This is a genomic window from Rhizobium sp. 10N414 (assembly GCF_056394785.1).
The window spans coordinates 1-52,164 of sequence record NZ_JBFTIN010000053.1 but is presented as its reverse complement, the minus strand read 5'-3'; the positions used below and the strand labels follow the sequence as shown (position 1 = coordinate 52,164).

Annotated in this window: 52 protein-coding genes and 14 pseudogenes; 34 read left to right on the top strand and 32 right to left on the bottom strand. The window is 58.5% G+C overall.

All coding sequences use genetic code 11. The features are described 5' to 3' along the window. Together AC1DE4_RS28810 and AC1DE4_RS28805 are read left to right on the top strand one after the other, a co-directional pair. The coding region (locus tag AC1DE4_RS28810) for a reverse transcriptase domain-containing protein (RefSeq protein WP_477884242.1) at window positions 1-388 on the top strand (388 nt) is incomplete at its 5' end. A gap of 41 nt (window positions 389-429) precedes the next feature. Further along, window positions 430-912 (top strand): group II intron maturase-specific domain-containing protein, encoded by a 483-nt coding sequence (locus AC1DE4_RS28805; protein ID WP_477884240.1) that lies wholly within the window; start codon window positions 430-432, stop codon window positions 910-912. Between the two features lie 536 nt (window positions 913-1,448). Here AC1DE4_RS28805 and AC1DE4_RS28800 read toward each other — a convergent pair. Together AC1DE4_RS28800 and AC1DE4_RS28795 are read right to left on the bottom strand one after the other, a co-directional pair. Beyond that, window positions 1,449-1,766 (bottom strand): hypothetical protein, encoded by a 318-nt coding sequence (locus AC1DE4_RS28800; RefSeq protein ID WP_477884238.1) that lies wholly within the window; start codon window positions 1,764-1,766, stop codon window positions 1,449-1,451. Between the two features lie 389 nt (window positions 1,767-2,155). After that, entirely contained in the window at window positions 2,156-2,416 is a 261-nt protein-coding gene (locus AC1DE4_RS28795) for a hypothetical protein (protein WP_477817957.1), read from the bottom strand. A 776-nt stretch (window positions 2,417-3,192) separates the two neighbouring features. Between AC1DE4_RS28795 and AC1DE4_RS28790 the strand changes: the two are divergent. The 5 genes and pseudogenes from AC1DE4_RS28790 (at window position 3,193) to AC1DE4_RS28770 (ending at window position 6,503) form a co-directional block, all read left to right on the top strand. Continuing rightward, window positions 3,193-4,166, top strand: a pseudogene (locus tag AC1DE4_RS28790) (ATP dependent DNA ligase). 315 nt (window positions 4,167-4,481) lie between these two features. Beyond that, a pseudogene (gene ligD / locus AC1DE4_RS28785) lies at window positions 4,482-5,200 on the top strand (non-homologous end-joining DNA ligase); the annotation flags it as partial. A gap of 172 nt (window positions 5,201-5,372) precedes the next feature. Further along, window positions 5,373-5,846 carry an Hsp20 family protein gene (locus tag AC1DE4_RS28780; protein WP_477817801.1) on the top strand — a complete coding sequence of 158 codons (474 nt, stop codon included), beginning with the start codon at window positions 5,373-5,375 and terminating at the stop codon, window positions 5,844-5,846. A 72-nt stretch (window positions 5,847-5,918) separates the two neighbouring features. Then, on the top strand, window positions 5,919-6,218 hold the full coding sequence (locus tag AC1DE4_RS28775; RefSeq protein WP_477817802.1) for a DUF982 domain-containing protein: 300 nt from the start codon (window positions 5,919-5,921) through the stop codon (window positions 6,216-6,218). Window positions 6,219-6,224: 6 nt separating this feature from the next. After that, window positions 6,225-6,503, top strand: a complete 279-nt coding sequence (locus AC1DE4_RS28770) for a hypothetical protein (protein ID WP_477817803.1) — start codon at window positions 6,225-6,227, stop codon at window positions 6,501-6,503. A gap of 12 nt (window positions 6,504-6,515) precedes the next feature. Here AC1DE4_RS28770 and ligD (AC1DE4_RS28765) read toward each other — a convergent pair. From ligD (AC1DE4_RS28765) to AC1DE4_RS28720, 10 genes and pseudogenes are all read right to left on the bottom strand, one after another. Beyond that, window positions 6,516-7,414, bottom strand: a pseudogene (gene ligD / locus AC1DE4_RS28765) (non-homologous end-joining DNA ligase). A 552-nt stretch (window positions 7,415-7,966) separates the two neighbouring features. Then, complete coding sequence (locus AC1DE4_RS28760; protein WP_477817804.1) at window positions 7,967-8,461, bottom strand: GreA/GreB family elongation factor; 495 nt, start codon at window positions 8,459-8,461, stop codon at window positions 7,967-7,969. Between the two features lie 139 nt (window positions 8,462-8,600). Further along, the gene (gene rnk, locus AC1DE4_RS28755; RefSeq protein ID WP_477817805.1) at window positions 8,601-9,047 is read right to left on the bottom strand and encodes a nucleoside diphosphate kinase regulator; all 447 of its coding nucleotides are present in this window, start codon (window positions 9,045-9,047) and stop codon (window positions 8,601-8,603) included. A gap of 358 nt (window positions 9,048-9,405) precedes the next feature. Further along, window positions 9,406-9,662 (bottom strand): annotated as a pseudogene (locus AC1DE4_RS28750) (IS5/IS1182 family transposase); the annotation flags it as partial. A 13-nt stretch (window positions 9,663-9,675) separates the two neighbouring features. Then, window positions 9,676-10,038: a monovalent cation/H(+) antiporter subunit G gene (gene mnhG, locus AC1DE4_RS28745; protein WP_477817806.1), complete on the bottom strand. Its 363-nt coding sequence runs from the start codon at window positions 10,036-10,038 to the stop codon at window positions 9,676-9,678. After that, window positions 10,035-10,316: a K+/H+ antiporter subunit F gene (locus AC1DE4_RS28740; protein WP_477817807.1), complete on the bottom strand. Its 282-nt coding sequence runs from the start codon at window positions 10,314-10,316 to the stop codon at window positions 10,035-10,037. Before AC1DE4_RS28740 ends, mnhG begins: the two co-directional genes overlap by 4 nt. Further along, window positions 10,313-10,789 (bottom strand): Na+/H+ antiporter subunit E, encoded by a 477-nt coding sequence (locus AC1DE4_RS28735; protein WP_477817808.1) that lies wholly within the window; start codon window positions 10,787-10,789, stop codon window positions 10,313-10,315. The genes AC1DE4_RS28740 and AC1DE4_RS28735 overlap by 4 nt, the downstream gene beginning before the upstream one ends. Before the next feature lie 2 nt (window positions 10,790-10,791). Then, complete coding sequence (locus AC1DE4_RS28730; protein ID WP_477884236.1) at window positions 10,792-12,417, bottom strand: monovalent cation/H+ antiporter subunit D; 1,626 nt, start codon at window positions 12,415-12,417, stop codon at window positions 10,792-10,794. Further along, the gene (locus AC1DE4_RS28725; protein WP_477817809.1) at window positions 12,414-12,752 is read right to left on the bottom strand and encodes a Na+/H+ antiporter subunit C; all 339 of its coding nucleotides are present in this window, start codon (window positions 12,750-12,752) and stop codon (window positions 12,414-12,416) included. The genes AC1DE4_RS28730 and AC1DE4_RS28725 overlap by 4 nt, the downstream gene beginning before the upstream one ends. Next, window positions 12,752-15,685, bottom strand: a complete 2,934-nt coding sequence (locus AC1DE4_RS28720; protein ID WP_477884234.1) for a monovalent cation/H+ antiporter subunit A — start codon at window positions 15,683-15,685, stop codon at window positions 12,752-12,754. Before AC1DE4_RS28720 ends, AC1DE4_RS28725 begins: the two co-directional genes overlap by 1 nt. A gap of 109 nt (window positions 15,686-15,794) precedes the next feature. Between AC1DE4_RS28720 and AC1DE4_RS28715 the strand changes: the two genes are divergently transcribed. After that, on the top strand, window positions 15,795-16,061 hold the full coding sequence (locus tag AC1DE4_RS28715) for a helix-turn-helix domain-containing protein (protein WP_477817822.1): 267 nt from the start codon (window positions 15,795-15,797) through the stop codon (window positions 16,059-16,061). 451 nt (window positions 16,062-16,512) lie between these two features. Here the strand turns inward: AC1DE4_RS28715 and AC1DE4_RS28710 are convergent, their stop codons facing one another. The 4 genes from AC1DE4_RS28710 to AC1DE4_RS28695 all read right to left on the bottom strand — a co-directional run bounded on the left by AC1DE4_RS28710 (window position 16,513) and on the right by AC1DE4_RS28695 (window position 19,304). Then, window positions 16,513-17,121 carry a Tim44/TimA family putative adaptor protein gene (locus AC1DE4_RS28710; RefSeq protein ID WP_477817811.1) on the bottom strand — a complete coding sequence of 203 codons (609 nt, stop codon included), beginning with the start codon at window positions 17,119-17,121 and terminating at the stop codon, window positions 16,513-16,515. A gap of 975 nt (window positions 17,122-18,096) precedes the next feature. After that, entirely contained in the window at window positions 18,097-18,240 is a 144-nt protein-coding gene (locus AC1DE4_RS28705; protein WP_176703632.1) for a hypothetical protein, read from the bottom strand. Window positions 18,241-18,345: 105 nt separating this feature from the next. Next, entirely contained in the window at window positions 18,346-18,789 is a 444-nt protein-coding gene (locus tag AC1DE4_RS28700; RefSeq protein WP_477884232.1) for an RrF2 family transcriptional regulator, read from the bottom strand. 50 nt (window positions 18,790-18,839) lie between these two features. Continuing rightward, the gene (locus AC1DE4_RS28695; protein ID WP_477884230.1) at window positions 18,840-19,304 is read right to left on the bottom strand and encodes a group III truncated hemoglobin; all 465 of its coding nucleotides are present in this window, start codon (window positions 19,302-19,304) and stop codon (window positions 18,840-18,842) included. 697 nt (window positions 19,305-20,001) lie between these two features. On the opposite strand from AC1DE4_RS28695, the gene AC1DE4_RS28690 reads away from it, so the two are divergent. From AC1DE4_RS28690 to AC1DE4_RS28665, 6 genes are all read left to right on the top strand, one after another. After that, window positions 20,002-20,763: a gluconate 2-dehydrogenase subunit 3 family protein gene (locus AC1DE4_RS28690; RefSeq protein WP_477817814.1), complete on the top strand. Its 762-nt coding sequence runs from the start codon at window positions 20,002-20,004 to the stop codon at window positions 20,761-20,763. Between the two features lie 27 nt (window positions 20,764-20,790). Then, window positions 20,791-22,560: a GMC family oxidoreductase gene (locus tag AC1DE4_RS28685; protein ID WP_477884228.1), complete on the top strand. Its 1,770-nt coding sequence runs from the start codon at window positions 20,791-20,793 to the stop codon at window positions 22,558-22,560. A gap of 118 nt (window positions 22,561-22,678) precedes the next feature. After that, on the top strand, window positions 22,679-22,993 hold the full coding sequence (locus tag AC1DE4_RS28680) for a c-type cytochrome (protein ID WP_477884226.1): 315 nt from the start codon (window positions 22,679-22,681) through the stop codon (window positions 22,991-22,993). Between the two features lie 123 nt (window positions 22,994-23,116). After that, entirely contained in the window at window positions 23,117-23,494 is a 378-nt protein-coding gene (locus AC1DE4_RS28675; protein ID WP_024315977.1) for a DUF488 domain-containing protein, read from the top strand. A gap of 264 nt (window positions 23,495-23,758) precedes the next feature. Beyond that, window positions 23,759-25,294, top strand: a complete 1,536-nt coding sequence (locus AC1DE4_RS28670) for an FAD-dependent oxidoreductase (protein ID WP_477884224.1) — start codon at window positions 23,759-23,761, stop codon at window positions 25,292-25,294. A 267-nt stretch (window positions 25,295-25,561) separates the two neighbouring features. Then, window positions 25,562-26,476, top strand: a complete 915-nt coding sequence (locus AC1DE4_RS28665) for a universal stress protein (protein WP_477884222.1) — start codon at window positions 25,562-25,564, stop codon at window positions 26,474-26,476. A gap of 395 nt (window positions 26,477-26,871) precedes the next feature. On the opposite strand, the gene AC1DE4_RS28660 is transcribed toward AC1DE4_RS28665, so the two are convergent. The 3 genes and pseudogenes from AC1DE4_RS28660 to AC1DE4_RS28650 all read right to left on the bottom strand — a co-directional run bounded on the left by AC1DE4_RS28660 (window position 26,872) and on the right by AC1DE4_RS28650 (window position 32,290). Beyond that, a complete protein-coding gene (locus tag AC1DE4_RS28660) occupies window positions 26,872-27,390 on the bottom strand; it encodes a uracil-DNA glycosylase family protein (RefSeq protein WP_477884220.1) in 519 nt (172 codons plus the stop codon). Between the two features lie 264 nt (window positions 27,391-27,654). Beyond that, window positions 27,655-29,250 (bottom strand): cytochrome c oxidase subunit I, encoded by a 1,596-nt coding sequence (ctaD, locus tag AC1DE4_RS28655; protein WP_477884218.1) that lies wholly within the window; start codon window positions 29,248-29,250, stop codon window positions 27,655-27,657. A 231-nt stretch (window positions 29,251-29,481) separates the two neighbouring features. Beyond that, a pseudogene (locus AC1DE4_RS28650) lies at window positions 29,482-32,290 on the bottom strand (Tn3 family transposase). Window positions 32,291-32,454: 164 nt separating this feature from the next. On the opposite strand from AC1DE4_RS28650, the gene AC1DE4_RS28645 reads away from it, so the two are divergent. The 3 genes from AC1DE4_RS28645 to AC1DE4_RS28635 all read left to right on the top strand — a co-directional run bounded on the left by AC1DE4_RS28645 (window position 32,455) and on the right by AC1DE4_RS28635 (window position 34,009). Then, on the top strand, window positions 32,455-33,057 hold the full coding sequence (locus tag AC1DE4_RS28645; RefSeq protein WP_060585966.1) for a recombinase family protein: 603 nt from the start codon (window positions 32,455-32,457) through the stop codon (window positions 33,055-33,057). Between the two features lie 325 nt (window positions 33,058-33,382). Further along, window positions 33,383-33,532: a hypothetical protein gene (locus tag AC1DE4_RS28640; RefSeq protein WP_169680755.1), complete on the top strand. Its 150-nt coding sequence runs from the start codon at window positions 33,383-33,385 to the stop codon at window positions 33,530-33,532. A 213-nt stretch (window positions 33,533-33,745) separates the two neighbouring features. Continuing rightward, window positions 33,746-34,009 carry a hypothetical protein gene (locus AC1DE4_RS28635; RefSeq protein ID WP_113515276.1) on the top strand — a complete coding sequence of 88 codons (264 nt, stop codon included), beginning with the start codon at window positions 33,746-33,748 and terminating at the stop codon, window positions 34,007-34,009. Between the two features lie 55 nt (window positions 34,010-34,064). Here the strand turns inward: AC1DE4_RS28635 and AC1DE4_RS28630 are convergent, their stop codons facing one another. Genes AC1DE4_RS28630 through AC1DE4_RS28620 form a run of 3 tightly spaced genes read right to left on the bottom strand, consistent with a single transcriptional unit; the run spans window position 34,065 to window position 35,440 of the window. Then, window positions 34,065-34,565 carry an Hsp20/alpha crystallin family protein gene (locus AC1DE4_RS28630; protein WP_477884215.1) on the bottom strand — a complete coding sequence of 167 codons (501 nt, stop codon included), beginning with the start codon at window positions 34,563-34,565 and terminating at the stop codon, window positions 34,065-34,067. A gap of 25 nt (window positions 34,566-34,590) precedes the next feature. Beyond that, a complete protein-coding gene (locus AC1DE4_RS28625) occupies window positions 34,591-34,995 on the bottom strand; it encodes an Hsp20/alpha crystallin family protein (protein WP_169680751.1) in 405 nt (134 codons plus the stop codon). Between the two features lie 10 nt (window positions 34,996-35,005). Beyond that, window positions 35,006-35,440: an Hsp20/alpha crystallin family protein gene (locus tag AC1DE4_RS28620; RefSeq protein ID WP_169680748.1), complete on the bottom strand. Its 435-nt coding sequence runs from the start codon at window positions 35,438-35,440 to the stop codon at window positions 35,006-35,008. 375 nt (window positions 35,441-35,815) lie between these two features. Here AC1DE4_RS28620 and AC1DE4_RS28615 point away from each other — a divergent pair, with 375 nt between their 5' ends. Continuing rightward, window positions 35,816-35,977: a hypothetical protein gene (locus AC1DE4_RS28615; RefSeq protein WP_477884212.1), complete on the top strand. Its 162-nt coding sequence runs from the start codon at window positions 35,816-35,818 to the stop codon at window positions 35,975-35,977. 499 nt (window positions 35,978-36,476) lie between these two features. On the opposite strand, the pseudogene AC1DE4_RS28610 reads toward AC1DE4_RS28615, so the two are convergent. Both AC1DE4_RS28610 and AC1DE4_RS28605 read right to left on the bottom strand, forming a co-directional pair. Next, window positions 36,477-36,772, bottom strand: a pseudogene (locus AC1DE4_RS28610) (ATP-binding protein); the annotation flags it as partial. Window positions 36,773-36,795: 23 nt separating this feature from the next. Next, a pseudogene (locus AC1DE4_RS28605) lies at window positions 36,796-36,903 on the bottom strand (response regulator); the annotation flags it as partial. A gap of 261 nt (window positions 36,904-37,164) precedes the next feature. Between AC1DE4_RS28605 and AC1DE4_RS28600 the strand changes: the two are divergent. After that, entirely contained in the window at window positions 37,165-37,467 is a 303-nt protein-coding gene (locus AC1DE4_RS28600; protein WP_246733610.1) for a DUF982 domain-containing protein, read from the top strand. Between the two features lie 342 nt (window positions 37,468-37,809). Then, window positions 37,810-38,011, top strand: a pseudogene (locus AC1DE4_RS28595) (hypothetical protein); the annotation flags it as partial. Window positions 38,012-38,091: 80 nt separating this feature from the next. On the opposite strand, the gene AC1DE4_RS28590 reads toward AC1DE4_RS28595, so the two are convergent. Next, complete coding sequence (locus AC1DE4_RS28590; protein ID WP_477884210.1) at window positions 38,092-38,394, bottom strand: DUF982 domain-containing protein; 303 nt, start codon at window positions 38,392-38,394, stop codon at window positions 38,092-38,094. Between the two features lie 402 nt (window positions 38,395-38,796). Between AC1DE4_RS28590 and AC1DE4_RS28585 the strand changes: the two genes are divergently transcribed. Continuing rightward, window positions 38,797-39,159: an SPW repeat protein gene (locus AC1DE4_RS28585; RefSeq protein ID WP_060585946.1), complete on the top strand. Its 363-nt coding sequence runs from the start codon at window positions 38,797-38,799 to the stop codon at window positions 39,157-39,159. Between the two features lie 174 nt (window positions 39,160-39,333). Here AC1DE4_RS28585 and AC1DE4_RS28580 read toward each other — a convergent pair. The 4 genes and pseudogenes from AC1DE4_RS28580 to gatC all read right to left on the bottom strand — a co-directional run. Next, window positions 39,334-39,567, bottom strand: a pseudogene (locus AC1DE4_RS28580) (transposase); the annotation flags it as partial. Window positions 39,568-39,621: 54 nt separating this feature from the next. Further along, window positions 39,622-40,092 (bottom strand): annotated as a pseudogene (locus AC1DE4_RS28575) (IS3 family transposase); the annotation flags it as partial. Further along, window positions 40,092-40,250: pseudogene (locus tag AC1DE4_RS28570) on the bottom strand (transposase family protein); the annotation flags it as partial. The pseudogenes AC1DE4_RS28570 and AC1DE4_RS28575, both read right to left, overlap by 1 nt. A 291-nt stretch (window positions 40,251-40,541) precedes the next feature. Continuing rightward, entirely contained in the window at window positions 40,542-40,829 is a 288-nt protein-coding gene (gene gatC, locus AC1DE4_RS28565; RefSeq protein WP_060585941.1) for an Asp-tRNA(Asn)/Glu-tRNA(Gln) amidotransferase subunit GatC, read from the bottom strand. Window positions 40,830-40,915: 86 nt separating this feature from the next. Here gatC and AC1DE4_RS28560 point away from each other — a divergent pair. The 5 genes and pseudogenes from AC1DE4_RS28560 to AC1DE4_RS28540 all read left to right on the top strand — a co-directional run. Next, window positions 40,916-41,029, top strand: a pseudogene (locus AC1DE4_RS28560) (protein usg); the annotation flags it as partial. A gap of 150 nt (window positions 41,030-41,179) precedes the next feature. After that, window positions 41,180-41,656, top strand: a complete 477-nt coding sequence (locus AC1DE4_RS28555) for an Hsp20 family protein (RefSeq protein ID WP_060585936.1) — start codon at window positions 41,180-41,182, stop codon at window positions 41,654-41,656. A gap of 69 nt (window positions 41,657-41,725) precedes the next feature. Continuing rightward, window positions 41,726-42,025, top strand: coding sequence for a DUF982 domain-containing protein (locus AC1DE4_RS28550; protein ID WP_477884207.1), 300 nt, complete (start codon window positions 41,726-41,728; stop codon window positions 42,023-42,025). 9 nt (window positions 42,026-42,034) lie between these two features. Next, window positions 42,035-42,316, top strand: a complete 282-nt coding sequence (locus AC1DE4_RS28545; protein WP_060585934.1) for a hypothetical protein — start codon at window positions 42,035-42,037, stop codon at window positions 42,314-42,316. A 226-nt stretch (window positions 42,317-42,542) separates the two neighbouring features. Beyond that, window positions 42,543-42,686 (top strand): annotated as a pseudogene (locus tag AC1DE4_RS28540) (SPW repeat protein); the annotation flags it as partial. Between the two features lie 130 nt (window positions 42,687-42,816). Here the strand turns inward: AC1DE4_RS28540 and AC1DE4_RS28535 are convergent. Both AC1DE4_RS28535 and AC1DE4_RS28530 read right to left on the bottom strand, forming a co-directional pair. Next, on the bottom strand, window positions 42,817-43,083 hold the full coding sequence (locus AC1DE4_RS28535) for an NADH dehydrogenase ubiquinone Fe-S protein 4 (RefSeq protein ID WP_477884205.1): 267 nt from the start codon (window positions 43,081-43,083) through the stop codon (window positions 42,817-42,819). A 65-nt stretch (window positions 43,084-43,148) separates the two neighbouring features. Continuing rightward, a complete protein-coding gene (locus tag AC1DE4_RS28530) occupies window positions 43,149-43,694 on the bottom strand; it encodes an Hsp20/alpha crystallin family protein (protein WP_477884203.1) in 546 nt (181 codons plus the stop codon). A gap of 190 nt (window positions 43,695-43,884) precedes the next feature. Here AC1DE4_RS28530 and AC1DE4_RS28525 point away from each other — a divergent pair, with 190 nt between their 5' ends. The 6 genes from AC1DE4_RS28525 (at window position 43,885) to AC1DE4_RS28500 (ending at window position 50,532) form a co-directional block, all read left to right on the top strand. After that, window positions 43,885-44,199, top strand: coding sequence for a co-chaperone GroES (locus AC1DE4_RS28525; protein ID WP_477884201.1), 315 nt, complete (start codon window positions 43,885-43,887; stop codon window positions 44,197-44,199). Window positions 44,200-44,253: 54 nt separating this feature from the next. Then, window positions 44,254-45,882: a chaperonin GroEL gene (groL, locus tag AC1DE4_RS28520; protein ID WP_113472166.1), complete on the top strand. Its 1,629-nt coding sequence runs from the start codon at window positions 44,254-44,256 to the stop codon at window positions 45,880-45,882. Between the two features lie 206 nt (window positions 45,883-46,088). Continuing rightward, window positions 46,089-47,429 (top strand): Do family serine endopeptidase, encoded by a 1,341-nt coding sequence (locus tag AC1DE4_RS28515; RefSeq protein ID WP_477884198.1) that lies wholly within the window; start codon window positions 46,089-46,091, stop codon window positions 47,427-47,429. A gap of 43 nt (window positions 47,430-47,472) precedes the next feature. Then, the gene (locus AC1DE4_RS28510) at window positions 47,473-48,654 is read left to right on the top strand and encodes a COG1470 family protein (RefSeq protein ID WP_477884196.1); all 1,182 of its coding nucleotides are present in this window, start codon (window positions 47,473-47,475) and stop codon (window positions 48,652-48,654) included. Further along, window positions 48,651-49,589, top strand: coding sequence for an ABC transporter ATP-binding protein (locus tag AC1DE4_RS28505; protein WP_477884194.1), 939 nt, complete (start codon window positions 48,651-48,653; stop codon window positions 49,587-49,589). The genes AC1DE4_RS28510 and AC1DE4_RS28505 overlap by 4 nt, the downstream gene beginning before the upstream one ends. After that, the gene (locus AC1DE4_RS28500; protein WP_477884192.1) at window positions 49,579-50,532 is read left to right on the top strand and encodes an ABC transporter permease; all 954 of its coding nucleotides are present in this window, start codon (window positions 49,579-49,581) and stop codon (window positions 50,530-50,532) included. The genes AC1DE4_RS28505 and AC1DE4_RS28500 overlap by 11 nt, the downstream gene beginning before the upstream one ends. Here the strand turns inward: AC1DE4_RS28500 and AC1DE4_RS28495 are convergent. Further along, the gene (locus tag AC1DE4_RS28495; RefSeq protein ID WP_060585923.1) at window positions 50,486-50,854 is read right to left on the bottom strand and encodes an SDR family NAD(P)-dependent oxidoreductase; all 369 of its coding nucleotides are present in this window, start codon (window positions 50,852-50,854) and stop codon (window positions 50,486-50,488) included. The genes AC1DE4_RS28500 and AC1DE4_RS28495 overlap by 47 nt on opposite strands. A 134-nt stretch (window positions 50,855-50,988) precedes the next feature. Here AC1DE4_RS28495 and AC1DE4_RS28490 point away from each other — a divergent pair, with 134 nt between their 5' ends. Beyond that, window positions 50,989-51,861 carry an AraC family transcriptional regulator gene (locus AC1DE4_RS28490; protein WP_477884190.1) on the top strand — a complete coding sequence of 291 codons (873 nt, stop codon included), beginning with the start codon at window positions 50,989-50,991 and terminating at the stop codon, window positions 51,859-51,861. 157 nt (window positions 51,862-52,018) lie between these two features. Further along, window positions 52,019-52,164: pseudogene (locus AC1DE4_RS28485) on the top strand (Tn3 family transposase); the annotation flags it as partial.

Below are 52,164 nucleotides of genomic sequence, written 5' to 3'. Positions count from 1 at the left end.
CTTCCGTCCGGGAAGGAGTGCGCACGATGCCGTCCTGGCGGCGCAATCGTTCGTGCAGTCCGGACGGCGGATCGTTGTGGACGTGGATCTGGAGAAGTTCTTCGACCGGGTTGACCATGACATCCTGATCGACCGTCTGCGCAAGAAAATCCCCGATCCCGGCGTCATCCGTCTGGTTCGGGCTTACTTGAACGCCGAGATCGTCGATGGGGATGCGACCATCAAGCGGACCAGAGGCACGCCGCAGGGCGGGCCGCTGTCGCCGCTACTGGCCAACCTGCTGCTGGATGAGGTGGACAAGGAGCTTGAACGGCGGGGCCATGCCTTCTGCGCTATGCCGACGACTGTAACGTCTACGTGCGGTCACAGCGGGCGGGCGAACGGGTGATGGCTCTGCTGCGGCGGCTTTATGGCCGACTTCGCCTCAAGGTGAACGAGACCAAGAGCGCCGTTGCCAGTGTCTTCGGCCGCAAATTCCTCGGCTATGCTTTCTTCAAAGCACCAGGACGGGTGGTCAAGAGACGGGTCGCCGACAAGGCCATCAAGGCGTTCAAGGAGCGCATTCGCGAACTGAGCGTGACGGGTCGATCCCTGAAAGCGGTGGCAGAACGGCTGCACCTCTTCGTGTGCGGATGGAAAGCCTACTTCCGGCTGGCGCAAACATCTCGGGTCTGGCAAAGGCTGGACGAATGGATGCGTCACCGTTTGAGGGCTATCCAGCTCAAGCAATGGAAGCACAGCAGGACTATCTTCCGGGAACTGACGGTTCGGGGGGCAAAACCCGATGTGGCCCTACAGGTGGCGGCAAACGCCCGCCGCTGGTGGCGCAACAGCGGCAAGCTCATCAACGCCGTTCTCACCATCAGATGGGCCGACCAATGTGCATTCCGGCTACGTGCGCCGCACAGCTGAACAACGCGCGCATCAATTACTCAGAGGGTCAGTGCTTGCAGCTTCCAGGACTTGGCGCACCCACTTGGCCAACGCGGGATCTTTTGAAAGCTGGAATTGGAAATCCTGTTCCGCCAGTTTCCCTAGCCTATAAGCAGCAACTAGCTCCCGCTGTTGTGTGTTCAACTCTCGCACGCTCGCGTGCTTCAACGTGCTTCTGAATGTCCAGCTATCGCCTATTGACATGGCATTCTCCAAGAGGCATCGGGCGTCCGGCAGGGATCTCGAAACGCATCGCGCTCATTCTCGATGTGCATCAGTGCTTTGCGACAACCCGGGAAGCACGCGCATTGACGCTGAAAGGCGAACGCATTTGCTCCTGAGTGTTCGGGTTCAGGGTCAAATCGACCTTATGCGGGGGCATTACCTGAGCGTCGCGTAGAGCGTTCTGCCGAGCCCGCTTAGTCAGTTTGGCCGAAGTGTCAGGCCTTTTTTCTGGTGGGCCTATGGGAACGTTGGTCATATTATTTTCCATTTCGAGATGGGTGCCGTCAAGATTAAGGCAGGAAGAAGATAGCTACGCGCAGTCGACATCTTGCAGCGCAACCGCGATCCACCTGAGAACCATCATGCTGCCCAAGTGATTCCACGCCATTCACCAATCGAATGGTCTGGAATTCGGCGAGGAGCAGGTCAAGCAACTCTGACGACGTTATCGATGGACACGCGGAAATCACTTCCAGTGCCAGCGTCGTGGCCGCACGTGCAAGATGACCTTCGGGGTCGGCCCGACGGTTGACGCACCACGTGTGAATGCTGCAGGTCAAGATATCGAGATGCTCGTCTGTAAGGTCGACATTGGTGAAGAAATTCATGGTACGGCTCCCGCCTGAGGCAAGAGCACATATGATCTCCCAATCGACTCTGCCCGGAAAGAATGGGCCGACCGACAGATAATACGCCTTCGCACCCTCCGTGGACAGACATTTGTCGACCCGTACGGTGGCGCACGGTTGCCCGCGGTCCTGGATGTTGGCCCGAGGCGCGTGATTTTCGATGCTCACCGCGACAGATGCCTTACCATCAGGCGAGCGCCCTTGTCCCAACCTTGCAACGCATGAGGCCTGCCACTTGGCCCAGCGTCAATGCCTTTCCGAATTTCCGCTGGATCTCCCAACGATCGATCGGCCTTCGGCGATTGCACTCCGGGCAACGGGCGAACAGCGCCTCGTACTGCGCCAACTCCCCGAGCGTTTTCTCGTGATCAAGCTTCAGGTACCTTCATCCCCAACATCTCCCCGGCAGAATGGTCGTACCTTATCTGGCACTTGTCGTTGAACGGTGCATCGTGTTCGCGATTGCAGCCAAACTCTTTCGCCAAGTCATAGCGAAGTTCCGGCATGGGCTTGTTGCCGTAGCGGGCAAGGGCGTCCGCGGCCGCCATTGAGCCGCTGCGTTGGCATTTGGTGCAGGAGTATTGGAGTTCATGCCCGATAAAGTCGGACGGGTAATATGCCATGCGCATAGCGCCTCTCCTTGAAGAGGTTGCCGGCAGCCGCATGTCGATAGGTTCTGGATTTTCGCTCCGCTAGAGTAGGTGAAAAATGGGGAGAGAGTCCTGCAGCGTCAAGCCCATCCGCCGTGCAGTAACGACCACGGTGAGGGTTTCCCGCTAGCGCGAAATAGAAAGGCCCGACGCTAATGCGCCGAGCCTTCATTGCTGGTTTCTGTTGGGACTGGATTCCAGCAGTGCAATGGCCTGTGGGATCATTGCTACCGTCAAACATAAAGCCAAATAGAAAGTTCCGCCGCACATAACAAAAAAGCCCGGCGTGCTGGGGGGCGCATCCGGGCCTAGATCACGGACTTGCATGTTGGGCGATGCGGGGTCCCACAGCGTGTATTGAGCGCTGCAATAAGTGAACCGATGGGGCGCGGGAAAGTTCCGACTGTGTTAGCAATTGCTTAACCAAGGGCAGCTACAGTCAAACTGTCACAAGGTTATCGTGACAGCAGGCAACATCTACATGCATGACTCGAAAGGCTCGCCCACTGCGCTTCAGGGCGAGCCTTTTCTTATGGCACGATGCCCGGTCTGCGATAGAATTTGATGGATCCCATGCGCGAATGCCGAGCGACTGTTTTGCTGGCCGCTTGTCACAGCAGCCCTACAGTCTCCAGTATTTCTCGGCCTTCTGGGCTCCAGTTTGCTAGGTCAAGCCCACTCGACCAATGGTCTGCGAACGCACTCGTCACATCGAGTTAATTGTCTTTTTAAGCATTGCCTGATGTAATCGAGCGATGGCCAATGTTCCTCCATCAAAGCCGCTTTTGGCAGACGAAAAGCCGCTTCGCAGCCGCGCGCGAAAGCTGCGAGGTCCATCGCAACCAAATCTTCCCTTTGATCCTATGCGGCTCGCGTAGAGCCGTGCCTGGCTCTGCTAAAGCCGCTTCCACCAGTGGGGCCGGATTGGCTGTACGAATTAAAATGGGACGGGTACAGGATCGCAGTCCATCTGAACAATGGCCATATAAGGATACTTACCCGCGGCGGTCATGACTGGACGCGCCGTTTTCCCGGCATTGAGGACGCGGCCAAGCGTCTGGGTGTCGGCACAGCTATCCTCGACGGTGAAGCAGTCGTGACCACACTTCGGCAAGCTGCGGAACTCGCTGGGCGACCGGGGAGGGAAGCTGCCGGCGGGCGACGCCATCATGTTCGCCTTCGACCTGCTGTACTTCGACGGCCACGATATGCGCAGCCTCGAACTCACCGCCCGCCGATACTTCCTCCAATCGCTCCTGAAAAATGAGCAGGGCACGAGAATGGCCTCGAAGGCATCATCGCGAAATATAAGGACGCCCCTTACCGGTCTGGCCGGTTCGGCGAGTGGATCAAGGTCAAGTGCATCCAGTCAGACAGCTTTATGGTCGTGGGCCATGAGCACTCGATGGTGGCGCGATCGGGGATTGGCAGCCTGCTGCTGGCCGCTCGGAAGGGCGACGATTGGGTGTACGTCGGCTCGGTGGGTACCGGCTTTAATGAGCGCAGCGCGGAGTATCTGCGTAAGACGCTGGACCGGATCATGCGGAAGACGCCACCCGTCAAATTTGAGGGGCGACGGAAGAGCCTCGTGTGGGTTCAGCCCACGCTGATTGTCGAGATTGAGTACCGCGCCTGGACGCATGACGGCAAGCTGCGGCACGCATCCTATAAGGGACTGCGCGATGTGCAGGATAACGCGGCGGTTTATCAATTACACATGGAGCGGTAGCACGCAGTGAGGGCCGCCATGCTTTTCGTATCGACCGGATGTAAGCTGGAACCCTGAACGCAAGAACTAATGCTGCCAGATAAAATCCAAAAATATGGACCATACTCTTCAAGATATTCACCTCTATCGCGGAATCGAAGCTCATTCGATAGCGGGTATAGCCTTCGGTTGGACTGATGTATGACGACAAGAAGCTTGCAAAAAACATGACGATGAACACGGTCATCATCCCTTGGACGTGATGCCGGTCAGAGGCAAGCAGTTGCCTCACGAAAAAAACGACACCAACCGGCAGCATGGTCATGCTGGCAAAGGACCGCCATACTCGATGGCGAAGCCCTCGTCCTCAATGCCGAGGGCCGGTCCGACTTCGGAGCGTTGCAGCGCTCGCTCGGCGGGCGCGGCGGCAAACGGGCTTCGACGGAATCCGTCCTCTTCGCCTTCGACCTCTTATACTTCGACGGCACGATCTGACCAAGACCGAGCTGTCGGTCCGCCGGCATCTGTCGACGGATCTGCTCGACGGTGCGGTTGGGGCGATCCAACTTTCTGAGGAGGTGCAGGGAGACGGCGCAGAGCTTCTCGAAAACGCCCGGTCGCTTGGACTGGAGGGCATTGTCGCCAAGCACCGCGACAGCCCGTATCGCTCCGGCAGGACCGGCGACTGGCTGAAGATCAAATGCGTGCAGAGCGAGAGTTTCATGGTCATTGGCTACGAGCAGTCGGCCCTTGCGCGCGGCGGCATTGGCAGCCTGCTTCTTGCAGCTCGCCGCGGGAGCGAGTGGATCTATGTCGGCGCCGTCGGCACGGGCTTCAAGGAAACCGACGCCGCATACCTGAAGAAGACGCTCGATTTGCTGAAGACGAAAACACCCGTCGTGCCGCTCAAGGGCAAGGACTACGCATTTGCCCAGCCGACGCTGATCGCCGAGATCGAGTTCCGCGGCTGGACGGACGACGGAAACCTCCGTCACGCCTCCTACAAAGGGCTTCGCGAAGTCCAGGATAATGCTGCGGTTTACCAGCTAGATTAACTGGATTCGGCAACGGCAAAAAAGGCCAAAATTTTCTCTGGCCACGCTCTTGAATCCGAAAATCTCAGAAACCAAATCGATTGCTGCCAGCCGCTGATGAAAGGGCTGGCCTTGCTGGAGGTGCCGTCTTTCGGCGCTTCCGTACCCATGTTGCTTCAAGGAGGATATGGCTATGGCAACATCTTACGACTATGCACCGCTCTACCGTTCGAGCGTCGGATTCGACCGGGTTTTCAATCTTCTAGAAAACGCCCAGCGCGCCCGCTCGATCAGCGACTGGCCGCCCTATGACATCGTCAAGACCGGTGATGACAGCTATCGGATCTCGATTGCTGTGGCAGGCTTCGCCCAGGACGATCTCGACATCACGTTTCAGTCCAATCTGCTGACTGTCACCGGCAAGAGGCAGGAGACAGCCAATGAAGGTTACCTGCATCGCGGCATTGCCGGCCGGCCGTTCGAACACCGGTTCGAGCTTGCCGATCATGTCCGAGTGAACGGGGCCGACCTTAGCAATGGTCTCTTGTCCATCGATCTCGTTCGCGAGATCCCAGAGGCATTGAAACCGCGTAAGATCTCGATCCAGAGCGCTCCCGCTTTGACGCCTGCTGCTCCGGCGCAGATCGAAGCGCAGAAGGCAGCCTAACCGCATTGTCCGCAGAACAAGGGCGCCGTGGCGACGGCGCCCACAACATTTTGGGTTGGGAAGGAGAGAGCGATGAAACCCGATATGTTCAAACAGCCCGTTTTCATTCTTGTCGGCCTTGGCTTTCCGGCAGAGGTTCGCGGCTTGATGGACGCGTACCGACATCTCGTCGAATGGCCGCAATCCCTTCGAGACACCTCGCACTCGGTCGCGCTCAAGGCTTGCAGTGCCGCGCTGCGCGGTGAGATCGAAGCGGAGACAGCTCGCGGCCTGTTTGCCGCCTTTGCCGAAAAACACGACCTGCTGGTGCCGGAAACCAACGTAGTCGCTGCGTCACGCCTGCGGCGCGACCGGGATCCGCACGTGAGATGAGGATCGATGATGGACGATATGTTGCAGCAGGCGATCAGCACCGCGATGGTGATGGGACCAACGGTCCTGCTTGGGGGTATGCGGCTCCGGCGGCCGATCGAGTTAGTGAGAGCACCTTCGCTTTCAGTTGACGACAAGCGGGCGATCCTGGCGGCCTGGGCGTCGGACTTTTACGCTGTGGAATCGAAGCCCGCCCTCCGTCAACTGCCCGGAATGTCCGAGCCGGTTTCAATCGATGAGGTGCAGGCTGCTCTCGACGAACTCGATCGGCGCTACGGTATTTGATCGCCGGCGCGTTCAGGCCGCCGCCTTCATGGACTTGACCAGACTCCTGATCGCCTGCTCCAGTGAGCGCTGGCCGTCGCAATAGTCCTGCCAGGCGGTGGTCTTGGMGAGAAGCCCAGGAACGGTTCGAACCGTAAAACGCATTGGATCGAGCCCGGTCTTAACCTGGGTCCATGTGAGCGGCATCGAAATCGTCGCCCCCGGCCCCCGCGGCGAGAGGGGTGCCACCGCTGTCGCCATGCGGTCGTTGCGAAGGTAATCGAGGAAGATGCGACCCTCGCGCTGGTTCTTGGCCATCTTGATGAGATAAAGCTCGGGATTGTCGCGGGCCATCTGCAGGCATACATCATGCGCGAATCCCTTGGCTGCATCCCAACCGATTTTCTTTCCTTTCGCGACGGCCAAAGGCGTCACCACATGCAGCCCTTTGCCGCCGGTGGTCTTGCAGAAGCTGACGAGACCGAGTTCGTCGAGACGGTCGCGGATTTCACGCGCGGCTTCGATAACGGTGGAGAAGGGGACATCCGGGCCAGGATCGAGATCGAACACCAGCCAGCCTGGAACCTCCGGCTGCCCGGGCAGTTCCACGGATGAAGTTCGACACCGCCAATCTGCGCAATGGCGACCAGGCCCTCGATCCGGTCCACCTGGAGGTAAGGCTCTTTGTCGCCGAACACAGTGACGAGTTCCAGCAGGTTCGACGTGCCCGGCATCGCGTGACGTTGGAAGAACTGCTCGCCGCCAATCCCGTCGGGCGTGCGAATGATCGAGCATGGGCGCCCTTTGATATGCTCGATCAACCATGATCCGACCGCCTCGTGATAATGCGCAAGGTCGAGCTTGGTGACGGCTTTCCCGTCGCCGGCATCCGGCCAAAGCGGCTTCTCCGGATTGGAGATCAGCACGCCCATAACATTTGCCTTTCCGCCCTTCCGGAAAGACTTGGTCGGCAGTGGCGTTCGGCCTCGACCTCAGGATCCGGCACATCGGCCTCCACCGGAGACGCAGGCTTCTCGGCCACCACCTCTCCGGCAGGCTTGTCCTCCCGCAAGTGTGGTATTATAATACCGAGAGGATGTTTGGGAGGTCCACAATAGAACTCACGCCACAAAGTTCGAAATTTCAGACGCTTGCGTTTTTTATTTTCCGGGACTTCGTTTGAATCCCATCAAGAGCTTGTATTCTCCTTACGCATGCGGGTGCTTGAGGAGCTACTGCTTGAGCGCTGGATCATCGTCTGGTAGGAAACGATCCGGCGATGGGGACGGAACTCCGGCCGGCTTACGCAACGCAACTCCGTCGTCACTTGTCCGGCTCCCGATGTTTCGGCGGCCGGGCTTTCTCGAGTGGATTGTCAACGCTTCACTACATGATGCAGGACATCGCGAACGATCGCCTTGCACTGCATTAACTAGGAGCGCGGACCGGCAGGGCGACCCAGTAGGCGGCTATGCCGCCGGTCGTCAGCGCCGTCCATCGCGGCCATTTCGAACCGGGAGGGGTCCGACCCTGAGCAGGGGCTTCCGCTCGGAGTGGGTAGCTGGGTTCGAGGCGGCAGCCCTCCTGCGCATTGCCTTTTCCGGCTGGTAGTGGACCGTCTCAAGCAGGATACGTTCTTCAACGCCGTCGACGTTCGTCAACACGAACTCCTGGCCTTCGGCAAGACCAAGAAGCGCCATCCCGCGCAGCGTCGTGACCGGCAGTAACATGCCAATCGCTGTCGTCATACGGTCGTCGGATAGGACGCGCGTGTCCCGACTGGCGCCATCGATCCTGTAGGTCACGCGGCTGTTCAGGCTGGCGACGTTCTCAGGAAGGTTCTCGCGGAACATGACGATCGCTGTTGTGATCTTGCGCCTCAGGAGAGGCACCAGCCGGGAGTCGCGGACGAACGGATCATCGAGCATGGCTTCTAACAAGGTGAAGTCTCGGGTGGTGAGGATGCAGTGTTCTCTCATCGTAGTTCTCCACCGCCCCCTCACGGGAGCGTTCACGTTGGGCATGGATCAGAGTCCCCTGGCCGCGGAAGGCGGCACAGGGGCTATGAGCGTGCGATGAGGCGCCTTCCGGGGAAGGAACAAGAGAGCGCGCCGCCCGTCATGATGCGGGCCGAAGCTGAGAGGAGGCTGGGCAAGCCGCGCGATCCGGCGCCTCTACCGCAGCGACCGTCAGCCTGTGGACGCGACCGTCGCGGGCCGTCCAGTCGATCGACTGTCCCTTCGACAGTCCGATGAGGGCCGCCCCGATAGGCGTCAGGATCGATACCTTGCCCTGGGCGATGTCGGCGTCGCCTGGGAAGACGAGCGTCACCTGCCGGTTTTCGCCGAGGTCGCTGGTGAAGCGTATTTTGGAGCCCATCCGGACGACGTTCGCGGACAGTCGTTCGTCGGGAACGACGCGCGCCCGCTCAAGCTCGGCCATCAGTTCGTCGGCCACTTCGGGGAGACGCGAAGCGTGGCTCTCCGCGAGTCTCGCCAGCCGCTCGTGATCGGAGACGGCAATCGTAATCGCGGGTTTGAGCGATTTCCGGGTCTTGAAAACCATAGAGTTCTCCTGCAGGTCTCAGCGGTCGCCTTCGGGGCCCGCCAGCACTTCAAATTCGTGAGGTGGATGTCGCTCTAGGCTGCGCCTTGGTCATTGACCGATGCTTACGCCCCTCGGCCGGGCGCGACACGACCGGGCCGGGGGTCAGATTCCCGCGATGAGGAACACCCGCTTGAGAACGACATTGAGACGCGAGATCAACATGATCCTAAGATGGTCTTAGCAAGCCGGATAGTCAAGCCAGGCCACTGGACAGCAACCTTTCCAGAAAGCCGAGGAAGGATTCCTTCTGCTTTCAGGTAGCGTTGGTGCGGGGATCGTAGAGTTTTCGGACTCGGATCTTTGATGCCGTCATTTTCGAGCTGGTTCCAATGCGACGGATGGATTTCGGGTGTGCGCACGCAAGCATACGATTTGAGAACGGCGCAGCCGATGGCAGCCTCGGCCTGTTGCGCTCGAAGGTTCGTGCGCCCAATGGACCACCGATGAACGACTTGTAGCGACGATCGCGGCTTCGACCAGCGCACGCGTGCCGTAGCCAGTCGCAGCCTGCCACTTCATTCGTCCGTCCCAGTTGATCGCCACGATTTGTTGGTCTCGTTGAGTAGGCGGCTCGGTGTCCGGTCTTTCACGGCTCGATATGACTTTCCCGAGGGGGCACATGGGGACTGTTCTCAAATCGGTCGCGGTGTAACGCCGCCCGGGCCAGAAGCATGAACGTGACCGGTGTCGTCACGGTGATGAACACCCCGATGAGAACCTGGTGCGCGATTAATCGGTCCCCGGCCATGCTAAAGAACAGGATCGAAGCGACCACGATGCCACCGGTTCCCAAGCTGGTGGAAAGCGTGGGGGCGTGTATGCGTTCGTAAAAGGTCGGAAGCCGCAGAAATCCTATCGCGCCAATGAGCGCCAGACCGGCCCCGACCAGTACGAAGCACGCGATTAGGATTGCAGCCCAAATCGGAATGTCGGCCGCTAAGTATATCATTCGATCACCTCCCCACGCATCAGAAACTTTGCCAGCGAGGTGCTTGCAACAAAGCTGAGCAATCCGATCACCAACGAGGCCTCGAAATAGACGGTCTTACCCATTCCGATGCCGAATGTCATAAGCAGTAGCATGGCGTTGACGTACAGCGTGTCGAGCCCGAGGATCCGATCCTGCGCCCGTGGTCCGTAAAGCATTCGCACGCAAGTGATGCCCATCGCTATCGTCAGCATCAACTGGGCAAGGCCGATGGCAGTGAATATGATAATGGCGCTCATGAGAAAATCTCCAGCAGCAGTTTTTCGTAGCGGTTCTTAATCAGATCACGCCAATCGTCTTCATCGACAAGGTCGAGCACATGGATCAGCACGGAGCTGCGGCGCGAGTCATACTCCAACCACGCGGACCCCGGAGTGCTTGTCACGATCACTGCAAGGATCGCGAGGGCAGTGGGATCGCTAAGTTCGAGTTGCAGGTCGATGAACGAAGAGCGACGTCCCTTAGCTCGTCCGCGAAGAATGACAACGCTCACCGCAAAGTTAGAGCGTATAATGTCCAGCATCACGATTCCAACGAGCTTTGGAAGCAGATACCATTTGCGCATCCTCGGTTCTTCCGGCCGCAACGCCCCCATCGCCCATGTTGAGCAAACCGCGATCACGCCGCCGAGTAGTAGGTGTCCGATCGTCAGATTGTTGAGCAGCAGCCACATCGACAGCAAGGCAAACGCGAGGAGCGGGTAGGGGAACATCGTTACTCTCCCGAACCTTGCATAGTCTTGTCTTGCCACGAGCGTTGAGGAGTTGCCCGTTTGACAGCCTCGCTATAAATGCTCGGATTGGCGATCGCATGCACGGCCGCATCCGTGAAGTCGAGGGCTGGCCCCGCTCTGATGGTTAGCGCAGCCGTCAGCGCCAAAATCAGCATGATTGGGACGATCTCCATGACTAGGACACGAGGCACCGTTCCCTCAATGGAGCTCCAGAAAGTGCGAATTCCAGCACGAGAAAGCGCAATCAGCGTTGCCAAGCCGCCGAGGATGACAAGTGCGACCAGCAACAAAGCAGGCCCGCTTGGATGCACGCCAATCGAACCGGTACCGATCAAGGCCGATAACATCACGAACTTCGCGACGAAGCCGGACAGCGGCGGAAGTCCAGACAAGAGAACAGCACAGGCAGCGAAGCAGATTCCGAGCATTGCTAGCGTGGCGGGCATGGTGGCGCCTTGGAATTCATCGAGGACGTCGTCGTCCGTCTCCCCGTAAAACTCCATGGTTACTGCCAAAATCGACGCACCGGCATCCTGGCCTCTTTCGACCAGCTCTACCAGCATGAAGAAAGCGCCGAGGGTCAAGGTCGAGCTGAGCAGGTAGAGAAGCGCCCCTGACGTCGCGGTCGCGTCATTCAGTCCGATGACCGCGAGAAGCGTGCCGGATGAGACGAGAACAGAATAGGCGCCAATCCGGCCCAAAGCCTGCGACGCCAGCACGCCAATCGTGCCGAAGGCCAAGGTGGCCAAGCCGCCATAAAGCAGCACCTCGCAGCCGAAGCCAGCAGACGGCCCTTCGGAAAACAACAGCATGGTAAGGCGCAGGATGATGTAGACGCCGACTTTGCTCATCAATGTGAAAATTGCCGCGACCGGCGGCGCCGCGACACTGTATGCGCTTGGGAGCCAGAAGCAGAGTGGCCACATTCCCGCCTTGATGAGGAACGCCACTCCCAGAACCGCGGCGCCGGCTTCCATCAGCATTCGGCGGTCCGGTTCAAGAGCCGGAATTCTTTCTGCAAGGTCGGCCATGTTCAGCGTCCCCGTTGTACCATACACGAGGCTGACGCCCACGAGGAAGAGTAATGCCGCCGCTAGGTTGACCGCGATGTAATGCATACCTGCCTTGACGCGGAGCGAGCCGGAGCCGTGAAGGAGAAGCCCGTACGAGGCCGCCAACATCACTTCAAAGAAAACGAACAGGTTAAACAGGTCGCCCGTCAGAAAGGCGCCGCTGAGCCCCATCAAAAGAAACTGGTAAAGACTGTGGAAGTGTGCGCCAGCAGAATGCCACCGCGCCAGCGAAAAGGTGAGAACCGGTACAGCCAGAATCGCGGTCAGCGCCACCATTAGTGCGGAGAGGCGATCGAGTACAAGGACAATGCCAAAAGGCGCACCCCAGTTGCCCAGTAGGTAGACCCCGTCGAAATTGCTTCCCCTGGATAACTCGATCAGCAGCACTGAGACGAGTGCAAGGGCTATTGTGGCTGCCAAGCTTACCATCGCCTTTGCTAGGCGCTGGCGATCAGGGATGAAGAGCAAGCCAGCTCCAGTGACGAGTGGGATCAGGATCGGCAGGGTAATGAGATGCTGTGACCACGCGATCATCTGTGATCGCTCCTGCCATCAACGTGATCACTTCCAGTGAGTCCACGCGAGGCAAGAAGAACAACCAGGAACAGCGCGGTGGTGGCGAACCCGATTACGATTGCTGTCAAAACAAGGGCCTGCGGGACGGGATCCGCCAGTCGTGAAACCAACACCCCCTCGCCGAGCAGCGGCGGCTCGTCAAATCTCACACCCCCCACTCCGAATATGAAAAGGTTTACTGCGTAGGAGAGGAGCGAGAGCCCGATGATCACCTGATAGGTCCGAGGACGAAGTATCAGCCAGACTCCGCAAGCAGTCATCACACCGATAGCGATGGAGAGAACAAGTTCCATCAGGCAACTTCTTCCTTTGCTTCCTCAAGTGCTCGGATCCGATTGATGCGGATGGACTGGTGAGCAAGCGCAACGAGAATGAGTACAGTCGAACCGACGACCAGGAGAAACACGCCGAGGTCGAAAATCATTGCGGAAGCTGCTGGCACCTTCCCGATCAGTGGCAGCTCCAGGTATCGCGAGTGAGAAGTCAAGAAGGGGTACCCGAACAACCATGCGCCGATGCCTGTTGTAGCCGCCAACAAGAGCCCGGACCCCATCCAGCGCAGCGGCAGGATGCGAATGCGCTCCTCGGCCCAGCGCGTTCCTCCTGCCAGGTATTGTAGCAGGAACGCGATCGACATCGTCAGCCCGGCCGAAAATCCGCCCCCCGGCAGGTCATGGCCACGGATGAAAATGTAGATCGCCAAAGTGATGATAACCGGAAACAGCCATTGCATGATCACCGAAGGCACGAGCAGGTAGTCTCGGGCCGTGTCGCCTACGTCTCGGTCTGGTTGTTGGTCGTCGAACAAGGACTGCACCTGCTGCTGTTCGGGGGGCGCCATACTGTCGGCCGCTGGCCGGAAGCGGCGCAACAGCGCGTAGACGGTCAGAGCTACGATACCGAGCACAGTGATTTCCCCGAGTGTGTCGAAGCCACGGAAATCTACGAGGATGACATTGACCACGTTGCGTCCGCCGCCTTGGGTATAGGCGTTTTGGAGGAAGAAGTGCGCGATTGCGTCTGGCACCGTCATCGTCATCACCGCGTACGCAATAAACGTCATGCCTACTCCGCAAACCGCAGCAAGGATAAAATCCCGGAAACGACGGAAGCGTGCACGGAATGCCATTTCATCCTTCAGCGCCTTCGCACGTTTCGGCAGCCATCGCAGACCCAGAAGAATTAGAACAGTGGTTACGATCTCGACCAGCAATTGAGTAACGGCAAGATCTGGTGCCGAGAGCCAGATGAAGGTCACGCATACGATAAGTCCGACTCCACCCAGCATGACCAGAGCTGCCAGCCGGTGATATTTAGCAATATACGCGGTTCCAATCGCCAAACAGCATCCAATCGTCCAGATGCCCATAAACGGAATGTCGACATCGGAGGGAGCAATCATCCGTGGCTGGAAGCCCGCGAGATAAAGGGGAAGAAGGGCAGAAAAGAAGCCTGTGATGGTAACCCACCTCAGTTGTGGCTGGAGGTTTCTCGTTCCGAGAAAGTTCTCAAGATTTCTCGCCCAGCGCCACGATATCGTCACGAGACCCCTCTCGAAGATACGTTGCCCTCGCATGAGGCGGAACCACGGAGGTCCGTCATCGCATTTCGAGAAGTAGTCTCGAAAAGTGATATAGATTGCGCACCCAGCTGTTATTGCAATCACACTCATCAGCAGTGGTATGTTGAAACCGTGCCACATTGAAAGGCTGTATTGCGGCATCGACTGGCGAAGAACGCTGAAGGCAGCGACTTGCAAGAACGGCCCGATTGTCAGGTTGGGTACGATACCGATGACAAGACAGGCGATCACCAGGAAGTCGATTGGGAAACGCATCCAATGCGGCGGCTCGTGCGGATTGTTGTTTGGCAAATCAGAGGGGCGCGCTCCGAAGAACACTGAATGGATGAACCGAAGTGAATATGCGACGCTAAAGGCGCTCGCTATGACAGCAAGGTAGGGCAGGGCGGTGTCAAGCCACGACTCGGCGTGTGTCTCAACCGCCTCAGCGAAGAACATCTCCTTGGAAATGAAGCCGTTCAAAAGCGGTACGCCCGCCATCGCGGCGCTTGCGACCATTGCCAGCCTTCCCGTGATGGGCAGGTAGCGCAACAGGCCGCTGAGGCGCCGCATGTCGCGGGTGTCAGTCTCATGGTCAATAATCCCGGCGGCCATAAACAGAGATGACTTAAAGATGGCGTGGTTAACCATATGGAATATGGCGGCAACCGTGGCAATTGGACTTCCAAGGCTTAGTAAGGTCGTAATCAATCCAAGGTGGCTGATCGTGGAATACGCCAGCAGCCCCTTCAAATCCTGTTGGAACATCGCAAAATAGGCACCGAGAAGGAGCGTGGAGATGCCTACAAGCCCGACGAGCATGAACCACTCGTAAGTTCCAGAAAGGGCGGGCGAAATACGAACCAGTAGGAACACACCAGCCTTCACCATTGTCGCGGAGTGCAGGTAGGCGGACGCCGGTGTAGGCGCGGCCATCGCGTTCGGCAACCAGAAGTGAAATGGGAATTGCGCGCTCTTTGTGAATGCACCGAGGAGGATCAGTACCAGACTGGTCAGGTAAAGCGGATCGGCCGTGATCGTGTCGGAGGAAGCGAGGATGACGTCGAGATCATAGCTTCCAACAATAGAGCCGAGGATCAACAATCCCAACAGCAGGCAAAAGCCGCCAGTCGCAGTTACGATCAGGGCCATGCGAGCACCATCGCGCGCCGCAGGGTTCTGATGCCAGTAGCTGATCAACAGGAACGATGAAAGGCTCGTGAGCTCCCAGAAGACAGAGAGCAGAATGACATTGCCGGAGATAATGATCCCCAACATCGAGCCCATGAAAGCCAGTAGGAAGGAAAAGAATCGAGGCACTGGATCGTCCTCGGACATATAATATCGGGCATATAGGACGATTAGAACGCCTACTAGGCTCACCAGCATCGCGAACATCCACGCAAACCCGTCCATGCGCAGAGTAAGGTTGACGCCTATCTGAGGCAGCCAATCAATCTCGAAGCGAACGACACCTCCGTTGACAACGAACGGATAGAGAGAAGCGGTGCCCAAGGTCAAGGTTGCAGCCACAAGACCTGCAATAGATGCAGGCAAAAGCCTCGACGCCGTCCGGAGCAGGAACGCCGTGAGAAGGCTTCCGACGAAGGGGAGCGCTATGATCACCAGGAGAAAGCTTGAAGCCCAATCTATCCCAATCCTCATCTCCTTAGCTCTCGTTGAGGGGTCGGCGAGGCGCTAAAATGCCACCGCAATCACCGCAGTGGCCTGAGGCTCTGATTGCATTTCGCCCTTTATGGACTATATCAATCGCATGGGTCGTGCCAGCAAAGAATTCACCCTTACGCCCGCATTATGTCGGGCCGCGCGCGGGCTCCTGAATTGGACCCAGGAAGAACTTGCTGCCCGCTCGACGGTGTCCCGCAGTACGATCCGTGACTATGAGGGGGATCGTCATGGCTTGCATCGTTCGACCGCAGTGCTGTTACTCCGTGCTCTCCAGGATGGAGGCGTTGTTTTCGCCGACATAGCAGGTCACGGCATGGGAGTCTGTGCGGCAAGCTACAAGCACCGTGACTGACCGGGAGTGCGGCGTCGCGCCTTTAAGCGCGTTATTGGGTCGTGTTCTGGAAGATGTTTCCATGCTGAAAAAAACTACAAGCGGGGTTTTTCGCTGGTATCCGTTTGGAAAGTGGTAAAGGTCAGCCACGTCGGCGGTGAATGCGATGGAGCATGCCCTTGCCGCCTTCACAGATATAAGGGGCGAGCTGATTGGCTTGCCAACCCTTACCGCGGCTGGTGCTCATCGAAATACGGGTAAATTGCGCCTTAGAGATATACAAGGGGCGGTGCAGTTCGGTTGGCCATCCGCAACGGCCGACAAGACGAAGGCAACCTCCTCCCCTGTGCGAGCGGTGGTGAGGGCACTGTGCAGCGCGGACTGGCGGAGACGTCTCATCATTTGGGGGGACTCATTGTCATGACGCGGCAGCGGTCCCTGATGGTTATCTCAGATAAGGCCATGCGCCTTCTTAGGCGGTCGACACTACCTGCCATGGTTGGTTGCGATTGGAAAATTGCCGGGAGAAGGTCCAAGTGTGACGAACCTGAACGATCCTCTTCGGGTCACCGTCCACGATCGTACCATCGGCCGATAGGCTACATTGGACCGCTTCCGAGGAGAATAGAATTGTCACTTCGACGCTCTCGCGTTCGACGGTTACGCCCAAAACTGTCAGTGAGGGCTCGTTGATCAGGGTAAATTCTAATGTTTCGTATCTCGATTGGCGCGATTCAATCTCAAGCTCAAAGGTTGCGAGGACGGTGGCGCCCAGCAGCGGACGCAATGTATTAAGATCACCCTTAATGAAGGCGGCAATCACCGTTTCATAGGTGTTGGCTGCATCGCTTAGAAAGTCTTCAGCGATGAAGTCTGGATCGATATCGCGCAGTGCTCGTAGTGCTGAACCCTGCAGCAGGGCCGTGCCCTCTACATCCCGCGGTGCAACCCGTTGCTTTGTGGTTTCGCTCACATCACTTGCTGCGTTGTTATGCGAAACCAAGTTTGTCAGCATCCAGTAGAACAGGACCAAAGAAACGAAGTAGATCGCGTTATTATTGAGGTCGACGGTTTCGGTCATGGGGATGGCCTCCAATGGCTCTTTCCGGATGCATCCTCTCACGTGATGAGCGGCGGTGAAGAAAACTGGTGACATGGGTGGTGGAGAGGACGGGCACCTTTCCAGTATCGTCGAATCAGCGGAGACGATTACTGAATTGCTAAAGGACGCCTGTGCCGCCGGATCTCACGATTTGAGTACGAAAACCCTGAGCATGTGCAGTTTTCATAAATCAGTCAGCGTTCAAAACGTCGACGATGATGCTTCCGCCCAGACAGTTACCGAACGGCTGACATAGTTCCTCACTAGCCCATCGGCCCGCGGCGTGCGGATCGGAATTTCCCACTGATCAGCTGTCTAACAAGCGTGAAATCGCAGTCGCGCTGATGCGGCACAGCTCCAAGCGATGCTTCGCGGATCCGTGAGCTATCTAGACCAACGGTCATTGGTATACCCCTTGCCTGCTGCGATGCGTGCTAATGGCCCCCTTGGCTATGACGTTTTTTACCTGCACGGTCGGACGTCATCCCAGCGACCGTAGTGCAGCGAATTGCATCATGATCATCCGCCTGTCTTTCTGCCGAAGGGATATCGGATACGCGACAGCGTCGCCGTGCCCAAATTCGCACCAACCGGCGCGCTCTGCGGCCTAAGCGGGGCTGGCCTACAAGGCCAGTCGGGCCGAAACCCAGATGGTGATACTTCGATAGCATCAGTTTGTATCATTTCTTAAAGATACACAAACGGAACTAATTGCCGTTTAAAGACAAAAATATTGCATTAAAAAAGTCCTGCATGAGCATGAGGCCCTCTCAATGCCAGGCCGTCACATCAAAATAAGTCCGGTTTCAGAGGGCCAAGCCCGTGGCGTTTGGTGATGGCCTTCACGGCTGTCTGCATCTCCACGCGAGCTTCGATTGCGGCGTGTCAGCGACGATCTGCAGTTCACTGCTTGCGGCTGTCATCCCGATCGACCTTGATCGGTTGGGGCTTAGGTTAAACAAATATCATAACGACGATCGCGCCGATGACGATCAGGACAAGCCCGCCTATCAACATCGGCAACAGACTATTGTCCGGGTCGATCCCAGATTCGATTTGCGTTGTTACCTGCTTATCGTTCTTCTTTGCTTTAATCATGGCTCATCTCCACAAGGGTGCTGCGTCGGCGTAGGATGCCTCTTCGTTCCGCAATCATCTTGTCTCCGATTATAAAAAAGCACCAATTTTTCCCGCCGTCCCGCGCTACGCCGGAACGGGAGGATGGTAGCGGTGCACGGGGAAGTCCTGGGGCGTCAACGCCACGTCAGCAAGTGTGTAGCGGTCAAGGATGGTCTGGAAGGAGGCAATCGCTTCGCCAAACACGCTTGAAAGCTTGCAGGAGCCAGTGAGGACACATTGGTTTCCGCTGGCAAAGCACTCCACAATCCCGAAATCCGGCTCGGTCAGTCGTATGACATCGCCGATCCGGATCATCTCGGGCCGGAGCCCCAGAACAAGGCCGCCGGAACGGCCGCGGACCGCCTTCAGATAGCCACTGCGCGTCAGGGTATTGGCGACCTTGTTAAGGTGGGTCTTGGACACGTTGAAGGTGCGTGCGACCTCCTCGATCGTGATTAGGCGATCACCGGCGGAGGCGGCGTACATCAGCATCCTTAAGGCATAGTCCGAAAAATTGGTCAGCCGCACGGGTTGCTCCTTTCATGAGCGGTACCTTTGTAGGGGCCACCACTCCAGCATCACAGGTCTTTCTCGACAATGGGGTCGATGCCAATCGTGGTCTCGCCACGGCTGAAAGCGACCGCCAGGCGGAAACTGTGGGCGATGCGTAGCGCGCGGTCCATGAAAAGTGCTGTCACCTCGGGCGGGCAGATGCGGCGCAAGGTGGCGCGAAACAGTTTTAACCAACGCCGAAAATGCTCCTCGCCGAGACCGGAAATTTCCAGGTGTGGCGGCAATGGCCGGCCTTCATATCGGGACGTTCGGAGCAGCGTAGCGGACCAGAAATCGCACATCTTGGCCAAATGGCGTGGCCACACGTCTGGCTGGATGGCGCGACGGAAGATCGGGCCGAGGAGGTCGTCGCGGTGAATTTCGTCATAGAAGCTGTGAACCACATTATGGATCATGGTCTCGTCAAGCACATCCGGCAACGCGACGCAGTCGATAGTAATGGTTCTGTTGCTCCGGCTATTCCCGCTCATGTGTGTGCTCCGATTTTTGCAAGGCCACTGGGGCTCTGGCATCGCCACCAAATCGCATCCAGGTTTCCTTGTACGGGCTGGAGAATACTGGCCGATTGACAACACCAAAGGCTCCCTTGCACGACACCGAGAATACGACGACGGTAGCGGCGGCCTGCGAGCCAAACTTTCAAATAAAACATATATTGTCAATGTATGTTTGCGTGACATACGGGGTTTCGACTGAGCGGCGCTTTGTCGACGCCGGGGTCTATTCGTGCAGCGTTGCCTCGGCAGCGTTGAAAATATTCCGCTTCCGTGTGGTTCGGAGGCTGATGAGTTCCATTCGAAGTCGTGGCGCTGGTGTTAAATGCGGCCACTTGCTGGTCGCGGCTTTGATGCTGGCTGGGTAAAGGTTTTTGCAGCGGGCTGTCCGCGGTTGTCTAGGATGTCGCGCCGATGAGTTCGATACAGCGATAGTCGGTGAGCGCGGCGCGCCAGTTTTTCGAGGTGGACGCGATGCTCGAACGTAAGCCACATCTATCATAAAAACTGTATTCATTTGACGATTAAATTCGTTTGCTTGTCGACAAGCAGTGGCAATAAGCTTCAGAGAAAGCCGCCAAGCTTAGCGTTGGATGCTGCGCAACGCCAGTTGGAGCGCGTGCAAGCTCTCTCCATCCTTCCCAGTAGCGCCTGCAGCGTCACAGGAGCGATCATGTCGACGAGAGGAACGAGCCAAGGCGACGTGGGGCGTCGCGACGTTCTCAAGCTACTCGGCGCGGCCGGAGCGGCCGCGAGCCCACTGCCGCTGGTGGGATCCGCATTGGCGGACGAAACGGTGGTTGCAGCGACCGACAAACAGCATCATCACGTAACCGACGCTTCGAAGTCCCATGCCGGAGGCTCGGGCTATGAATTCTTCAATGTCGATGAAGCAGCGTTCATCGAGGCCGCAGTCGATACGCTAATTCCCAGCGATTCAACCGGCCCCGGCGCGAGGGAACTAGGCGTTGCCCACTACATCGATCGGCAAATGGCTGGCGGATACGGTAAGGGCGATCGGCTCTATCTGGAAGGGCCGTTTGGCGAGGGTACGCCAGAGCAAGGCTATCAACTGCCCATGACGCCGTCCGAATTGATCCGGGTCGGTATCGCCGACGTCAGCGCCTATGTGCAGAAAACCCACAAGAGCACCTTCGACGGCCTTTCGCCAGAAGATCGTGCATCGGTGATGGCCGGTCTCGACAGCAAGAAAGTCGAGCTTCCAACGGTGCCAACGGCGACCTTTTTCGGGCTTCTGCTGCAGCTGACGATCGAGGGTTATTTCGCTGACCCGATGTACGGCGGAAACAAGGACAGGGCGGCTTGGAAGATGATCGGCTTCCCTGGCGTCGATGGCATGTACATGGACAAGATCGAGCCGTTTCGGAACAAGCCCTATAGGGCTGAACCGAAAGGCATCCAGGATCTCATTTAATCGGCGGAAAAAGAAGGACAGTGCAAAATGGCCACCAAACTCAACGCGGTTGATGTCCTCATTGTCGGTCTTGGGTGGACAGGCGGCATCATTGCCAAGGAGCTTGCATCGACCAAGCTGAAAATCGTCGCTCTTGAGCGGGGAGGCCCGCGTGACACCAATCCAGACTTTATCGACCCACAGATCCATGACGAATTGCGCTACGCCGCCCGCCACGACCTCATGCAGAATGTGCGCCGGGAAACTATCACATTCCGCAACGATGAATCGCAAACGGCGCTGCCGATGCGTCAACTCGGCTCGTTCCTGCCCGGCCAAGGCGTCGGCGGCGCCGGCGTACACTGGAACGGTGTGACCTGGCGCTGGCTCGAGTGGGATCATCAGGCGCGCACCCAGACAATCGACAAGTACGGCGAAAAGATCATCCCTTCTGATATGCACCTGCAGGACTGGCCGATCACCTATGACGATCTGGAGCCCTATTACGACAAGTTCGAAAAAACATGCGGCACCTCCGGCAAGGCAGGTAATCTTAACGGCCGGAAGATTGATGGTGGCAATATCTTCGAGGGATCGCGAAAGGACGAGTACCCGAACCCGCCGATGATTGCTGCGCAAAGCATGGTGATGTTCGAAAAGGCGGCCCGCAATCTGGGCTACCACCCTTTCCCCAACCCGGCGTCAAACGCCTCGCGGGATTATGTGAACCCCGATGGGGTGGCCTTCGGCCAGTGTCACTACTGCGGATTCTGCGAACGCTTCGGCTGCGAGGCGAATGCCAAGGCGAGCCCGCATTTCACGGTCATTCCACTGGCGTTGAAGAACCCGAATTTCGAGCTGCGCACCAACTCGATCGTGCTGAAGGTCAATCTCGATTCGACCCGCAAGAAGGCGGTCGGCGTCACATATCTCGATGCACGCGGGCGCGAATTCGAACAGCCTGCCGATCTCATTATCCTCTCGGCTTACGCGCTCGGCAACGTCAACCTGCTGCTGCATTCGGGGATTGGCGTGCCCTATGACCCTAAAACGGGAAAGGGCGTAGTCGGGCGCAACTATGCTTATCAATGCGGTGGCCAGGCTACTGCCTTCTTCGACAAGAAGACTATCATGAATCGTTTCATGGGCGCAGGTGCGCTCGGCACCTGCATGGATGATTTCAACGGCGATAACTACGATTTCGTGAAGGCCGGCTATATCGGCGGCGGCGGTATCAGCTGCAGCAACTCGGGCGCTCGGCCTATCCAGTCGCATCCAACACCACGCGGCACGCCGCGTTGGGGCTCCGACTGGAAAAGGGCAATGGTCGACAATTATGACCACGCGGCCAGCATCGGCAATCAAGGCGCGGTGATGGCCTACCGGCAGAACTACCTGAGCCTTGATCCGACCTACACCGACGTTTTTGGGCGTCCGCTGATGAGGATGACATTCAATTTCCAAGACAACGAAATAAGGCAGATGAACGCTCAGGCCGACATCTGCGTAACAATCGCCAAGGAGATGGGTGCGACCAAGATCGATCGAAACGTCCCTCCCATTCCCTATTCGATTGTGCCCTATCAAAGCACGCACAATACAGGCGGGGCAGTCTTCGGGGCTGACCCAAGCACGAGCGTACTGAACAAGTATCTTCAGGTGTGGGATGTTCCAAACGTATTCGTCACTGGCGCGTGCGTGTTTCCGCAGAACGCCGGGAAGAACCCGACTGGCCCGGTAGGCGCTCTTGCCTATTGGGCAGTGGACGCGATCAAGAATCAGTATCTCAAGAACCCGGGCGCTCTAGTTCACGCCTGAGACACGACTGCCCAAGCTGGACAGCGGATGCTGTTCCAGTGAGCTGCGATTGTCTCTCCGACATTCCGGGTGCAGTTCCGTCCTTCAGGCCGCTGATGCCCATTGAAAGAGGCAAAACATGAAATCGACCATGCTTGGATTGACGACTGCAATTCTGACCGCAATCGGCTCCGCCCATGCACAAGAAACGTCTTCCGGCAATGCCGAAGCCGGCGCCCTCGTCTTCAGGAAGTGCATGGCCTGCCATAAGGTCGGCTCCGACGCCAAGAACGGAGTAGGTCCAGCCTTGAATGGTGTCGTCGGCCGATTGGCTGGTGCATTTCCGGATTACAGTTATTCCCCTGCCAACAAGAATTCTGGTCTTACCTGGGATGAAGTGACGCTGACGGCGTATCTGCGCGCACCGCGCAAACTGGTCCCCGGGACAAGATGACATTTGCCGGTCTTAATAAGGACCAAGAGATCGCCGACGTAATTGCCTATCTGAAACAGTTCAATACTCAGGGCGAAAAGTCGGTGCCCTGAGCCAGGCAGTGGACAGTAAGGATCGAGGTCGATGAGTAAAAAAATCTCCGAGCGAGTGAAATTGAAACGGGCATATGAAACCCCCGTGACCGACGACGGCATCCGCGTTTTGGTTGACCGGCTTTGGCCGCGCGGAGTCAAGAAAACAGAAGCAGCGATCGATCATTGGATGAAGGAACTCGCGCCAAGCACCGAGCTTCGGAAATGGTTTGGACATGATCCAGCCCGCTGGGACGAATTCCGCAAGCGGTACGCGGCGGAAATCCATGAAAATCGCGATGAACTCGACCGATTGCGCGGCCTGATAGCGGACGGCACGGTCACGCTCGTCTACTCAGCCCATGACGAGACGCACAACGATGCTGTCGTCCTCAGAGAGATATTGTTGTCCGATTTGCCGCCCAACTAGAACACAAGAAAATGTCGTCCCCGACGATGGCCTGTTTTATCTACATAAAAATTGCACTGAATTGTCGATTAAATTCGTTTGCACGACACCTAAGAAGGAGGGAAACTGCGTCGACTATAATTTCCGTCTTCGGTGTAGACCGAAACGCTCGACCGACTGAAACGTGATGCGCGCTAACCAGACAGAAGATTCTGGCTAGTTGACCTCCGAGTTCCCGCTTCGCTGTATCGACGATTTTGCCACCCGATCGCCAAGGAGAAGGATATGGCTGAAGTCCATACCAAACTAAACGGGCCGGATCTTGTCGAGGGCATCGCGCTTGCCGATCTTCCCGATGGAGGAAAGCTTCTTGGTCATTGCGGCGACGAGCAGGTGTTGTTGGTACGCCGCGGAGACGCGATCTTCGCGATCGGGGCGACATGCACGCATTATGGCGGGCCGCTCGTCGACGGACTTGTAGTTGAGGATACCATCCGGTGTCCATGGCATCACGCCTGCTTCGATTTGCGTACGGGCGAGGCCCTGCATGCGCCTGCCTTTAGTCCGCTCGCTTGCTGGCATGTAGAGCAGCGCGATGGTCGGATATTTGTGAAAGAAAAGCGCAAGCGGACGGTACCGAAGCAGCGCGATGGACGCTCCCGCGAGGATCCGGATAGGATCGTCATAGTGGGAGGCGGCGCGGCGGGGTTCGCAGCAGTCGAGACGTTGCGGCGCGAACATTATCAAGGCAGCATCGTCATGCTTAGCAACGACGACACGCCCCCCGTTGATCGGCCCAATCTTTCTAAAGACTACCTCGCCGGTAAAGCACCGGAGGATTGGATCCTACTCCGCGCCGAAAGCTTTTACGCAAAGAACGATATTGATCTCCGTCTCAATGCGAACGTGGCCAGCATCGATATAGGTTCTAACGAGGTTGTTCTCGCGGCCGGGGTCCGGATCCCGTACGACAGGCTGTTGCTTGCGACCGGAGCTGAACCGGTCCGCCTTACCATTCCCGGTGCGGACCAGCCACACGTTTATACGCTGCGCTCGTTCGCAGATTGCAACGCTATCATTGAGCGGGCCATGACAGCACGGCGCGCCGTCGTGGTCGGCGCCAGTTTCATCGGTCTGGAGGTTGCCGCGGCCCTGCGCGCGCGCAATATCGAAGTTCATGTCGTGGCGCCCGACAAACGGCCCATGGAGCGGATCCTGGGCCCGCAAATGGGCGACTTCATCCGCGCCCTCCACGAGGAGAATGGTGTCGTATTCCATCTCGAGAATACCGTCAGCAGCGTCGACGGCACGAAGATGAAGCTCAGCAATGACGATATCCTGAGTGCGGATTTCGTCATCGCGGGCGTTGGTGTGCGACCGCGGACTGAGCTTGCCGAAAAAGYGGGCCTGCGTGTTGACAATGGTGTCGTCGTGAACGCGTTTCTCGAGACGAGTGCACGAGGGATCTTCGCGGCTGGCGATATTGCGCGGTGGCCCGATCCCCACAGTGGCGAGTACATTCGGGTCGAGCATTGGGTGGTCGCAGAGAGGCAGGGGAGGACGGCGGCCCTCAATATGCTTGGCCATCGCGAGGAATTCATCGCTGTACCGTTCTTTTGGAGCCAGCATTACGATGTTCCCATCAACTATGTCGGCCATGCCGCGCAATGGGACGAGATCGAGGTCGATGGGGATCTCATCGCTAAGGATTGCGTGCTGCGCTTCAAGCGCGCGGGGCGTACGCTGGCTATCGCTTCGATCTTCCGCGACCTTGAGAGCCTGAAGGCCGAGGCGGAAATAGAGCAACAGATGGCGACTTAGCAACGCGCTCGGGCACAGCAATCAGAGGAGAACGCAATCAGAAATCGCTGAGCAGAATGCCGGTGACTACGAGGAGACACAACGCAGTAGGACATTGCAACACCCGTATTGCGCCGGTGGGGCCCAAGGCCTGGCGGATTCAAGATACCCGGAAAAGATTGGCCACAAAAGGCGAACTGCTTGGACCTGTTCAAGCAGGGACAACAACGACGGTTGGCCGAACCTGAGAGTTCTTCGTGAGATGCTCGAGTACCGTCGAGTTTTTTAATGTCCCAAGGCGTCTGCCTTTTGTCAAAGCGCTCCTCAGGCAAGCCCCCGGTCCAGCACTCGTTTAGAGGCTCATTACTGAAGGAAGATCAAATGACGTACAAGTCAATCTTACTCAATCTCAACATCGACGGTATGGTCGCGCCCGTCATCCAGCTCGGTGTCGATCTGGGTCGGCGGTTCGATGCGCGCCTTATCGGCTTTTCGGCTGCCGATGTTCCGCCGCCCGTCATGATGGACGGAGGAGTGGGCTTTGGAGGTGAGAGCACGGTGCGTCAGTTGAAGAACATCGAGCGACGCCTAGAAGACCGTCGCGCGGAATTCAAAAGTCTTATTGGCACAACGGTTGAGACGGAATGGCGCGGCGCGGTAGGCAATCCGACCAGTTTGCTGATCGACTCGGCGTGTATGGCCGATCTCATCGTCACGGCGCCGCCAGAGGTGGTCTCTTCTGGCGACGTTCATCGTTCCGCTGATCTAGGTAACCTAATCCTTCAGGCAGGGCGACCTGTATTCGTCGCTTCGACCAATCAGCAGAGTTCCCGACTCAATAAGGTTCTTGTCGGGTGGAAGGACACGCGTGAAGCCAGGCGCGCAATTGTCGACGCCATGCCGTTTCTGCAACTGGCTCAAGAGGTTCATGTGATCACGATCGACGATGACGCGACGGATGAAACCTGGACAAGCTTGAACGATGTTGTCGCCTTTCTTTCCCTTCACGACGTAAAGGCGAAGGCGGACGTGTTTTCGGAAAAATCCGACGGTCGAAGCATCGCCGATGTGGCCGAAGCGATGAATGCGGACTTGACCATATCCGGCGCCTACGGCCACAGCAGGTTCAGGGAGTGGATCTTCGGCGGCGCAACCCGCTCGCTGCTTGAAAATGACCGATTGAACCGGATCATGTCGAATTGATCACATGTCCGAACAGGCCGGTTTCGTGAACCGTGGGTTCACGGCGGACACCGACATGGAATTCCGGGGATCTCGCTGCGGGGGACCTCGCCCCCAGGCCCGACGGTCTCACGTGCGGGGGGCGCCGAGCGCCAGCGTCAGACCACGGCACGCAACATGCTTGTCCGTCCGCGAGCGGCTCGAACGCGTGACATTTTTCGCGGACCGAGCAGTACGATTTCAGCGTGCCCAACGTTGGGTCGCTCCTAAGGATTGGACGAGGCGGAAATCGAAGCTGGTGCGCGGCGGCATTTGTCCATCGCGACTTGGCGGGACTCCGCGCCTGACCAGGCGGTTACGGCAAACGGACCTGACCTTAGCCGAATTGATCGAGACAATCAGATCTATCATGACGGTTAAAGAGGTGCAGCCGCGTTGCCTAGCATAGCAGCAACCCGGGTGCGCAGATGAGGCACCACCTCGTTCTCAAACCATGGGTTGCGACGCAGCCAGACTGTACTGCGCCACGAGGGATGAGGCAGCGGGATCACCGCGGGACCATAGTCGCGCCATGCGGCGACGGTCGCGGTCATCCGCTCTGAGGTATGCTGCAAGGCCCACCGTTGAGCGTAACTGCCGACCATAAGCGTCAGTTCCACCCTCGGAAGGCACGCCAGGAGAGACCGTCGCCAGAGCGCGGCGCAGCGGGGCGGTGGCGGACAGTCGCCGCCTTTAGGATTGGTGCCTGGAAAGCAGAACGCCATTGGGACCACGCCAATTCGCGAGTCTGCATAGAACGTGTCGCGATCTAGCCCAAGCCACTCACGCAGACGATCGCCTGAGGGATCATCGAATGGCAGTCCACTCTCATGGGCGCGTCGGCCCGGGGCTTGGCCACAGATCAAGAGGCGGGTCTCAGAGGTTACTTGGATCACTGGGCGTGGTTCATGGCTGAATTCCCTAGCACATGCGCGACAGGCACGAATGCTCGAAAGCAACGTGTCAAGTTGCGACCGTTCAGAACTAGCGGTTGCTTCGGGGCTCTCCAAGTCGAAGTTAGATGCAGCAACGTCCACCAAGTCATTCTACCTTATAATCAATTCAACAGATTTGTTTGTCTGGATCTGTAGTCTCTTTCACGTTCTCCCGACCAAAGGTCGCAGCGACCACAGGTCTTGACGTGGAACCGGAGGCGCACGTCAGAGAATGCGCGGCAGTTGTTGCCATTGATGGAAGGGTGGCGGCGACGGCAATTGCCATTCGAGCGTGGTCGCCCCTTCGCCCCATGGATTGGCGCCGGCTTTGCGTTTGCGGCTGAAAGCCTCCACCACCGTTATAAAGAAGACCATGAGCCCAGCCGTCGAAATGTAGGACCCGATCGAGGAGACGAAATTCCAGCCCGCGAAAGCGTCGGGATAGTCGGCATAGCGTCGCGGCATGCCAGCCATGCCAAGGAAATGTTGAGGGAAGAAGACGAGATTGACGCCTATCAACGTAACCCAGAAATGCACCTTGCCGAGCGTCTCGCTGTACATATAACCAGTCATCTTCGGAAACCAATAATAAAAACCGGCAAAGATGGCGAAGACGGCACCCAGCGACAGTACATAGTGAAAGTGCGCGACTACAAAATAAGTGTCGTGTAACACGCGATCGAGGCCGGGGCTGGCAACCACGATCCCGGTGACGCCGCCAATGGTGAAGAGCAGGACGAAGCCGAGAGCCCAGAGCAACGGCGTTTTGAAATCGATCGATCCGCCCCACATGGTCGCCAGCCATGAAAACACCTTAACGCCGGTTGGAACGGCGATGACCATCGAGGCGAAGGCGAAATAGCGCTGCGTGTCCGCAGACAGGCCGGAGGTATACATATGATGCGCCCACACGACAAAGCCAATCGCGCCAATCGCTACCATTGCATAGGCCATTCCGAGATAGCCGAAGATCGGTTTCTTGGCGAAGGTCGAGATGACGTGGCTGATGATCCCGAAACCAGGCAGGATCATGATGTATACTTCGGGATGGCCGAAGAACCAGAACAGATGCTGGTAGAGGATCGGATCTCCGCCGCCGGACGGCGCGAAGAATGCCGTCCCGAAATTGCGGTCTGTTAAAAGCATTGTGATCGCACCGGCGAGCACCGGCAGTGACATGAGCAGCATGAAGGCGGTGACCAGCATCGACCAGGCGAACAGAGGCATCTTATGCAGCGTCATGCCGGGCGCACGCATATTGAGGATCGTGGTGATGAAATTAATTGCGCCGAGAATCGAGGAGGCCCCCGACATGTGAATCGACAGGATGACGAGGTCGACCGCCGGCCCTGGCTGGCCGTCTGTCGAATAGGGTGGATAGAGCGTCCAGCCGCCGCCATGACCGAGCGTACCGGGCGCTCCTGGAACAAATATTGAGGTGATGAACAGCAGAAACGATATCACCAGCAGCCAGAACGAGAGATTGTTCAAGCGCGGAAAAGCCATATCCGGCGCGCCGATCATGATTGGCACCATCCAATTGCCGAAGCCACCTATCAGTGCCGGCATGAGGACGAAAAAGATCATCACCAGCCCATGGGCACTGACGACAACATTGTAGACACCGGGATCGTCGAATAACTGCAAACCTGGTTCCTGCAACTCCATGCGGATCGACACGGAAAGCGCGGTACCGAGAACGCCGGCCATGATCGAGAACAGCAGGTAGAGCGTCCCGATATCCTTGTGGTTGGTCGAGAAAAACCACCTGAGGAGGAACCGGGGCTTGTAATCATCCAAGCCTGTGGCTGGATTAGACATAATGTGCTTCCTGCTCTTCACTGCCGGCAGGCGGGCCGATTCAACGATGGACGACAGACATTTACCACCCGCCGTCACAAGGGCATCAGACCTTGCCTGCGCTCATCCATTCCTCAGCGCCTATCGCCATCCATTGGAACGTCGTCCGGCTGTGGATAGATGTTCTATGCCCTGCTAGGCATCACGACACGAAAGTGATGAATCTGTCCGACATTTGAGAACATACGGTGATCACGCTGCGAGGATGGATGTTTCGCGCCGCAGTGGCCTGAGATCGATGCTGTCCGTCGGGGTCCAGATGTAATCGCCGGTGAGACTGATATGCTGCCACCCGAGCGGGGTGATGTGTTTGATAATGTCGGGCGGCGTGGCGATGCCTTCCCGGTTGAGCTCGGCGAAAGCCGGTTCGAGATAAAGCGTGTTCCAGTAGACGATGGCATTGATCAGAAGGTTCAGTCCTGACGCCCTATAGAACTGGCTCTCGAAGGTCCTGTCCCGCAGTTCTCCGAGACGGTTGAAGAACAGCGCGCGGGCCAAGGTGTTCTGGGCTTCGCTCTTGTTGAGTCCGGCGGTCGCGTTCCTGCGCATTTCGGGGCTCTGCCACCATTGGGGCAGGAAGATGGACCGATTGATGCGCCCGATGTCGCGTAACGCAAGCGCCAATCCGTTCTGGCGCGGGAATGCGGACAGCTTCGCCAGCAGGGTCGAAGGCCGGACCTGGCCGGAGCGGATCGTCGTGACGAGGCGCAGGATGTCATTCCAGTTTGCCTTGATCCGCTCGACATTGATGGGTTCGCCGACGAGCGACGCCAAGTTTTCGGGAGGTGTGTCGCCTGGGAAGAGATAAAGCCTGCGATCCTTGAGACCACGTAGCCGAGGCACGAGCTGGAAGCCGACGAGATGGCAGAGGGCGAAGCTCATATCGCTGACCCCGCCGGTATCGACATAGTGGGTTTCGATGGCGAGATCGCTACCATGATAGAGAAGACCATCGAGGACATAAATGGCCTCGCTCGCATTGGCGTTCATGGCGATGATGTAGAAAGCGCCATACTGGTCGGAGGTGAACCGATAGAATTTCGCTCCGGGATTGGGGCCATAGCGGGCGTTGAGGTCGCCGATCGCCTCGGCGTGCCCTCCTGCCGGAAAATACTGACCATCGGAGGATGACGTGGTTCAGATTGATGCCGTCCGCCAGAATGGCGGTGAGGAGCGCAAGCTTGTTGTCAACCGTCCGACCGCTGCGCAGATGGGTGAAGGTGTTGGAAAATCCCGTGCGGGCGTCCACCTCAAGCAACAGATCGGTGATGCGGATCGCAGGCAGACGGCTTTCCACCTTCGGCTTCAGTGACTTCGCGATGTCAGGAAACATGGCCTTGTGCGGCGTGACGCTGAAGCCCGCCCCGGTCAATTCGACATCGTCAAGTTCGCCGGCTGTGGCCAGACGGGAAAGGTCGCTCAGTCCGTCGTTCAGGATCTGCCGTTGCTGGTGGAGGTAGGTTTCCACGTCGGTATCGACGGCAACCGGAAGCGGGCCTTCCTCGCGCATCAGCTCGAATGTCGGCGTGGGGATGAGGAAGCTTTCAAAGGACTGGAAGCGCTTGGCTCCCTCGACCCAGACATCACCGGCATCGAGCCGGCGTTTCAGCTCGCTGAACAGGCAGAGTTCGTAAGCCCTGCGATCGATCTTGCCATCCTGCAGAACAAGGGGCATCCAGCCTTTCGGTGCGAAGGAAATGGGAGCGTTGTCCGGTATCGTCCGTTTGCCGGTACGATAGAGATCCGCGACCACGGAGAGCGCCCGCAAGAGATTCGCCGCCACGGCGTGACCGCGGAACACGAGGGTCGAGAGAAATTCCGGCGCCATTTTCCGGATCGTCGGATAGCGCTGGAGCATTTCGATTTTACCGTCGATGACATCCGGCGCGATCAGCGTATCGACCGCCCGGACACTGGTCGCGAAGACCGGCCATTGAATGACCTGTTCAAGCGCTTTGGCGATATCTTCGCCTTTCTCCCTGGCCTCGATGATCGCATGGCAAGCTTTCGAGACGTCCTTCAGCGGCTTCTGCACCTCCCGGACAGATCGGGTGACGCGAGCGGCTGCCTGGTTGTCGGCTCGCCGAGTCAGAATGCCTATGAGTTTTTTGAACATGTCGATGGCGCAGTCGGTCAGATGGCGGGAAAGGTGCAACACCGTCGCGGCCAGGACGGCATGCCGGCGTTCGGTGTTGAGGTCGCGCAGATGCTGCGCGCTCATCCGCATCCCCTCTGCGGCGAATTCATTGAAGACCTTGACCGGAATGCGCTCCATCAACGTCACCGGCAGGGCCAACGACCGAAGAAGGCGAATGCGCTCGGCGATCCTGTCGAGGTTGACGGCGGCTGGCGACAATGCTGGTGACCTCGCCCAGGCAAGAACTGTCACACCCGTCCCCTCACGCGGGTCGAGAAGTTTATCCAGTTCGACCTTCTGGACCTCTGACAGTCCGCCAGCCAGGGCCCGGTGAGCGATGCGAACACCGCGCCTTATCGCCACATGCGTGATGGCTTCGAGTGCCGCGCGCGCCGGCATAAGGATACGTCGGCGTCGTAATTCCTCCACCACCATGTCCGCTAACGCATCGGCCTGGCGCAGGGTTTGGGCGGCAGGCGTCAGCCAGCCGGTCAGCGCCCGCACATCCGAAGGCGCGAACGGGCGAATCTTCATCCTGTCGAAAAGCAGGGTGAGATGCTCGCGTCGTGTCTGCGGACGCTCGAAATAGCGATCTATCTCGCGGTGATCGACGCCGATTTGCCGCGCCAGAAAACGCGAGAGGCCAAGCGGCAGAACTTCGCCATCCGCAAGCGGTCGCCCCGGATATCGCAGCATGGCCAGAACACAGGCAAGTCCCAGCCGGTTGGATGCCTTGTTCTGTCGCATGATCAGATCGAGGTCCTGCCGGTCAAGCGTGTAATGTTTGGCGATCTCCCTTTCGTCATCCGGGATGGTTGTCGCTTGTTGCCACCATGCCTCGCTCAGCAGTGCCCTTCGTGCCATTCCTTGATCCTCCAATTTCGTTGCGGTAGCTGCACCGAACTGGAAAATGCATGTCCGACAAACGACCGTTTCGCGGCTTCCACAGATTTTGTCCGCAAACCTTGCTCTGCGACGGCAAATCGGACATTGTCCGGATTCAACGACAAAACGGACAAATCACCTACATGACCGCTATCGGCTACGCGAGGGTCTCAACCGGGGATCAGGATACGGCACTGCAACTCGACGCTTTGCGCAAGGCTGGTTGCGAGAAGCTGTTCGAAGACAGGGCGTCGGGCGTGAAGACCGACCGTCCGGGGCTGGCCGAAGCGATTCGCTATGTTCGGGACGGCGATACGCTCACGGTCTGGAAGCTCGACCGCCTCGGCCGATCGATGAAGCACCTCATCGAGATCATCACCGAACTGGAAGCCAAGGACGTCGGTTTCCGATCCATCACCGAGAATATCGACACCACGACATCCGGCGGTCGCCTTGTCTTCCATCTGTTCGGGGCGCTGGCTCAGTTCGAGCGTGATCTGATCCGGGAACGAACCCGCGCCGGCCTTCAAGCCGCAGAGGAGCGGGGCCGGCGCGGCGGCCGACAAGCGGTGGTAACGCCGGAAAAACTCGCAAAGGCCCAACAGCATCTGGCGGCCGGTCTCAATGTTCGCGAAGCTGCCGCTCGCGTAAAGATCGGCAAGACAGCGCTCTACGAAGCGCTCAAAGCCGAGAAACTATGTGAAATTCAGAAGACAAGTGGAGCGAGCAGAAGAGAAGTGGAGTGAGCCTCGGCAAGCACGGCGAGCGCAGCGTCGCAGAAGGGTGGAAAACGGACGATGTTGCCGCCTCCATTTGCCGGGCATGACCCGGAGCGGACTGTCGCCTGATCCGGGCCGGAAGAACGATCGCGCTATTTTTGCGAATCCCCTGAGACGGCACCTCCGAACTGACGCCGCAGCGTAGGCTTACCGCTAAGGCGTCTCATGCCCGCGGCATGCTGGTTTTTTCGGGTATTATTCCGTTAGCTGCAATTATGAACTGCGAAACTCGGCCGTTCTCACAGGCGGCTAACCGCTCCTCCCTTCACCTATTAGAGGCAAAATTGCTCTCATGCAGCAAAACAACACCCTCGACCTGATCATCGGCGGCCTGGTTGTCGCCGTCATAGTCCTCGGCGTCTACCTCTATCGCGAGGAAACGAAGCCGGCCGGCGTTGAAGTCCCGCTTGACCAGAATGGCGTGTCCGTTCAGGAAAACTGATGTTGAAGGCAGAGGGGAGAATTGGCAGTGAACCATGGCCGCGACTATCACCCTTGATGCCTCTAGCACACGTCCATCGGCGCCCACCGGTTCGGCGTTTCTCACCCATTTTCGATCCTATCGTTGCCACGCTGACTGTTTAAAATGAGCGCTCTTGGTGGTAGTTTTGCCATTCGAGCAGCACAATGGACCGGTGTGGCCGGAAAAAGATCGATGACCGGTGACAATTCGCGAATAGTCTCCGAAGAGGAGATTGCTCTCTACGATGCCATTGAACGAGCGATCGCGAATGTTCGCGCGGCTCTTGCTGAAATCGATCGCGCCTGGGTTCGCATCACTGCGGAACGGCCCAATCCGACTGCGGCTGCTTTCGCGGCTCTGGATACGGCAGACGCGATGTTGACCGTCGCCCGCGAAGATCTCGCCCGCGCCCGCGCTTCGCTCATGGCGTATCCCCGGACGAGACGCATCCAGTAATCGTAAGAGATGCGACGGATCTCGTCCGCCGCATCTCACGACCGTGAAGTCGATGTCAGGTCGACTTCACCTCGATCTTCCTCACGCGCGACAGCGCTTCCTCCGTTTTTGGGAGCGTCACAGTCAGGACACCATTCTTGAATTGCGCGGCGGCCTTGTCCGTATCGACGCCCGACGGGAGCGGGATCGAGCGATAGAACGACCCGTATGAGCGTTCCAACAAGTGATACCCCTTCTTGCTCTCTTCCTGCTCACTCTTTTTTTCTCCCTTGATCGTGAGCGCGCTGTCCGTCAGGGAGACATCGACGTCCTTCTGATCGATTCCAGGAAGTTCCACCGAAACCTCGAGCGCACTCTCGGTTTCGGCGATGTCCGTTCGCGGCCCACCGGTATCCCAGCGCCCGAAAGCGCCGAACGGTTGATCGAACCGCTTCCAGAAGTCCTCGAAGATACGGTTCACATCGCGCTGCAAAGAAAAGACGGGGTTTCCATCGTCTGACTTCGCAATTTCGCTTCCCTTGTTGTTGCCCCAGGGGATCAGATCTCTAATCTGCATGGTCAACCTCCTTTCTCCGGACGAACTACGCCATCTTCAACTGGATCTTTCTCGCCTTGGCCGGCGCGGCCTTCGGGAGGACCAGCCGCAGGACGCCGTTCTTCTGCGATGCCTCGATACTGTCCCGATCGATATCCTCGGACAGCGTGAAGACGCGCTCATAATTGCCCGCGCCATATTCGGCGTAAATTTGGCGATAGTTGTCATGCTGCTGGTCCGTCGCGTAGCCGCGAATCGCCAGCGTCCGCTTCTCGAGGGTGATGTCGACACCCTCCGAGGCGACGCCGGGCATGTCGACGAGAACAACGACATTGTCCTCTGTCTCATAGATATCGGTGCGCGGGACAAACACCGGGCGCGAACGGGTCGGTTCGCCACCGTCAAGCTTGCTTGGGACCCGGCGCTCGGTCGTTTTCAGTTCCTGAGCCATGTTTGCCTCCTTATCCTTTGATCTGGATCTTCTTCGGCCGATCCGTCTCAGGCCGGTGCAATTCGACTTCGAGTAGCCCGTTGGCGAAACGCGCCTCGACCTGTTCCGGATCGACGCGGAAAGGCAATTGCACCGTTCGAGAGAAGTTTCCGTACACTCGCTCGCGCCGGTGCCAGACGGATTTCTCGTCCTCCGCCGGCGATCCGCGTTCGCCCGTCAATGTCAAGGTGTTCTCGCGAACCGTGAGATCGACATCGTCAGGCGCGATCCCAGGCAATTCAGCAGTCACCGCCACGCTGTCCTCACCCATCCAGAGGTTGACGGGTGGAAACTCCTGGGCGGCTTTGGCTGTCATGTCGGACAAGCGCTGATTCATTTCCTGCTGCATGCGCCGCATTTCCAGAAACGGGTCGAACCCGATGCGGCCAAAATCCGATACCAGCATGTGCTTCCTCCTTCGTTTCCTAATCAGCGATGTTGCTTGCGACGTGCCAAGCACGTGCAGGCCGGGGGCCGAATGGATCGGAGGCTGTCGGGACGAGACGATGAGAAGACCGAGACGGTCGATCGCACAGCGCGCTACGCAAGAAGGTGGGGGGTCGGGCAGACGCCGGACCATATCCTCCTTGCGAAGCGATATGAACCGAACCCGGTCCAACGCATGAGTGGACCATCGTTCCCGTGCCAGGATCCGAGAGGGGCATCCGGCAAGAATGAGGTAGGTGAGCAAAACGCGCGTTTCAAGGGCCGACGTGCTTGAGAGTGGATCAATCTTTGCTCGGTCGGCCTCTGATCTCACTGAAACGAGCGGCCTGGCTTTTTGCGCTTTGATCGCTTCCTGGCCGGTGCCTGGATCAGCTTCTCCGTGGCTCGCGGGGACGTGATCGAGCGCTCGGGCAAGGCCGTTCTGGTGGATGCGCAGTTCGGGCTCTTGCCTCTCGGCGAAGGCTATGGCCGCCTGCCTCCCGTCAGGGAAATTTAAGCTCGACCTGGGCGTATGATGATCCCCTCCTGTGTAGCCCACCAATGAAGGGTGCGTTCAAACACCAACCCTAGGTTGCCGACGCGTGCCGAAGTCATGACGGAGCGCCAAGCCGGAAAATTCGTGCCGAAATTCGCCCGCTCCGCGATGCCCGGTTGGCGGGAAACCTCATCGGAAGGTTGGCGTTCGCAGCCAGCCAGCAATTCAACCGGCTAAGGTTCGTCTCCTCGTTTTGTGTCAGCAGCTCCGTTATCGACCCTTCTCGTTTGAAAGAGGCTGGTCGAGGCCCTGGGGCGCAGAATTCATCGAGCCGGCGAAGCGCATCCATGACGGCATCGAAAGTCACAGGAGCCGCGAGGGGCTTGGAAGAGCAGACGGTCCACTTGAAGACCGGTTCCCTGTCGTGATGCCAGCCTCCAACAAATATGGCCGTCATGCCGTGTGAAGACGTGTCAGCGAGACGAGTGCCGGGGCCGAGCCTACCCCGGAACGAGATCAATCACGGGGAAAAGTCAAGGCTTGCGCGCGTGCCAGCGGATAAGGGCTCGTAGCGCACGATGCTTCCAAGATTCGTCGCCATCGCGCGAACGATCTTGCTGCCCAGGCCGGTCCCCTTCGCATCTCCTTCGCCATTCCAGCCTATCCCGTCGTCCTCGACGACCAGCACGGCGATGTCCTCCCTTCGAACGAGGCGAACCCGATTTCGCCAACGGCTCGCGATTCGTAGGCATACTTGAATGCGTTGGTCACAAGTTCGGTCACAACAACACCAAGCGAGACGGCCTTGGAATCTGCATCACCGAAAAGAACAAGCCGAGCTATCGGATCGCATGGGCGAAACCGTCGTAGTCGACGGGCTTGGTGATGTAGACGTTTGCGCCAAGATCATAGCAACGTTGGATTTCGCGCTGATCGTCCGTGGTGGCCATGGTGGGCTTCCTTCGTCAGGGTTCGTCCCGATCGGTTCTTCTGTGCGAAGATCGTCGACTGTCACGGCGCAGGCAAGGATACCCCGCGCCTACACCGTGAACCGGGTGTGTTGAGGGGGGGGGCAGGCGGCGATCTGTTCGCTCGGATCGTTAATCGACGTCGACACGTGGTGGGTTGGAAGACTTGAAATCTGCTCTGTCTGCGCCGATATTTTTTTACTTCCTTTTCATCCGGCTTGAATGCGAAAGGAGGACATCATGCTCAACCCGGAATTGGTTTGGATGACTCCCGTCACCGTTCACATGAAGGACGGGGCGTCCCAGGTCTTCGCTTCTGTCAACGACGTGCTCGATTTCCTCGAAGGGGATTGGGCCATCTATCGCGGCAGAAAATACAATCGGGCGGTTCAAACGTGCCGCCGTGCTCTAAACCGAATGACGCCAGTCGCCATCGCGCGCGAAGCGTTTATGGACGCCTGCCGAGACGCGGGCATGTCGATAGGCGCGGATGGACCGCCCGGGGCGAAAACAGGTACCGGCGGTCAACGCTCGCTTACCTAGAATGGCTGGGCTGGGGCACTTCTTAGTGCCCCAGCCTTTCGAGCATTCGCTCCGGCGCACCGGAGCAATTCGCCATCACCCTTAAAGCGTTCTGATAGAGCCGCCAGACGCGATGTCCGGGCATTTCGGTTGATCGTGTCAGGCCCACGTTCGCCTTTACGGCCCCTGGGCCACCGTGCGGACGGAGGGTGCGGGGCGTAGATCTCATCACTCATGGTTGGCTGCCCCATCACAGTGACAATCGGGCTCTTGAAGATCAGTTTCCGCAAAAATACGTCGTTTCGACGCCGCCCTCGACGGGTGCGGCCTACCTGCCTGCCGTGCGACCACCTGGGTCCGCTCGTGAAGAAAGGACGGTTGATCCAGGCACTAGCGGACTGGTGTCCCTCGTCCTGGAGATCACCTCTACTATCCGAGCCGCCGCTTGGCATCGCCTGCCTTCGCGCTGCTGCTACTGGTTGAAGCTCTGCGCTATCGATGGCTTCCACGGGAGGAAAGCGGTTTCGGAGGCAGGCTCACTGCCGCCCGCGCCAGCCTACCTTGAAAACCACGCAACAAGCGCTGCTTACCGCGCTAGCTAAGCTAGAGAGGCCGCGAGCGCGGCCCCCACTCCAGAAAGCCGGTTTACGGGTGTACTCGACCGCCGCCCGGTTTGGCCTTGATCATCCACGGCAACACCGCGGGAGCTTTCACAAGGATGCCCTTCTTGTGCGCAAACGAGCGGAGCGCGTCGCGCGCCACCTGAACTGGTTTGTGGCCGTCATGTGCCAGGTAGCAGGTCTTCAGGGTCGCGTCATGAATGATATCGCGATCTCCTTTGGACCACTCCTCGAGGAAATCGATCGCGTCGTCCAGGTTTGTGATTTCGAGGACCAGATCCTTCCTTTCACGCAGGTAGACTGGTCGGTCAAACATCGTCGTGTGCATTTCCACCTCACTGAATTCGTTGGTTTTCAACAAGGAAAGCGCTTTTGGATGGCGCCCGTCAAAGATTTATTCTCGCGGCTTGGCGAGTTCAAGGGGTGGAGCGTGCATTATGCATCCACGCTTATATGCAAACTCAAAGGTCCGGGGCGGACCGCGGGTTCGAGAGCATGGCCGCGCTCTTTCGTCGCGGGCTTTCCTCCAAGGGTGTTCCGCCACTGTTCGCCTACGCAAAGATCGTCGATCTGCCGAGACAGTCGATCACAATCGCCTTAGTCGTGGTAGCTGCAGCCCACGGAGATAATCGGGCTCTTGAAGATCGTATTTCGCAAAATTACATCGTTTCGCGCAGCGTGCACAGCACGCGAGAACACCGTCGATCAAGCTTCATTCGTGGAGGTTGTCATGGAAAATGGACTGATGGAAAGCAAGAAAGCACAGGATTGGCTCAATCTGGTTCTCGCAGTCGCCCTGTTCGTTTCACCTTGGGTGCTCGGCTTCGCCAGCGAAACCATACCGGCGTGGAACGCATGGATTGTCGGAATCTTGCTCGCCGCTCTGGCGGTCGCCGCGCTGTCGGCGTTTGCTGAGTGGGAAGAGTGGTCGAGCCTGGTGCTCGGGGTCTGGCTGATCGTCTCGCCCTGGCTGCTTCAATTCGCGGCGAACATGAACGCGATGTGGACCCACGTGGTCCTTGGAGCGCTCGTCGCCGCCGTGTCGGCCTGGGCGCTTTGGGACAATCGGCAGAACCCGCATGCCCACGCATGATCGAGAATTGGAGTCTGAGCCCGCCGCTTCAGCGGCGGGCTCAGACTGCTGACAAGCCCGTCGATATTTTCGGCGGGTTTTTGTTTTGGGGTTTGCGCTGTCGAGTGGATTGCGGCGGCTTGTATGTGTCGTCGCGGCGCGCCGGGCCTTGGGTTCGGGGCCCTGGTCAGGACCATAGCGATGMYCGTGAAGCTGCTTGGCRTCGGCAAACGAGCGCTCGACCGTCKCCTTGCGGCGCTTRTAGATYGCCTTGCCCCAGGACGTCAGGCGCGCTCGCGCTGCATCGGCCCAGACATGACGGGTGACGGTGCGGGTCGCAGCGGCGTTTGATGTGCAGGCGGCCAACAACGGGCAGTCGCGGCAGATCGCCGGGTCGGAGCGATAGTGGCGATAGCCGGTGCGATCGGAATAGGTGGCCGGCTTCGTTTCGGAATCAGCGGCCGACTTCACCGGAATGCGCACTGAGCACCACCGAAGGTTTGACACTTCGACCGCAACACGGCCATCATGGAGGCGGGCATCGATAGCACCGGTATGGCACTGAAGAAGCAGCCCATGCAGCTTCATCACTCGACAGACGCGCTTGGCATTTGGCCAGGCACGCCCCCCGTTGGTGAGCAAAATGGCGTGAACCCGGCGATAGCCGCAGGTCGGCATGTCGGCGATGATCGGTTTGATCTCTTCAACCAGTCCCCGATCAGCAAGCGGCGGCCGTCCACGGGCTTTGGAAGGGATCTGCTTTGCACGTTCTGCCATGTTTGACCGGGCAACACCCAAAGTCTCGCACACCGCCGTCACCGCGACGTGCCATTCGGCAATGACAGCGAGCGCAACAGATGTTTTTTTGGGGCCGGTGGCAATCTCGAGCGCTTCCTTGAGAATTTCGCCTTCTCCGAACAGGACAGACCCTCCTTGTGCATGGCGTGCACGGTAACCGTTACTGCCTTTCCTTGGACCGGCAGATCCTGAAGGCTCCGGTTGGACCAGCCATGCCGATTTCGAGTCCGCCGGCCGCAATCAGGGCAAATGCCGAACCCTGGACCGGCAGCAGAAACAACCCAACTGTCATCAGCAGTGGGCGCGACACCCAGGACTTTTGCCCCTGGGCCGGGCGATCATTTCGTTTTCGTTTGCATCCCCGCCCATAGCGGCATCATGTCTAACGGTGAGTGAACCACACAAATTGAGGAAGAACCTGATTAAGCGCAAAACGACAGGACCTTCGCCATGACACATCATTCGATCACAAACGAGATCGGCAAGCTTTCGAAGCATCGGATGTGGGCCGGAAATCTCAAGCCGCTAACACGCGCCACGCAAAGGGGCGCATCGTTTGGCGATCGCCGGCCGTGAAATGCTCCAAGGCCCGAGGCTGTCTGTGCTTACTCGAGAATCTTGGGGACCAGGAAGAAGTTGCGCTCACTGAGAGGTGCATTCGCCACGATCTCTTCGGCATGATTGCCTTCGGTCACGACGTCCTGGCGCATTTTCATGGTTGTTGGCACAACCGAGGTCATCGGAGGGATGCCTTCGACATCAACCTCCAAAAGTTGCTCGATGAAGGTCAGAATTTCGTTCAGCTCGCCACACATTTTTTCAGCCTCGTCTTCGCTGAGTGCGAGACGGGCAAGGCGGGCAATACGTCTAATGGTCGCGATATCTATCGACATAGGCTGCGTCCGATTTGATGGCTTCCGTCGCTTGCGCAAGATTTTGCCGATCTGAGCCTTCTGCCGCTAACACTGACTGCCTACCAGAAATCTGGCAAGTCAATCTCGACGGCCCGCTGCATTCCGTTCGCTATACGCATCGGTGCCTGATCCAGCCGAACGAATGGCGCCGTATTGAAGGTGAGTTCAAGCTGCACTGAGATTTGCGAAAATTCTCCAAGGCAGCACTTGAAGCCGGATTTCTCAGATACCAGATCATTTGCCGCCAGCCGCTGACAACAGGGCTGGCAATGCTGGAAGCGCCGTCTTTCGGCGCTCCATACCCATGTTGCTTTTAGGAGGATATGGCTATGGCAACATCTTACGACTACACACCTCTCTTTCGATCGAGCGTTGGCTTCGACCGGCTCTTCAACCTTCTGGAAAACGCCCAGCGCGACCGTTCGACCAGCGATTGGCCGCCCTATGACATTGTCAAGACGGGTGACGACAGCTACCGCATCTCGATTGCGGTAGCCGGCTTCGCCGAAGGCGACCTCGACATAACGTTCCAGACCAATCTTCTCACCGTTATTGGCAAGAAGCAGGATTCTCCGTCCGAAGCCTACCTGCACCGAGGCATCGCCGGCCGCCCGTTCGAACATCGTTTCGAGCTTGCCGACCATGTCAGGGTGAGTGGAGCGGGATTGAACAATGGTCTGCTGACCATCGATCTCGTCCGGGAGATTCCGGAGGCATTGAAACCGCGCAAGGTCAGCATTCAAAGCGGTTCCGCTCTCGGACGGCCGGACGCCGCGCCGCAGATCGAAGCCCAGAGCGCCGCTTGAGCAAGTTTCCACCGGAGGGCGACGCTGTAGTGGCGTGCTGCAACATCGCGGGTTGGAAAGGAGAGAGTTATGAAACCCGATATGTTCGAGAACCCTGTGCGTATTCTCGTCGGCCTTGGATTTCCGACGGACGTGAGAAGCGTGATGGACGCTTACCGCCATCTGGTCGAGTGGCCGATATCACTCAGGGATGGTCCGCATTCGGTTGCGCGCAAGGCGTGCCGCGCCGCCTTGCGCGGCGAGATCGAAGCTGAGACCGCACGTGGGTTGTTTGCCGCCTTTGCGGAAAAACACGATCTGCTGGCGCCGGAAACTGACCCGGTAACGGCGACTTATCCGAGGTGGAGTCGGGATCCACACGTAAGCTGAGGTGAACCGATGATGGACGATATGTTTAAGCAGATTGCCGCAACTGCCGTGAACATCGGACCGGAAGTTCTAGCATCTCACTGGTCGCCGTTTCGACGTCCAATGGATGTGGTGAAGGCTCCTGCACTTTCTGTCGATGATAAACGGGCCATTCTCGCCGCGTGGGCTTCGGACTTTTACGCGATAGATTCGAAGCCAGCTCTCCGTCATATGCCAGGAACGCCTGAGCCGGTTTCAATCGATGAGGTTCGGTCTGCCCTGCGAGAGCTCGATTCGCGGTACGATATCTGACGGAGTTATCTGGGCGCCTGCTTCAAAGACTTGCCAGCTTTCCGACGGGCGGTTCTCATATGAGGCGGCCCGTCAAAGATATACGGACTGGGAATTCAGTTCACATCGAGAGAATGCCTTCTTCAGACGGCACGGTGCCAGCTTTCGCTTTTCATTATTGTTCCGGCGGCCGCTTTTAGGCCTGGAGGAGCGGTAGGCTGTGGTGCGGTTGAGCCGCACCTTCTCCTGGCTGATGGTCTCGCCCTGGCTGCTTCAATTCGCGGCGAACATGAACGCGATGTGGACCCATGTGGTCCTCGGCGTGCTCGTCACCGCCGTGTCAGCCTGGGCACTCTGGGACTATCGGTGGAACTCGCATGCACATGTATGATCGAGAAAAGGAGAGCACGGCCCGCCGCTTCAGCGGCGGGCTCTTCCGAAAATTGGCGATGCCGATCGATGCGCCGATCGCGCAGCAACGGGGATTGAATGGTAGAGCTTGCCGGCGATATCAACGAAAACTAGGGACGGCGGCCCCTGTCGTCTACGACGGTGCAATTCAGTTTCTGTCGCTTTGCGTAGGCAATGGCGGCATCGCGGGTTGGGAAATGCAGTTCAACCTGAGTCAGCGTGTCACTCCCGCCAGTGTAGCCCATCAGATAGTCGATGACGGGTGGGGCTTGCCGTTCGAATACCAGCAGCCAAGGTCGCCCCGAGACGCGCGCCGAAGTCATCACAGAGCGTGACGGGCGAAAAATGCGTGCAAGGGGTTCCGTCAACCACGTCATCGGTTTTTGCCACGCGAATAACCAGCCGGGCACGTTAGCACCCGGCTGGCTTGCGGCGGTCGGTATTATTTGGTGCTGTCGATCGTGATCCGCTTGACGTTGGCTCGCGCCTTTTCGGTCTTCGGCAGCGTCAAGGTGAGCAGACCGTTCTTGAACGTTGCGGCGACCTTGTCCTCATCGACTTGGCGACCAAGGGCCAGCCGCCGTTCGAAGCGCCCGTAGTAGCGCTCGCTGAACCGGCGATCCTTGTCCTCAGTCTCCGATTTGTTCTCGCCGCGAAGCGTAAGCACGCCATCTTCCAGCAGCACCTCGATGTTGTCTGGATCGACGCCTGGTACCTCCGCGATCAGGCGGATTTCGTTGTCATTCTCCTCGATTTCCACGTGCGGCCACGAACCATTGAAGGGCGACGTGCCACCGAGCAACGATGGCGGGCCGAGGCCGCGGAAGACTTCGTCGAAACATAGGTACGAGGGAGCGCTAAGAAGCTTGGGGCTCCCGGACTGGTGTCGACCCACTTGGGCGTCGATGAGAATGAGGTGGGGATCATGATGCCTTGCGTCAAGAGGCAGCCACACCCTCCAACCACCAGCGACGTGAAATAGACCCATCAATTCATGCCGGTAGCACTCGATAGGCTAGAGTGCTAAAAAATTTCCGGTCCCCTCTTGAAACTCCAAATATCAGAAACCAGATCGATTTGCGCGCGATGCCGAAAGGATCGGCGCCCCGCGTCGGTTTCGCTCCGAATGCGGCGCGGAGGACCTGTTGAAAAATCTGTTTGTCCATGAGGAGAGCGACATGACGTTCCGTCCCTTGCATGACCGAATCCTGGTGCGCCGCATCGAGGCCGAGGAGAAAACGGCCGGCGGCATCATCATTCCAGACACGGCAAAGGAAAAGCCACAGGAAGGTGAGGTCGTTGCGGCCGGCCCAGGTGCGCGCGACGACAGCGGGCAGTTGCGTCCGCTCGATGTGAAAGTGGGTGATCGCATTCTGTTCGGCAAATGGTCGGGCACCGAGATCAAGCTCAGTGGCGAAGATCTCCTGATCATGAAGGAATCGGACGTGATGGGCGTGATCGAGGTCGACGCCGCAGCGAGAAACGCAGCCTAGTGCCGATCCCGCCCGCTGCTGACGAGCAATGCTGCCTCAGGAAGGAGTAGAAAAATGGCTGCCAAGGAAGTGAAATTCCATTCCGACGCCCGCGAAAAGATGCTGCGCGGCGTCGACATCCTCGCCAATGCTGTCAAGGTTACGCTCGGTCCAAAGGGCCGTAACGTCGTCATCGACAAGTCATACGGCGCGCCCCGCATCACCAAGGACGGCGTCACCGTCGCCAAGGAGATCGAGCTTGAGGACAAGTTCGAGAATATGGGCGCACAGATGGTGCGGGAGGTTGCCTCGAAGACCAGTGACATCGCTGGTGACGGTACCACCACCGCGACTGTTCTCGCTCAGGCGATCGTCAAGGAAGGTGCGAAGGCTGTGGCGTCGGGCATGAACCCGATGGACCTCAAGCGCGGTATCGACAAAGCAGTCGAAGCTGTGGTCGAGGAACTGCGGCGGAACGCCCGTAAAGTCACCAGGAACGACGAGATCGCCCAGGTTGGCACCATCTCGGCCAATGGCGACACCGAGATTGGCCGCTTCCTCGCAGAAGCGATGGAAAAGGTCGGCAACGAAGGAGTGATCACCGTCGAGGAAGCCAAGACCGCGGTGACGGAGCTGGAAGTCGTCGAAGGCATGCAATTCGATCGCGGTTATCTCTCGCCGTATTTCGTCACCAACCCCGAGAAGATGCGGGTTGAGTTCGAGGAACCCTACATCCTGATCCACGAAAAGAAGCTCTCGAACCTGCAGACATTGCTGCCGGTTCTCGAAGCGGTCGTTCAATCAGGCAAGCCGCTGCTGATTATCGCCGAGGATGTCGAAGGCGAGGCGCTGGCGACGCTTGTTGTCAACAAGCTGCGCGGCGGCCTGAAGGTGGCTGCCGTCAAAGCGCCGGGCTTCGGCGACCGCCGCAAAGCGATGCTGGAGGACATAGCGATCCTCACTGGCGGAACCGCGATCTCTGAAGATCTCGGTATCAAGCTCGAGAACGTGACCCTCAATATGCTTGGCCGCGCCAACAAGATTGTCGTCGAAAAAGACAACACGACGATCGTCGACGGCGCTGGCTCAAAGACAGAGATTGACGGCCGCGTCGCGCAGATCAAGGCGCAGATCGAGGAAACCACGTCGGACTACGATCGCGAGAAGTTGCAGGAGCGGCTGGCCAAGCTTGCCGGCGGCGTTGCCGTCATCCGCGTCGGCGGCTCAACCGAGGTTGAGGTGAAGGAACGCAAGGACCGCGTCGACGACGCCATGCACGCCACGCGGGCGGCCGTCGAGGAGGGCGTGTTGCCCGGCGGAGGCGTCGCTTTGCTGAGAGCCGTCAAAGCACTGGACAACGCTCAGACCGAGAATGCCGATCAAAGGCACGGCATCGACCTGGTTCGCCGCGCGATCGAGGCGCCGGTGCGCCAGATCGCCGAGAACGCGGGTGCCGAAGGCTCGATCATTGTCGGCAAGCTGCGCGAGAAGACCGAATTTGGCTATGGCTGGAACGCGCAAACGAACGAATTCGGTGATCTTTACGATCAGGGCGTGATCGACCCGGTCAAGGTCGTTCGCACCGCGCTGCAGGACGCGGCCTCGGTCGCCGGCCTGCTGATCACCACCGAGGCAATGGTCGCCGAGAAGCCGAAGAAGGATGCACCGCTCCCGCCGATGCCGGGAGGTGGCATGGACTTCTGACTGCAATGATAAGCCCGCGCCCCCGACGGGGCGCGGGCTTTGGGTAGACTTGTGAAGTAAGAGATGCATTGCGCCTGAATCGGCGCGGCGTTTCGATATCGGACTGGTGCTGGTTTGGCAGGAGCCAAAATCGTGGCTCCGATGAGGCTGGCCCCGAGGGCCCGCCCCCTGCACCGAAGGAGGATCTGAAGAATTCGGGGCCAAAAATGACCACGCGTTCGTCGAAATATGTTGGCGTATTCGCCGCACTCGTCCTCATCCTGGTTCCTGCGCCGTTACCGGCGGCGCGGCCGCAGTCGGCGATGTCGGCAAGCACGCAACCCCCGCTCGCTGATGTCTTGGAGAAGGTCACGCCGGCGGTCGTCAACATTGCAGTAAGGTCTCGCGCTTCCGCCGAAACCAATCCTCTTTACAACGATCCCTTCTTCCGCCGCTATTTCAACCTGCCTGAGCAGGAGCAGCGGCTGAGCGCGGGCTCCGGCGTCATCGTTGACGCCGACAAAGGCTATATCCTCACCAATCACCATGTCGTCGCGGACGCCGGCGAGATTGCGGTAACCCTGAAGGACCGCCGCCGCTTCACGGCCGAATTGGTCGGCACCGACAAGGCAACGGATATAGCGTTGCTGAGGATCGACGCTGACAAGCTGACGGCGCTTCCGTTTGGCGATTCCGGTGCGCTGCGGGTCGGCGACTCCGTTGTCGCGATCGGCAATCCGTTCGGGCTTGGCCAGACCGTCACCTCCGGCATCGTCAGCGCCCTTGGCCGTGGCGGCATCAATCTCGAGGGCTATGAGGATTTCATCCAGACGGGTGCTTCGATCAATCCCGGCAACTCGGGAGGCGCACTGGTGACAACAGACGGCATGCTGGTCGGCGTCAACACCGCAATCATCGCGCCCACCGGCGGCAATGTCGGCATCGGCTTTGCGGTTCCGATCGCGATGGCGTCGGCCGTGATGGAGCAACTGATCGAGCATGGCGAAGTGCGGCGCGGCCGGATCGGCATCTCCGTCCAGGACCTGACGCCCGACCTGGCCGAGGCGCTGAGCATTGCGGAAAGCTGCGGCGCCGTCGTCGGCAGCGTTGAGCAAGATTCGCCCGCGGCACAGGCGGGCCTTCGAGCTGGCGATGTCATCATCGCCGTCAACAATCGCAAAATCACGGGCTCGGCAGATCTCCGCAATCGTGTCGGCCTGGCTCAGGTCGGATCGGAAGTCGAAATCGAATTTCTGCGCGATCGGGTTCGCAAAACGGTGTCAATGCGCATCGAGCCGGACGAGGCAATTGCCAAGCCTGGAGCCATGCCCGCTCGCCTTGAGGGCGCTGAGTTCCAGGATGCGGCCGGCAACGTGGTTGTTTCCAGCGTTGAAGATGGAAGTGCTGCGGCCCGAGCCGGTCTGCGCATGGGCGATGTGATCGTTGCTGCCAATCGCCGGCCTATCGCGACCGTGGCGGAACTCGAGACAGCGTTAAAGAACGCCAGTGGCACGATAGTGCTCGATCTGTTTCGCGCCGGGTCGAAACACTTGCTGGTGATCCGGTAGGTGGTTGCCCGACGCATGACGTTAACATCGATGGGAGAAGGAGATGAGGAAATCTGCTCGATGGATTACAGCCCTGGCTGTAGCAGCGACGTTTGCGTGTGCTGAAGCGGTTGCCCAGCAGCCGCAGCAAGCGCCTGAATTGACCGGCTTCTGGCTAACAACGCCGCACCCGGAACTGGCGATCCGTCCGGGCAAGACTGAATCGATTCAGTTGGCCCTACGCAACGCCAACCTGCCGCCGCAGCGAGCATCCCTGCAAGTGTCTGGGGTTCCTGACGGTTGGCAATGGTYGCTCAAGGGCGGCAACCGCGAGGTTTCGGCGGTCATCGTTGCGCCCAACGCGACGGAAGAGGTCAATCTAGAACTGACGCCGCCTGAGGGTGTTGGCGGCGAAAGCGTCCCGATCGACGTTAAGGCGCGTTACGGCAATGCGACCGCCGATCTCCCACTGGTAGTGAAATTGTCGAACGCAGACGAGGGCGCCGGCCTGGAGCTAAAGTCCGAGTTGCCGGCACTCAGGGGCACGGCCAGCTCGACGTTTAGCTTCAGGATGGAAGTGACCAACGACGGCGCCGAGGAAAGTCTGTTCAACCTTGTGGCAAACGCTCCCGAGGGTTTCCAGACGCGCTTCAAACGCGGCTACGGTTCGGAAGAAATCACCGGCCTGCCGATCGAAGCGGGATCGAGCGAGAACGTGACCTTGGAGGTTACGCCTCCGAGGTCCGCGCCGGCCGGACGCTATCCGGTGGTGATGGAGGTTTCTGGCGGCGGAACGAGCACCTCGGCTGAACTTAGCATCGAAGTGACCGGGCAGCCTGAGGTTACACTGACTGGCCCGCAGGAACGGCTTTCGGGCGAGGCCGTGGCCGGCAAGGAATCACGTTTCCCCTTTACGCTTGTCAACACAGGCAGCGCGCCCGCAAGCGACATAGAGCTCGCGGTCAATCCACCTTCTGGCTGGAAAGTCGAGTTCGAGCCCGAACGCGTGAATATGATCGCGCCCGATGCCACGAGCCAGGTGAATGTCAAGATTACCCCCTCCGAACGCGCGATCGCGGGCGACTACATGGTTACCGTGCGCGCCACCGGCGGTCCTGTATCGGAGTCTGCGCAATTCCGCGTAAAGGTCAACGCTTCGACGGTTTGGGGCATGGCGGGTCTCGGCGTCATCGCAGCGGCGGCGCTCGTGCTTGGCATGGCGGTAATGAGGTACGGACGGCGATGAGCACGATCGTCATCGAAGCCAAGGGGCTCGTCAAGCGGTATGGCCGGGTCACCGCGGTCGCCGGAATCGACCTGTCCGTATCGGCCGGTGATGTTGTGGGCCTGCTCGGACCGAACGGTGCGGGCAAGACGACAACGATCCTGATGCTGTTGGGCTTGACCGAGCCGACGGAAGGAAAAGTGCGTATCCTCGGCAAGGATCCACTGCGCCAACCGCTCGACGTTAAGCGAGAGGTCGGGTATCTGCCAGATGCTGTCGGCTTCTACGACAGCATGTCAGCGCGCGAGAACCTGACCTATACGGCTCGCCTCGCCGGCCTATCATCAGACCTAGCCAAGGAGCGTATCGCAGCGGCGCTGGACAAGGTGCGGCTGACTGACGTAGCCGACCGGCTGGTCGGAAACTATTCCCGCGGCATGCGCCAGCGGCTCGGCCTCGCGGAGCTGCTGATGCGCAACTGCAGCGTCGCCATTCTCGACGAGCCTACCTCCGGCCTGGATCCGCAAGCGACTGAGGAATTGCTCGATCTGATCCAGTCGCTGAGCCGCGACGGCATGACCATTCTGCTGTCGTCGCACATGCTCAACGTCGTGCAATCCGTCTGTCACCGCATCGCCTTGTTCAGCGACGGCAAAATCGGCTTCTTCGGAACCCTCGAGGAACTGGCGGATAAAACTGGCGGCGGCGCCTTTGTCATCGATGTCGAAGTGGACGGCATTGATCTTTCGAAGCTAGGCGATTCGAGCACCGGCGTGAAGTCAATCGTGCCGGGCCGCGCAGGACATTGGCTGGTCGAAGCCGAGCGCGATGTGCGACCGGAACTCGCTCGCCTCGTCATGGAGGCCGGCGGCTCGCTCAAGAATTTGGATCTGCACCGTGCCGGCCTCGACCAAGCCTACAGCCGTTACTTCAAGGAGGCCCCCCATGATGCGTGAAGGCTCGCCATTCAAAGGCACCGCAACGGTGACGCTCAAGGAAGCTGCGGATCACATGACCAGCGCACGCATGCATCTCATCATGCTGCTCGTCCTGCTCACCGCGATTGGCGCCGTTTACGGAGCCATCGGCCGCATTACCGAAACGACCGCCGAGGACCCCTTCTTGTTCCTGAAACTCCTCACGGTCGCGCGCGAACCGCTGCCCTCCTTCGCAGCTTTCCTCGGGTTTCTCCTGCCGCTGGTGGCGATCGCGCTCGGATTCGACGCGGTCAATGGCGAATACGCGCGCCGCACGATGAGCCGGTTGCTGGCGCAGCCAATCTACCGAGATGCTGTGCTTTTCGGCAAGCTCCTAGGGGGCCTTCTCGTGATCACGATCGCGCTGCTGACGCTCTGGCTGCTGATGACCGGGCTTGGCATTCTGCTGCTTGGCCTGCCGCCATCCGCCGCGGACATCGTGCGCGGTATTGCTTACCTTGCGACCACGCTCGCCTATGCCGGTGTCTGGCTGGCGCTGGCGATCGCATTCTCGACCATAATCCGCTCGCCGGCGACCTCAGCGCTCGCGGCGCTGTCGGTCTGGCTGGTTCTGACCGTCTTCTGGAACATGATCGCACCGTTGATAGCAAGCGCCGTCGCGCCGATCGATCCTCTCGATCCGATGACCGTCGTGACGCAGTACCAAACGCAGCAGGCGGTCGCGCGGCTGTCCCCGCAGACACTTTATGGAGAGGTAACGGCGATGCTGCTCAATCCGGCGGCCCGGTCGGTCGGCCCGCTGTTCTTCGATCAGGTCGACGGTGCCATCGCCGGAGCGCCGCTGCCGACGATGCAAAGCCTGCTGGTCGTTTGGCCGCAGCTTTCAGGGCTGGTCGCGGCCATGATCCTGCTCTTCACCCTGGCCTATGTCGCCTTCCAGCGTCAGGAGGTCCGGGCATGATGGCTGCTCGGCGCATCGCAACCCGCAACTCTTTTGATGTCGCGTGAATGGAGGAGAACGATGAAAGAAGATTGCTTTCCCAGACCTTGCCAAGCGTAACGCGCACCGTGTCGCGGAAGGCGGCAAACGACCCGCTGTCGCCGACGTCGAGCTTCAAAGCTGCAACTTTGCCGCCCTCGGCTTCAATGCTCCGCACTACGTTCTCTGCCGCTTCCGGGTTATTGTTGTAGGTGAGAATAACCCCCATGCCGCGCTTGGCGCATTGGATCGCAGCACTGGCCCCAAGACCGCGGCTGCCGCCGGTGATGATGACGATGCTCATATGCTTCTCCTTCGATTTGGATAAGCAATAGATAGCCGCAGACCGCTTGCGATCGCTCGCACGATCCTCTCTGAAGATTGCCTATTTCTGCTTTCGTGTTGATTGCGCAGCATTGTTGTGAAACAACGAATTTCATGATCACACAGCTTCAAGAACTCAGGCAACTTGCCTCCAGGGCAGAGAACCGCCGTACCGAGACAGGCATTCCGCGCGTCGCGATGGTGCAGGGCGAGATCCCGGAGCACAGGCTTGCCGCCGTTTACGACCCGATGGTCAATATTATTCTAACCGGATCGAAGACCATGACCGTCGGCGACCGGACCTTCCATTATGATCCCGCGACCTATTTCGTGATGTCGATCGATCTGCCCGCCATTGGCTCAGTGTATACTTCAGCGAACCAAGAGCCTTATCTGGCGATCAGCCTGACACTGGAACCGGCAATCGTTGCGAACCTTTTGGTCGATCTGCCCAAACCTGCCGGAGGTGAACTTTACAGCACCGGCTTTTCCGTGGCACCGGTGACGACGGACCTACTGGATGCCTGGGTTCGCATGCTCCGGCTGATGGAGCGCCCGAACGAGATCGCTGCCCTTGCGCCGGCCTATGAGCGGGAAATCCTTTTTCGCGTCCTGCAGGGCCCGCTCGGCTGGATGCTACGGGATATTGCGACCCCTGATACCGCGCTTTCGCGGGTTGGCATTGCCACTCAATGGATACGCCAGAATTTCACCAAACCGCTTCGTGTCGAGGCGCTGGCGGAAATGGCGGCGCTGAGCGTCTCAGCCTTTCATCGCCACTTCAAGGCAGTAACGGCGCTGAGCCCGCTCCAGTACCAGAAGCATGTTCGCCTTCTCCATGCGCGATCCTTGCTGATTGCCGGGGAGGGGAACGCAACGTCCGTTGCTTTCTATGTCGGCTATGAAAGTCCGAACCAGTTCAGCCGGGAATATGCCCGTCAGTTCGGACTGCCGCCGTCGAAAGATGCCGCAAGGCTGCGCAGATGAAATTCGAGCGAGATAAACTCTTCGCTAAGCGGGTTCGTCACTTCGATTCCGATCAAACCGGCGAATTTTATAAGTCTCGGTGTCATCAGGCCCCCGGAACCAAAATTCCAGATCTGACAAGTCAGGGTACTTCACCTTCAACTCCTCGCCATAACGTCTGCCTGCGATCCGCATCACCGATCTGTTGCTTGAGGTGGACGCCCGCACGGGATTTTCCAACACCTTCACCCATCTGCGCAGCGGTCGGACGGTTGACAACAAGCTTGCGCTCCTCACCGCCATTCTGGCGGACGGCATCAATCT

What these genes read in the sequence shown, in the direction of transcription:
- AC1DE4_RS28775 (WP_477817802.1), top strand. Translation starts at nt 5,919, where the DNA reads ATGAAACCCGATATGTTCAAACAGCCCGTTTTCATTCTTGTCGGCCTT.
- ctaD (WP_477884218.1), bottom strand. Translation starts at nt 29,250, where the DNA reads ATGTCTAATCCAGCCACAGGCTTGGATGATTACAAGCCCCGGTTCCTC.
- AC1DE4_RS28630 (WP_477884215.1), bottom strand. Translation starts at nt 34,565, where the DNA reads ATGCAGATTAGAGATCTGATCCCCTGGGGCAACAACAAGGGAAGCGAA.
- AC1DE4_RS28685 (WP_477884228.1), top strand. Translation starts at nt 20,791, where the DNA reads ATGGCCACCAAACTCAACGCGGTTGATGTCCTCATTGTCGGTCTTGGG.
- AC1DE4_RS28600 (WP_246733610.1), top strand. Translation starts at nt 37,165, where the DNA reads ATGCTCAACCCGGAATTGGTTTGGATGACTCCCGTCACCGTTCACATG.
- AC1DE4_RS28535 (WP_477884205.1), bottom strand. Translation starts at nt 43,083, where the DNA reads ATGACGTGGTTGACGGAACCCCTTGCACGCATTTTTCGCCCGTCACGC.
- AC1DE4_RS28635 (WP_113515276.1), top strand. Translation starts at nt 33,746, where the DNA reads ATGACCGGTGACAATTCGCGAATAGTCTCCGAAGAGGAGATTGCTCTC.
- AC1DE4_RS28530 (WP_477884203.1), bottom strand. Translation starts at nt 43,694, where the DNA reads ATGGGTCTATTTCACGTCGCTGGTGGTTGGAGGGTGTGGCTGCCTCTT.
- AC1DE4_RS28525 (WP_477884201.1), top strand. Translation starts at nt 43,885, where the DNA reads ATGACGTTCCGTCCCTTGCATGACCGAATCCTGGTGCGCCGCATCGAG.
- AC1DE4_RS28710 (WP_477817811.1), bottom strand. Translation starts at nt 17,121, where the DNA reads ATGACCGAAACCGTCGACCTCAATAATAACGCGATCTACTTCGTTTCT.
- AC1DE4_RS28800 (WP_477884238.1), bottom strand. Translation starts at nt 1,766, where the DNA reads ATGAATTTCTTCACCAATGTCGACCTTACAGACGAGCATCTCGATATC.
- AC1DE4_RS28760 (WP_477817804.1), bottom strand. Translation starts at nt 8,461, where the DNA reads ATGAGAGAACACTGCATCCTCACCACCCGAGACTTCACCTTGTTAGAA.
- AC1DE4_RS28550 (WP_477884207.1), top strand. Translation starts at nt 41,726, where the DNA reads ATGAAACCCGATATGTTCGAGAACCCTGTGCGTATTCTCGTCGGCCTT.
- AC1DE4_RS28640 (WP_169680755.1), top strand. Translation starts at nt 33,383, where the DNA reads ATGCAGCAAAACAACACCCTCGACCTGATCATCGGCGGCCTGGTTGTC.
- rnk (WP_477817805.1), bottom strand. Translation starts at nt 9,047, where the DNA reads ATGGTTTTCAAGACCCGGAAATCGCTCAAACCCGCGATTACGATTGCC.
- AC1DE4_RS28515 (WP_477884198.1), top strand. Translation starts at nt 46,089, where the DNA reads ATGACCACGCGTTCGTCGAAATATGTTGGCGTATTCGCCGCACTCGTC.
- AC1DE4_RS28735 (WP_477817808.1), bottom strand. Translation starts at nt 10,789, where the DNA reads ATGTTCCCCTACCCGCTCCTCGCGTTTGCCTTGCTGTCGATGTGGCTG.
- AC1DE4_RS28555 (WP_060585936.1), top strand. Translation starts at nt 41,180, where the DNA reads ATGGCAACATCTTACGACTACACACCTCTCTTTCGATCGAGCGTTGGC.
- AC1DE4_RS28690 (WP_477817814.1), top strand. Translation starts at nt 20,002, where the DNA reads ATGTCGACGAGAGGAACGAGCCAAGGCGACGTGGGGCGTCGCGACGTT.
- AC1DE4_RS28680 (WP_477884226.1), top strand. Translation starts at nt 22,679, where the DNA reads ATGAAATCGACCATGCTTGGATTGACGACTGCAATTCTGACCGCAATC.
- AC1DE4_RS28695 (WP_477884230.1), bottom strand. Translation starts at nt 19,304, where the DNA reads ATGAGCGGGAATAGCCGGAGCAACAGAACCATTACTATCGACTGCGTC.
- AC1DE4_RS28770 (WP_477817803.1), top strand. Translation starts at nt 6,225, where the DNA reads ATGATGGACGATATGTTGCAGCAGGCGATCAGCACCGCGATGGTGATG.
- AC1DE4_RS28505 (WP_477884194.1), top strand. Translation starts at nt 48,651, where the DNA reads ATGAGCACGATCGTCATCGAAGCCAAGGGGCTCGTCAAGCGGTATGGC.
- AC1DE4_RS28715 (WP_477817822.1), top strand. Translation starts at nt 15,795, where the DNA reads ATGGGTCGTGCCAGCAAAGAATTCACCCTTACGCCCGCATTATGTCGG.
- AC1DE4_RS28500 (WP_477884192.1), top strand. Translation starts at nt 49,579, where the DNA reads ATGATGCGTGAAGGCTCGCCATTCAAAGGCACCGCAACGGTGACGCTC.
- AC1DE4_RS28625 (WP_169680751.1), bottom strand. Translation starts at nt 34,995, where the DNA reads ATGGCTCAGGAACTGAAAACGACCGAGCGCCGGGTCCCAAGCAAGCTT.
- AC1DE4_RS28780 (WP_477817801.1), top strand. Translation starts at nt 5,373, where the DNA reads ATGGCAACATCTTACGACTATGCACCGCTCTACCGTTCGAGCGTCGGA.
- AC1DE4_RS28590 (WP_477884210.1), bottom strand. Translation starts at nt 38,394, where the DNA reads ATGCACACGACGATGTTTGACCGACCAGTCTACCTGCGTGAAAGGAAG.
- AC1DE4_RS28585 (WP_060585946.1), top strand. Translation starts at nt 38,797, where the DNA reads ATGGAAAATGGACTGATGGAAAGCAAGAAAGCACAGGATTGGCTCAAT.
- AC1DE4_RS28725 (WP_477817809.1), bottom strand. Translation starts at nt 12,752, where the DNA reads ATGGAACTTGTTCTCTCCATCGCTATCGGTGTGATGACTGCTTGCGGA.
- AC1DE4_RS28645 (WP_060585966.1), top strand. Translation starts at nt 32,455, where the DNA reads ATGACCGCTATCGGCTACGCGAGGGTCTCAACCGGGGATCAGGATACG.
- AC1DE4_RS28545 (WP_060585934.1), top strand. Translation starts at nt 42,035, where the DNA reads ATGATGGACGATATGTTTAAGCAGATTGCCGCAACTGCCGTGAACATC.
- AC1DE4_RS28675 (WP_024315977.1), top strand. Translation starts at nt 23,117, where the DNA reads ATGAGTAAAAAAATCTCCGAGCGAGTGAAATTGAAACGGGCATATGAA.
- mnhG (WP_477817806.1), bottom strand. Translation starts at nt 10,038, where the DNA reads ATGATATACTTAGCGGCCGACATTCCGATTTGGGCTGCAATCCTAATC.
- AC1DE4_RS28665 (WP_477884222.1), top strand. Translation starts at nt 25,562, where the DNA reads ATGTCCCAAGGCGTCTGCCTTTTGTCAAAGCGCTCCTCAGGCAAGCCC.
- AC1DE4_RS28730 (WP_477884236.1), bottom strand. Translation starts at nt 12,417, where the DNA reads ATGATCGCGTGGTCACAGCATCTCATTACCCTGCCGATCCTGATCCCA.
- AC1DE4_RS28795 (WP_477817957.1), bottom strand. Translation starts at nt 2,416, where the DNA reads ATGCGCATGGCATATTACCCGTCCGACTTTATCGGGCATGAACTCCAA.
- AC1DE4_RS28705 (WP_176703632.1), bottom strand. Translation starts at nt 18,240, where the DNA reads ATGATTAAAGCAAAGAAGAACGATAAGCAGGTAACAACGCAAATCGAA.
- AC1DE4_RS28740 (WP_477817807.1), bottom strand. Translation starts at nt 10,316, where the DNA reads ATGAGCGCCATTATCATATTCACTGCCATCGGCCTTGCCCAGTTGATG.
- groL (WP_113472166.1), top strand. Translation starts at nt 44,254, where the DNA reads ATGGCTGCCAAGGAAGTGAAATTCCATTCCGACGCCCGCGAAAAGATG.
- AC1DE4_RS28490 (WP_477884190.1), top strand. Translation starts at nt 50,989, where the DNA reads ATGATCACACAGCTTCAAGAACTCAGGCAACTTGCCTCCAGGGCAGAG.
- gatC (WP_060585941.1), bottom strand. Translation starts at nt 40,829, where the DNA reads ATGTCGATAGATATCGCGACCATTAGACGTATTGCCCGCCTTGCCCGT.
- AC1DE4_RS28620 (WP_169680748.1), bottom strand. Translation starts at nt 35,440, where the DNA reads ATGCTGGTATCGGATTTTGGCCGCATCGGGTTCGACCCGTTTCTGGAA.
- AC1DE4_RS28495 (WP_060585923.1), bottom strand. Translation starts at nt 50,854, where the DNA reads ATGAGCATCGTCATCATCACCGGCGGCAGCCGCGGTCTTGGGGCCAGT.
- AC1DE4_RS28720 (WP_477884234.1), bottom strand. Translation starts at nt 15,685, where the DNA reads ATGAGGATTGGGATAGATTGGGCTTCAAGCTTTCTCCTGGTGATCATA.